55 protein-coding genes and 4 pseudogenes (1 of these 59 running past the window's edge) are annotated in these 55,787 nt (G+C 57.7%); 43 read left to right on the forward strand and 16 right to left on the reverse strand.

Annotated elements, in window-relative coordinates; translation table 11 throughout:
• Positions 1 to 117: 117 nt before the first annotated feature.
• The gene (locus AC6BYQ_RS00005; protein ID WP_025159732.1) at positions 118 to 1,008 is read right to left on the reverse strand and encodes a LysR family transcriptional regulator; all 891 of its coding nucleotides are present in this window, start codon (positions 1,006 to 1,008) and stop codon (positions 118 to 120) included.
• Between the two features lie 110 nt (positions 1,009 to 1,118).
• Between AC6BYQ_RS00005 and AC6BYQ_RS00010 the strand changes: the two genes are divergently transcribed.
• The 6 genes from AC6BYQ_RS00010 (at position 1,119) to AC6BYQ_RS00035 (ending at position 6,916) form a co-directional block, all read left to right on the forward strand.
• On the forward strand, positions 1,119 to 1,862 hold the full coding sequence (locus AC6BYQ_RS00010; RefSeq protein ID WP_197667577.1) for an SDR family oxidoreductase: 744 nt from the start codon (positions 1,119 to 1,121) through the stop codon (positions 1,860 to 1,862).
• Between the two features lie 164 nt (positions 1,863 to 2,026).
• Positions 2,027 to 2,872: an MBL fold metallo-hydrolase gene (locus AC6BYQ_RS00015; RefSeq protein ID WP_498056027.1), complete on the forward strand. Its 846-nt coding sequence runs from the start codon at positions 2,027 to 2,029 to the stop codon at positions 2,870 to 2,872.
• A 166-nt stretch (positions 2,873 to 3,038) separates the two neighbouring features.
• Positions 3,039 to 3,854, forward strand: a complete 816-nt coding sequence (locus tag AC6BYQ_RS00020; RefSeq protein ID WP_498056028.1) for an AraC family transcriptional regulator — start codon at positions 3,039 to 3,041, stop codon at positions 3,852 to 3,854.
• A gap of 67 nt (positions 3,855 to 3,921) precedes the next feature.
• Positions 3,922 to 4,554: a LysE family translocator gene (locus AC6BYQ_RS00025; protein WP_211129407.1), complete on the forward strand. Its 633-nt coding sequence runs from the start codon at positions 3,922 to 3,924 to the stop codon at positions 4,552 to 4,554.
• A gap of 126 nt (positions 4,555 to 4,680) precedes the next feature.
• Positions 4,681 to 5,430: an SDR family NAD(P)-dependent oxidoreductase gene (locus tag AC6BYQ_RS00030; RefSeq protein WP_154746168.1), complete on the forward strand. Its 750-nt coding sequence runs from the start codon at positions 4,681 to 4,683 to the stop codon at positions 5,428 to 5,430.
• A 22-nt stretch (positions 5,431 to 5,452) separates the two neighbouring features.
• Complete coding sequence (locus tag AC6BYQ_RS00035; RefSeq protein WP_063919416.1) at positions 5,453 to 6,916, forward strand: aldehyde dehydrogenase family protein; 1,464 nt, start codon at positions 5,453 to 5,455, stop codon at positions 6,914 to 6,916.
• Between the two features lie 39 nt (positions 6,917 to 6,955).
• On the opposite strand, the gene AC6BYQ_RS00040 is transcribed toward AC6BYQ_RS00035, so the two are convergent.
• Positions 6,956 to 7,873, reverse strand: coding sequence for an AraC family transcriptional regulator (locus AC6BYQ_RS00040; protein ID WP_432525220.1), 918 nt, complete (start codon positions 7,871 to 7,873; stop codon positions 6,956 to 6,958).
• Positions 7,874 to 7,916: 43 nt separating this feature from the next.
• Between AC6BYQ_RS00040 and AC6BYQ_RS00045 the strand changes: the two genes are divergently transcribed.
• The 4 genes from AC6BYQ_RS00045 to AC6BYQ_RS00060 all read left to right on the forward strand — a co-directional run bounded on the left by AC6BYQ_RS00045 (position 7,917) and on the right by AC6BYQ_RS00060 (position 12,486).
• Positions 7,917 to 9,299, forward strand: coding sequence for an MFS transporter (locus tag AC6BYQ_RS00045; protein ID WP_498056029.1), 1,383 nt, complete (start codon positions 7,917 to 7,919; stop codon positions 9,297 to 9,299).
• A gap of 487 nt (positions 9,300 to 9,786) precedes the next feature.
• Positions 9,787 to 10,842, forward strand: coding sequence for an adenosine deaminase (gene add, locus AC6BYQ_RS00050; protein WP_498056030.1), 1,056 nt, complete (start codon positions 9,787 to 9,789; stop codon positions 10,840 to 10,842).
• Positions 10,839 to 11,804 carry a nucleoside hydrolase gene (locus tag AC6BYQ_RS00055; protein WP_498056031.1) on the forward strand — a complete coding sequence of 322 codons (966 nt, stop codon included), beginning with the start codon at positions 10,839 to 10,841 and terminating at the stop codon, positions 11,802 to 11,804. Before add ends, AC6BYQ_RS00055 begins: the two co-directional genes overlap by 4 nt.
• A 271-nt stretch (positions 11,805 to 12,075) precedes the next feature.
• Positions 12,076 to 12,486 (forward strand): GNAT family N-acetyltransferase, encoded by a 411-nt coding sequence (locus tag AC6BYQ_RS00060; protein WP_025159733.1) that lies wholly within the window; start codon positions 12,076 to 12,078, stop codon positions 12,484 to 12,486.
• 123 nt (positions 12,487 to 12,609) lie between these two features.
• Here the strand turns inward: AC6BYQ_RS00060 and AC6BYQ_RS00065 are convergent, their stop codons facing one another.
• Together AC6BYQ_RS00065 and AC6BYQ_RS00070 are read right to left on the reverse strand one after the other, a co-directional pair.
• Positions 12,610 to 13,779, reverse strand: a complete 1,170-nt coding sequence (locus tag AC6BYQ_RS00065; protein ID WP_075685849.1) for a cupin domain-containing protein — start codon at positions 13,777 to 13,779, stop codon at positions 12,610 to 12,612.
• A gap of 292 nt (positions 13,780 to 14,071) precedes the next feature.
• Entirely contained in the window at positions 14,072 to 14,983 is a 912-nt protein-coding gene (locus AC6BYQ_RS00070) for a LysR family transcriptional regulator (RefSeq protein WP_498056032.1), read from the reverse strand.
• Between the two features lie 103 nt (positions 14,984 to 15,086).
• Here AC6BYQ_RS00070 and AC6BYQ_RS00075 point away from each other — a divergent pair, with 103 nt between their 5' ends.
• Positions 15,087 to 15,653: a chromate transporter gene (locus tag AC6BYQ_RS00075; RefSeq protein WP_025159734.1), complete on the forward strand. Its 567-nt coding sequence runs from the start codon at positions 15,087 to 15,089 to the stop codon at positions 15,651 to 15,653.
• Positions 15,650 to 16,171, forward strand: a complete 522-nt coding sequence (locus tag AC6BYQ_RS00080) for a chromate transporter (protein ID WP_019456334.1) — start codon at positions 15,650 to 15,652, stop codon at positions 16,169 to 16,171. The genes AC6BYQ_RS00075 and AC6BYQ_RS00080 overlap by 4 nt, the downstream gene beginning before the upstream one ends.
• Positions 16,172 to 16,175: 4 nt before the next feature.
• Here AC6BYQ_RS00080 and AC6BYQ_RS00085 read toward each other — a convergent pair whose 3' ends face one another.
• Entirely contained in the window at positions 16,176 to 16,529 is a 354-nt protein-coding gene (locus tag AC6BYQ_RS00085; protein ID WP_063919422.1) for a protease inhibitor Inh/omp19 family protein, read from the reverse strand.
• A gap of 411 nt (positions 16,530 to 16,940) precedes the next feature.
• Between AC6BYQ_RS00085 and AC6BYQ_RS00090 the strand changes: the two genes are divergently transcribed.
• Positions 16,941 to 18,557, forward strand: a complete 1,617-nt coding sequence (locus tag AC6BYQ_RS00090; RefSeq protein WP_154746174.1) for a serralysin family metalloprotease — start codon at positions 16,941 to 16,943, stop codon at positions 18,555 to 18,557.
• Positions 18,558 to 18,600: 43 nt separating this feature from the next.
• Here AC6BYQ_RS00090 and AC6BYQ_RS00095 read toward each other — a convergent pair whose 3' ends face one another.
• Together AC6BYQ_RS00095 and AC6BYQ_RS00100 are read right to left on the reverse strand one after the other, a co-directional pair.
• Positions 18,601 to 19,248 carry a dihydrofolate reductase family protein gene (locus AC6BYQ_RS00095; protein ID WP_498056033.1) on the reverse strand — a complete coding sequence of 216 codons (648 nt, stop codon included), beginning with the start codon at positions 19,246 to 19,248 and terminating at the stop codon, positions 18,601 to 18,603.
• Between the two features lie 69 nt (positions 19,249 to 19,317).
• Entirely contained in the window at positions 19,318 to 20,319 is a 1,002-nt protein-coding gene (locus AC6BYQ_RS00100) for an alpha/beta fold hydrolase (protein WP_063919425.1), read from the reverse strand.
• Between the two features lie 232 nt (positions 20,320 to 20,551).
• Between AC6BYQ_RS00100 and AC6BYQ_RS00105 the strand changes: the two genes are divergently transcribed.
• The 3 genes from AC6BYQ_RS00105 to AC6BYQ_RS00115 are packed head-to-tail and all read left to right on the forward strand — an operon-like array spanning position 20,552 to position 25,785.
• Entirely contained in the window at positions 20,552 to 20,983 is a 432-nt protein-coding gene (locus tag AC6BYQ_RS00105) for a DcrB-related protein (RefSeq protein ID WP_498056034.1), read from the forward strand.
• Positions 20,984 to 21,014: 31 nt separating this feature from the next.
• Positions 21,015 to 25,238 (forward strand): RHS repeat-associated core domain-containing protein, encoded by a 4,224-nt coding sequence (locus AC6BYQ_RS00110; RefSeq protein ID WP_498056035.1) that lies wholly within the window; start codon positions 21,015 to 21,017, stop codon positions 25,236 to 25,238.
• Between the two features lie 16 nt (positions 25,239 to 25,254).
• Positions 25,255 to 25,785 (forward strand): hypothetical protein, encoded by a 531-nt coding sequence (locus AC6BYQ_RS00115; protein ID WP_498056036.1) that lies wholly within the window; start codon positions 25,255 to 25,257, stop codon positions 25,783 to 25,785.
• 72 nt (positions 25,786 to 25,857) lie between these two features.
• Here the strand turns inward: AC6BYQ_RS00115 and AC6BYQ_RS00120 are convergent, their stop codons facing one another.
• Entirely contained in the window at positions 25,858 to 25,998 is a 141-nt protein-coding gene (locus AC6BYQ_RS00120) for a hypothetical protein (protein ID WP_498056037.1), read from the reverse strand.
• On the opposite strand from AC6BYQ_RS00120, the pseudogene AC6BYQ_RS00125 reads away from it, so the two are divergent.
• The 10 genes and pseudogenes from AC6BYQ_RS00125 to AC6BYQ_RS00170 form a co-directional block, all read left to right on the forward strand.
• Positions 25,948 to 26,889 (forward strand): annotated as a pseudogene (locus AC6BYQ_RS00125) (RHS repeat domain-containing protein); the annotation flags it as partial. The gene AC6BYQ_RS00120 and the pseudogene AC6BYQ_RS00125 sit on opposite strands and share 51 nt — an antisense overlap.
• Entirely contained in the window at positions 26,874 to 27,140 is a 267-nt protein-coding gene (locus AC6BYQ_RS00130) for an immunity protein TriTu family protein (protein ID WP_498056038.1), read from the forward strand. The pseudogene AC6BYQ_RS00125 and the gene AC6BYQ_RS00130, both read left to right, overlap by 16 nt.
• 89 nt (positions 27,141 to 27,229) lie before the next feature.
• Positions 27,230 to 27,616 (forward strand): annotated as a pseudogene (locus AC6BYQ_RS00135) (RHS repeat-associated core domain-containing protein); the annotation flags it as partial.
• Between the two features lie 248 nt (positions 27,617 to 27,864).
• A complete protein-coding gene (locus AC6BYQ_RS00140; protein ID WP_498056039.1) occupies positions 27,865 to 28,041 on the forward strand; it encodes a hypothetical protein in 177 nt (58 codons plus the stop codon).
• An 8-nt stretch (positions 28,042 to 28,049) separates the two neighbouring features.
• Positions 28,050 to 28,493, forward strand: coding sequence for a DUF6386 family protein (locus AC6BYQ_RS00145; protein ID WP_498056040.1), 444 nt, complete (start codon positions 28,050 to 28,052; stop codon positions 28,491 to 28,493).
• A 63-nt stretch (positions 28,494 to 28,556) separates the two neighbouring features.
• Positions 28,557 to 29,267: pseudogene (locus tag AC6BYQ_RS00150) on the forward strand (RHS repeat domain-containing protein); the annotation flags it as partial.
• Positions 29,268 to 29,635: 368 nt separating this feature from the next.
• Complete coding sequence (locus tag AC6BYQ_RS00155; protein ID WP_498056041.1) at positions 29,636 to 30,049, forward strand: NTF2 fold immunity protein; 414 nt, start codon at positions 29,636 to 29,638, stop codon at positions 30,047 to 30,049.
• Positions 30,050 to 30,307: 258 nt separating this feature from the next.
• On the forward strand, positions 30,308 to 30,973 hold the full coding sequence (locus tag AC6BYQ_RS00160) for a hypothetical protein (protein WP_498056042.1): 666 nt from the start codon (positions 30,308 to 30,310) through the stop codon (positions 30,971 to 30,973).
• A 44-nt stretch (positions 30,974 to 31,017) separates the two neighbouring features.
• Positions 31,018 to 31,180: pseudogene (locus AC6BYQ_RS00165) on the forward strand (RHS repeat-associated core domain-containing protein); the annotation flags it as partial.
• A gap of 35 nt (positions 31,181 to 31,215) precedes the next feature.
• Complete coding sequence (locus tag AC6BYQ_RS00170; protein WP_498056043.1) at positions 31,216 to 31,578, forward strand: SMI1/KNR4 family protein; 363 nt, start codon at positions 31,216 to 31,218, stop codon at positions 31,576 to 31,578.
• A 441-nt stretch (positions 31,579 to 32,019) separates the two neighbouring features.
• Here the strand turns inward: AC6BYQ_RS00170 and AC6BYQ_RS00175 are convergent, their stop codons facing one another.
• A complete protein-coding gene (locus AC6BYQ_RS00175; protein ID WP_498056044.1) occupies positions 32,020 to 32,916 on the reverse strand; it encodes a PhzF family phenazine biosynthesis protein in 897 nt (298 codons plus the stop codon).
• 53 nt (positions 32,917 to 32,969) lie between these two features.
• Positions 32,970 to 33,887, reverse strand: coding sequence for a DMT family transporter (locus tag AC6BYQ_RS00180; RefSeq protein WP_063919433.1), 918 nt, complete (start codon positions 33,885 to 33,887; stop codon positions 32,970 to 32,972).
• Positions 33,888 to 34,065: 178 nt separating this feature from the next.
• Between AC6BYQ_RS00180 and AC6BYQ_RS00185 the strand changes: the two genes are divergently transcribed.
• The 4 genes from AC6BYQ_RS00185 (at position 34,066) to AC6BYQ_RS00200 (ending at position 36,651) form a co-directional block, all read left to right on the forward strand.
• Entirely contained in the window at positions 34,066 to 34,935 is an 870-nt protein-coding gene (locus AC6BYQ_RS00185) for a helix-turn-helix domain-containing protein (RefSeq protein WP_019456321.1), read from the forward strand.
• Positions 34,936 to 34,952: 17 nt separating this feature from the next.
• Positions 34,953 to 35,387 (forward strand): VOC family protein, encoded by a 435-nt coding sequence (locus tag AC6BYQ_RS00190; RefSeq protein ID WP_498056045.1) that lies wholly within the window; start codon positions 34,953 to 34,955, stop codon positions 35,385 to 35,387.
• A 310-nt stretch (positions 35,388 to 35,697) separates the two neighbouring features.
• Positions 35,698 to 36,150 carry a MoaF-related domain-containing protein gene (locus AC6BYQ_RS00195; protein WP_498056046.1) on the forward strand — a complete coding sequence of 151 codons (453 nt, stop codon included), beginning with the start codon at positions 35,698 to 35,700 and terminating at the stop codon, positions 36,148 to 36,150.
• Positions 36,151 to 36,159: 9 nt separating this feature from the next.
• Entirely contained in the window at positions 36,160 to 36,651 is a 492-nt protein-coding gene (locus AC6BYQ_RS00200; RefSeq protein ID WP_019456318.1) for a nuclear transport factor 2 family protein, read from the forward strand.
• A gap of 171 nt (positions 36,652 to 36,822) precedes the next feature.
• On the opposite strand, the gene AC6BYQ_RS00205 is transcribed toward AC6BYQ_RS00200, so the two are convergent.
• Entirely contained in the window at positions 36,823 to 38,022 is a 1,200-nt protein-coding gene (locus AC6BYQ_RS00205; RefSeq protein WP_498056047.1) for a multidrug efflux MFS transporter, read from the reverse strand.
• Between the two features lie 253 nt (positions 38,023 to 38,275).
• On the opposite strand from AC6BYQ_RS00205, the gene AC6BYQ_RS00210 reads away from it, so the two are divergent.
• On the forward strand, positions 38,276 to 38,725 hold the full coding sequence (locus AC6BYQ_RS00210) for a MarR family winged helix-turn-helix transcriptional regulator (RefSeq protein ID WP_019456317.1): 450 nt from the start codon (positions 38,276 to 38,278) through the stop codon (positions 38,723 to 38,725).
• 25 nt (positions 38,726 to 38,750) lie between these two features.
• On the opposite strand, the gene AC6BYQ_RS00215 is transcribed toward AC6BYQ_RS00210, so the two are convergent.
• Positions 38,751 to 39,032, reverse strand: a complete 282-nt coding sequence (locus tag AC6BYQ_RS00215; RefSeq protein WP_498056048.1) for a YjcB family protein — start codon at positions 39,030 to 39,032, stop codon at positions 38,751 to 38,753.
• Positions 39,033 to 39,327: 295 nt separating this feature from the next.
• Here AC6BYQ_RS00215 and mrdA point away from each other — a divergent pair, with 295 nt between their 5' ends.
• Positions 39,328 to 41,253, forward strand: coding sequence for a penicillin-binding protein 2 (gene mrdA, locus AC6BYQ_RS00220; RefSeq protein WP_498056049.1), 1,926 nt, complete (start codon positions 39,328 to 39,330; stop codon positions 41,251 to 41,253).
• Between the two features lie 107 nt (positions 41,254 to 41,360).
• Complete coding sequence (locus tag AC6BYQ_RS00225; RefSeq protein ID WP_025159737.1) at positions 41,361 to 43,079, forward strand: penicillin-binding transpeptidase domain-containing protein; 1,719 nt, start codon at positions 41,361 to 41,363, stop codon at positions 43,077 to 43,079.
• An 8-nt stretch (positions 43,080 to 43,087) separates the two neighbouring features.
• On the opposite strand, the gene AC6BYQ_RS00230 is transcribed toward AC6BYQ_RS00225, so the two are convergent.
• Both AC6BYQ_RS00230 and AC6BYQ_RS00235 read right to left on the reverse strand, forming a co-directional pair.
• A complete protein-coding gene (locus tag AC6BYQ_RS00230) occupies positions 43,088 to 43,483 on the reverse strand; it encodes an SRPBCC family protein (RefSeq protein WP_498056050.1) in 396 nt (131 codons plus the stop codon).
• 49 nt (positions 43,484 to 43,532) lie between these two features.
• A complete protein-coding gene (locus tag AC6BYQ_RS00235; RefSeq protein ID WP_498056051.1) occupies positions 43,533 to 44,771 on the reverse strand; it encodes a putative porin in 1,239 nt (412 codons plus the stop codon).
• Between the two features lie 337 nt (positions 44,772 to 45,108).
• Between AC6BYQ_RS00235 and AC6BYQ_RS00240 the strand changes: the two genes are divergently transcribed.
• Complete coding sequence (locus AC6BYQ_RS00240) at positions 45,109 to 46,731, forward strand: methyl-accepting chemotaxis protein (RefSeq protein ID WP_498056052.1); 1,623 nt, start codon at positions 45,109 to 45,111, stop codon at positions 46,729 to 46,731.
• A gap of 152 nt (positions 46,732 to 46,883) precedes the next feature.
• Here the strand turns inward: AC6BYQ_RS00240 and osmB are convergent, their stop codons facing one another.
• Positions 46,884 to 47,096: an osmotically-inducible lipoprotein OsmB gene (osmB, locus tag AC6BYQ_RS00245; RefSeq protein WP_004940700.1), complete on the reverse strand. Its 213-nt coding sequence runs from the start codon at positions 47,094 to 47,096 to the stop codon at positions 46,884 to 46,886.
• Between the two features lie 231 nt (positions 47,097 to 47,327).
• Between osmB and AC6BYQ_RS00250 the strand changes: the two genes are divergently transcribed.
• The 3 genes from AC6BYQ_RS00250 (at position 47,328) to AC6BYQ_RS00260 (ending at position 48,654) form a co-directional block, all read left to right on the forward strand.
• Positions 47,328 to 47,723 carry a DUF427 domain-containing protein gene (locus tag AC6BYQ_RS00250; protein WP_063919442.1) on the forward strand — a complete coding sequence of 132 codons (396 nt, stop codon included), beginning with the start codon at positions 47,328 to 47,330 and terminating at the stop codon, positions 47,721 to 47,723.
• Between the two features lie 131 nt (positions 47,724 to 47,854).
• Positions 47,855 to 48,325, forward strand: coding sequence for an Rrf2 family transcriptional regulator (locus AC6BYQ_RS00255; RefSeq protein ID WP_019456309.1), 471 nt, complete (start codon positions 47,855 to 47,857; stop codon positions 48,323 to 48,325).
• A gap of 194 nt (positions 48,326 to 48,519) precedes the next feature.
• Positions 48,520 to 48,654, forward strand: coding sequence for an AcrZ family multidrug efflux pump-associated protein (locus AC6BYQ_RS00260; RefSeq protein ID WP_019456308.1), 135 nt, complete (start codon positions 48,520 to 48,522; stop codon positions 48,652 to 48,654).
• Between the two features lie 132 nt (positions 48,655 to 48,786).
• On the opposite strand, the gene AC6BYQ_RS00265 is transcribed toward AC6BYQ_RS00260, so the two are convergent.
• Positions 48,787 to 49,728: a LysR family transcriptional regulator gene (locus tag AC6BYQ_RS00265; protein ID WP_498056053.1), complete on the reverse strand. Its 942-nt coding sequence runs from the start codon at positions 49,726 to 49,728 to the stop codon at positions 48,787 to 48,789.
• A 112-nt stretch (positions 49,729 to 49,840) separates the two neighbouring features.
• Here AC6BYQ_RS00265 and AC6BYQ_RS00270 point away from each other — a divergent pair, with 112 nt between their 5' ends.
• The 6 genes from AC6BYQ_RS00270 to AC6BYQ_RS00295 form a co-directional block, all read left to right on the forward strand.
• Positions 49,841 to 50,785, forward strand: coding sequence for an NADP-dependent oxidoreductase (locus tag AC6BYQ_RS00270; RefSeq protein ID WP_498056054.1), 945 nt, complete (start codon positions 49,841 to 49,843; stop codon positions 50,783 to 50,785).
• Positions 50,786 to 50,856: 71 nt separating this feature from the next.
• Positions 50,857 to 51,969 carry an NAD(P)-dependent alcohol dehydrogenase gene (locus tag AC6BYQ_RS00275; protein WP_498056055.1) on the forward strand — a complete coding sequence of 371 codons (1,113 nt, stop codon included), beginning with the start codon at positions 50,857 to 50,859 and terminating at the stop codon, positions 51,967 to 51,969.
• 32 nt (positions 51,970 to 52,001) lie between these two features.
• Entirely contained in the window at positions 52,002 to 53,522 is a 1,521-nt protein-coding gene (locus AC6BYQ_RS00280) for a GMC family oxidoreductase (protein WP_498056056.1), read from the forward strand.
• Positions 53,522 to 54,301 carry an alpha/beta fold hydrolase gene (locus tag AC6BYQ_RS00285; protein ID WP_498056057.1) on the forward strand — a complete coding sequence of 260 codons (780 nt, stop codon included), beginning with the start codon at positions 53,522 to 53,524 and terminating at the stop codon, positions 54,299 to 54,301. Before AC6BYQ_RS00280 ends, AC6BYQ_RS00285 begins: the two co-directional genes overlap by 1 nt.
• 50 nt (positions 54,302 to 54,351) lie before the next feature.
• The gene (locus AC6BYQ_RS00290; protein WP_498056058.1) at positions 54,352 to 54,912 is read left to right on the forward strand and encodes a VOC family protein; all 561 of its coding nucleotides are present in this window, start codon (positions 54,352 to 54,354) and stop codon (positions 54,910 to 54,912) included.
• A gap of 4 nt (positions 54,913 to 54,916) precedes the next feature.
• Positions 54,917 to 55,787: the 5' portion of a fumarylacetoacetate hydrolase family protein gene (locus AC6BYQ_RS00295; protein ID WP_498056059.1), read on the forward strand. It continues 173 nt past the right edge of the window; the window shows 871 of its 1,044 coding nt (coding positions 1-871); its start codon is at positions 54,917 to 54,919; the stop codon falls past the right edge of the window.

The following is a 55,787-nucleotide window of genomic DNA, read 5'->3' on the forward strand; positions in this document are numbered from 1 at the left end:
CCTGTTAGGGCGCGGCTGGTAACAGAGCCTTATAGGCGCATATGAAAAACCTCCGGCTATGCCGGAGGATATTTATTATGGCCGTTGCGCCGGCGGCAGTGCGGTGAAAAAGTAGGACTAGCTCTGGCTTAATTGATTGAAAAGATAGTCAAAGACTAAACGCACGCGCGTAGGGCAGGCGTGTTGATGCGTATGATAGAGGTTGACCGGCCAGGGCGGCGGGGCGTCGCCCGGCAGAACGGCTACCAGCTCACCCGCGGCGAGGTGTTTTTCAACCAAATATCCGGCCAGTTGGCCAAAGCCTAAACCGGCGAGCACCGCTTTACGTTCTATATCGGGCGTGTCGGTGACGAAGGCGGCGGACTTCGGGTAGAGATAACGTTTTTGGCTAAATTCCCAGGGCCAGTAGCGCCCTGTTTTGCGGTTCACCAGCGCGACAATAGGCAGATGGGCGAGTTGGTCTATCTGCTCCGGCGGCGGCAGGCGAACGAGCAGCGTCGGCGAGGCAACCAGATGGAAAGGCATGGTTCGGGGCTGGCGAACGATACAGGTTTGGTCATGCAGAAAGCCGATGCGAATGCCGATATCAATTCTTTCATCGACCAGATCGCTGTGGATGTTCGACAGGTGGAATTCGAGCGTAATCGCAGGATATAAACGCGCGAACTCTGCCAGTATCGGCATGACGACCTCGCTGCCATAGGTGTGCGGCGCCGTGATGCGCACCACGCCGGTGAGATCTTCCGCCTCTTTCCCTTTCGCCTGAAACAGCTTGTTAAACTGATCTATCGCCGCTTTGGCTTGCTCAGCAAAGCCGAGGCCGAAATCCGTGATTTTTACGTTTCTGGTGTTGCGGTGGAACAGCTGTTCACCGAGCAACGACTCCAATTCTTTGATAGCACGGGTGACTTTCTGTGGGGAAATGCCGAGCCTGGTCGCTGCGCGTTTAAAGTTCATCTCCTCAGCGGCGCAGCAGAAAATGCGCAAGGCTTCTTGTCTGTTTTGCACTCTCGCCTCTTTGTTCCAAAAAATGGAATTCTAAAAGCATAACACTTCCATTTACTGATGGTAAACGGCGGATAAAGTATTCGTACTGACCAACAGAAGAGGAACGAGAGATGAACCGTATTTCAGGCAAAGTGGTGGTGATTACCGGCGCCAGCAGCGGGCTGGGCGAAGCGACCGCAAAACATTTGGCGGCGCAGGGGGCGACGGTGGTGGTGGCGGCGCGCAGGAAAGATCGTCTTGATGCGCTGGTTCGGCAAATCGTTGGCGACGGCGGCACCGCGTTGGCGCTGCCGGTGGATGTAACTAAGCGTCAGGAGGTCGAAGCGATGATCGCCCAGGCCGTCAGGCAGTTTGGCAAAATTGATGTCTTGGTCAACAACGCGGGGCTGATGGCGATCGCACCGCTGAGCGCCGTAAAGGTCGATGAATGGGAACGGATGATCGATATCAATGTGAAAGGCGTGCTGTACGGCATCGCGGCCACCTTGCCGCTGTTCGAAAAGCAGCAATTCGGTCATTACATTACCATTTCCTCCATTGCCGGCAAGAAGGTGTTCAGCCCCGGCGGCACGGTCTATAGCGGCACCAAATTCGCAGTCAGCGCGATCGCCGAAGGTTTGCGCCACGAAGTCGGCGGCAAGATCAGAACCACGACGATCGCCCCCGGCCTGATCGACACCGAATTGAAACAGGGCAGTTCGCACGCGGAAAGTTTGCAGGCCGTCGGCGAACTCTACCAGAGCCAGGCAATTTCCGCCGATGCCATCGCACGCGCTATCGCCTATGCGATCGAGCAGCCTTCGGACGTGGATGTGAGTGAGATTGTCATCAGGCCGACCGTGCAGGAATTTTAAATCGCCAGAGGCACCTCCTGGGCTTTTAGCCGTATTTTCTTATCGTTACGAGGTATTCTATGCGTCGCAATCTGCTTATTGGCGCCTTTTTCGCCGCTTTTTCTGCCGCTGCAATGGCCGCGGCGCCTTTTTCTAAAACAGACAATCCCGGGTTCTACCGGATCATGCTGGGTAATCTGGAAGTGACGGCCCTGTCTGACGGCATCAGCCCCATGCCCGCCGATAAAATCTTGATCAACACCCGGCCGCAGCAGCTTGAAGCGGCAATGGCGGCCAACAACCTGTCGCTGCCGTTGCCGACCTCGGTGAATGCCTACCTGATCAACACCGGAAGCAAGCTGGTTCTGGTCGATGCCGGCACCGGCGTGCTGCATGGCGACACGCTGGGCAACATGATGAAAAACCTGAACGCTTCCGGCTATCAGGCGGAGCAGGTGGATGAGATTTATTTAACGCACCTGCATCCCGACCATGTGGGAGGCTTGATGGCGGACAAGCGTCTTGCCTTCCCGAATGCCACCGTTTGGGTGGAAAAAGACGAAGTCGCTTTTTGGCTGAGCGAAGAGAAAAAACGGCAGGCGGAAGAGAAAGATAAACGTTTCTTCGATGCCGCCATCGCCTCATTACAGCCTTATGTCACGGCGGGAAAACTGAAAACCTTCGAAGGCAATCAGGCACTCACCCCGGGCATTTCGGCTATCGATACGCGTGGGCACACGCCAGGGCACAGCGTGTTCGCCGTCGAAAGCAAAGGGAAAAAGATGGTGATTTTGGGGGATATGATCCACGTTGCCTCGGTGCAGTTTCCCGATCCGAATGTCGCCATCGCCTATGATATCGATGTCCCTGCCGCCGTAGCGCAGCGCAAGCGGCTGTTCGATGACCTTGCGCAGCAAAGGGCGCTGGTCGCAGGGGCGCATCTGTCCTTCCCGGGCCTTGGCTACATCAATAAAAAGGGGACGGGTTATGACTGGCAGCCGCTGAACTATGGCGCGCTTAATCAACATTAATCGGCATAAGCGTGAGGCAATAAGGCAGGAGAACAATGTGAGGGGGCCAGGCGGCCCCTTTTCTTGATGTTCAGAAAGCCGCTTCCCTGCAGGGCGAAGGGCTTTCACGCGGTACGTAGTGTGTTATTTTGGCCGGCGTGGATAATCAGGAATCGGGTACAAGGTGATGGGAAATTCGGCATTTATGCATCGTTTTGCTGCATTGGGCGGGCTTGAACTGCTCGTCGCGGACTTTTCAGACCATCGATTTGGCGTGCATTGGCATGATACCTGGTCGATTGGCGTTGTCCTGCGCGGCGCTAATAACAACAGCGCCAAAGGCGATGCCGACGGTATCGTCAGCCGTGGGCAAGTCAGCCTCATCGCGCCGGGGCAGATGCATGCCGGGACAGTGCTGGGTGATGAGGGATGCCATTATTTCATGTTTTATCCCAGCCACGAGATGCTGCTGGACGCGGCGGAAAACATGGAGATGCCTCTGCCACCGGCGGTGAAGGGGAAGCATATCGACCATGCGCCTTTCGCCAACCGATTGTGTGAGGCCGCCGCGGTGCTGACCGCAGCGCAATCCAGCCATTTTGACCGCGAGGTGGCCTGGAGCCACTGCGTGGCGGATCTGCTTCAGGTGTGTTCACCGCGGCGAGCGCCATTGGCAGGCACCGGCCTCACGCCGGGTTTGCGCAGAGCGAAAGAGTATCTGCACGATAACCCGGCGCGGGAAGTGCGTCTGGAGACGCTGGCGCAGGCCGTCGGCATGTCTAAGTTCCACCTTTGCCGTCAGTTTTCGGCGCAATTCGGTTTATCACCGAACCGTTATCAGCGGCAACTCAGATTACAACAGGCCAAGAGCTTGCTATCCCGAGGCGGCGACATCGCGGAAATCGCCAGCGCCTGCGGATTTGCCGATCAATCGCACATGGGAAGGGTGTTTAAGTCGACTTACGGCGTCACACCGTGCAGCTATCGCGACCGATGCAGTTGAGCAATATCATTCTATCTCGCCGACGCAAAGGGACTGACAATGCGCCTTTTTGACGACGAGAGAAACCATGTTCATCGATATTTCCACGCTGGGTTTATTTGCTCTTTCAGCCGCCGCGTTAACGCTTATCCCTGGCGCCGACATGCTTTGCGCACTGTCTAATGCCATAAGCCAGGGAACGAAAGCGGGGCTGGTTACCGTATTGGGCGCGGTCACCGGGGTGACGTGCCACATCGGCCTTGCCATTGCCGGCGTTACGGCGCTAATTGCCTCTTCGCCCGTGTTGTACGAGTGCTTTGTCGTTGGCGGCGCGCTTTATATCCTGTGGGTTGGCTTTGGCATTTTTAACAGCAAAAACGCTGTCAGCCTGCAAAACAACCGTGAACGAAAAAGCCTTAATAAACTTTATTCGCAGGGGCTACTGACCAATTTGCTGAATCCTAAAGCCATCATCTTTACTCTGGCGTTTATCCCGCAGTTTATTCGAGTGGAAGCCGGCATGCCGGGCATGCAGATGCTGATATTAGGCATTGAACTCATTGTTATTATGTTTCTTATTGAGATACCTCTGGTTTTTTTGGCGGGTAAAATTGCACTGAGCATTCAACTGCGTCCGACTGTCGGCATCTATGTGAATAAATTTTTTGGCGGCGTCATTCTGTTATTGGCCATTGCCATTCTGGCCGCGCGTTTATTCTAAAAGTTCAAATTCGCTTTTGACAAAGTTGTTCGATCGATAAGGTTTTATGTTCGCCCCGCTATGCTGCACGGCGAGCCATTACCGTAATATTCTCCCGAGTTTCACTGACACTGAGGAGAATGACTAATGAAACGCTTTGAAAATAAAGTTGCCCTGGTGACGGGCAGTTCAAAGGGAATTGGCGCAGCTATTGCTAAACGCCTGGCGGCGGAAGGCGCCGTGGTTTTCATTAACTATTCCCGCGGGCGTGAAGATGCCAACCGGTTGGTTAAAGAAATCAATGAGCAGGGCGGCGTCGCTTTTCCGCTGCAGGCCAATGTCGGCATTGAGGCCGAGGTCAACGGCCTGATGCAAAGCATTGTCGAGCAGTATGGTCGCCTGGATGTACTGGTCAATAACGCCGGGGTGTATGCCACCAATAGCCTGGAGGCATTCAGCGACGCGGAATATGAAAGACACTTCAATTTAAATGTCAAAGGGCTGATTTATTGCTGCAAGGCGGCGGTCGCCGCCATGCCTGAATCGGGCGGCAGCATCGTCAATATCAGCTCCAGCGTGACGTCGTTTACGCCGGCCAATTCGCTGGTTTATACCGCTTCAAAGGCCGCGGTGGATTCTATCACCAAGACGCTGGCCAACGAGCTGGGCGGGCGCAAGATCCGGGTCAATGCGGTCAACCCTGGCTTGGTCATCACGGAAGGCGTGCATGACAGCGGCTTTTTCGACGCCGATTTTAAAACGCACATCGAATCCATCACCCCGCTGGGGCGCATCGGCACACCGGCGGATATCGCACCGGCCGTGGCCTATCTCGCCTCGGACGAGGCGGGTTGGGTGACCGGCGAAAGCCTGATCGTCGGCGGCGGTTTACATTAATTTTGCTATGAATGGAACAGAGATGACATTAGATAAAGCCTACGGGCCACTGATTAACGGCGTGTTCGAGCTGGATGGCGCGGACATTCATCCCGTCATTTCCCCCTCGACCGGGGAGCGCCTGGCGGATTTGCACTACTGTAACGAACGGGACGTCGAGCGCGCCGTGTTGGCGGCGGAAGCGGCTTTCCCCGCCTGGAAGGCATTAGGGCAGCAGGCCCGCGCCCGCCTGGTGGCGCAGCTGGCGGATGTATTGGAAAGCGACCTGGAAAGAATGGCGCAAATCGACGCGCAGGATGTGGGCCGCTGTATCAGCGAAGTGCGCCGCGATTATCAAACGGCGGTCAGACACTATCGCTATTTCGCTGCGGTGGTCATGGGGCACGAAGACAGCGGCAGAAGCATTGCGGATGGCTACAGCCTGGCGAAACGCGAGCCGCTTGGCGTCTGCGGGCAGATTATCCCCTGGAATGCGCCGGCGATCATGGCGGCGTTCAAGCTGGCGCCGGCGCTGGTGACCGGCAACACGGTGGTGCTGAAGGCCGATGAAAACGCCTCGCTCTCCACGCTGGAGCTGGGCAAGATGATCGCCAACATTTTCCCCGCCGGCGTCGTCAACATCATTACCGGGCTGGGAAGCGTGGCGGGGGCGGCGCTGACCGGCAACCGCAAGGTGCGCAAGCTTTCGTTCACCGGCAGCACGGAGGTGGGCAAGCTGGTGGCCAAGGCCGCCGCGGAGCGGCTGGTGCCCGTTACGCTGGAGCTGGGCGGGAAGAGCCCCAATATTGTGTTCCCGGACATCGAAGAGATGGATGCGGTGGTGGACAACGTGACCTTTGCCGCTATCCACAATAACGGCCAGTCCTGCCTGGCGGGGACCCGGCTGTTCGTTCACGCGGATATTTATGACCGTTTCAGCGCCAAGCTGGTGGCGGCTTTCGAACGGGTGCGCGTCGGTTCACCGCTGGCCGAACACTCCCGGGTCAGCTGCCTGGTTTCCGAGAAACAGGGCGAGCGAGTGCTGGCTTATATTCAGACCGGTCTCGATGAGGGTGCCACCCTGCTGACCGGCGGCAAACGCCGCGCCGTCGCCGGCTGCGAGCACGGCTACTTCATTGAGCCGACGATTTTTGCTGCGGAAAATGGCATGCGCATTTGCCAGGAAGAAATTTTCGGGCCGGTGCTGACGCTGATAAAATGGTCAGACTACGACGAGATGATCGCCCAGGCTAACGACAGCGAATATGGGCTGGCGTCGGGGATCTATACCCGCAGTCTGAAAAACGCCCTGGCGACCGCAGACCGGCTGGAAGCCGGCTCCGTTTGGATCAACCGCTATTCGAATATTACCGATGGCACCGCGTTCGGTGGTTACAAGAACAGCGGGATCGGCCGTGAGTTCTGCAAGGAAACGCTCAATGCCTACACGCAAATAAAAACCATCACGCTGCAGACGGATCTGCCCGCCGCCTGGTTTGCCGAATAAGGATAAGACCGGCACAGGGACGTGCCCCCGTTGGCCGCTTCATGCGGTATGGCTGCCGATGTAACTCCTTGGCGACGCGCCCATGCTTTTCTTGAACGCGGTGCTGAAGGCGCTTTCCGATTCATATCCCAGGTCAAAGGCGATCTGGGATATTTTTTCTTTATTGGCGACCATTCGCTCGATGGCCAGGCTAAAACGCCAGATGCGAATGTATTCGTTGACGCTGTAGCCGGCCAGCTTTCTGAACCGGGTGGTAAAGGCGGTGCGCGACATGCCGGCCACGCCGGCGAGTTCGTCCAGACGCCATTTCCTGCCCGGCTGGTCGTGTATGCTGGTCAGCGCCAGACCGATATTTTTGTCCGCCATGGCGTAAAACCAGCCTTCGCCGCGCCCGAGTGCGCCGGAAGAGAGCAGCACGCGCAGCGCCTGCGTCAAAATGATCTGCAGGAGATGCTCGGTGATGAGCTCGCTGCCCGGGCCGGGTTTTTCTATTTCCGATGAGAGGCGACTCAAGTAATCCTTAATGCCGGCGTTCTCTTCCCGCTGCGTTTTGATCACGATGGGTTCGGGCAGGCTGGTGATAAAACGGAAGGTATCGTTGATCTGAAACACGAACCGGCAACCGACAAAGGAGAAATCGTTCCCGCCGTTGCTGAAGCAGGAGGAGCGGTCTTTCATCACGTGAATTTTTCTTATATCGATGGCCGGCGCGTTAGGCGCATCAAAAATGCTGAATTCGCGACCGCTGGATAAGATCAGCACATCGCCTTGTTCAATCGGGTAACTGTTTGCATCGCCCGCCATGTTAATGAAAAAAGATCCGCGTTTGGCGATATAAATTTTCATCCCGGAATAGCCGGGAAACAGCGCTTTGGTATTGGCGCTCAGGTCGAACGTCACAATTTTCTGGCTGCTGATTTTTAGCCGGGAAACAATATCGGATAACGGATCCATCATTACCTGCTTGTCTGATGCGTTTACTGTAGGGAATAGCCGCTATTTGGCTATCGCAGTGTATTTGGCCCCGCCGAGCGGCGAGGTGAAAGCATTATGGGTGAGGCGAAAGCCGGTGTACAGGCTATCCCGCTGTCCTGTCCGAACGATAAGAAAAAAAGTGCGAACGCGAAAGTTCAGCATCCGGCCGGGTGTTACGATCGTTTTTTTTCATGATGGTGACATAATGACTTCTTACCGCACAAACCGCAGCCAGGTGAGCCTATTGGCTGCGTTGACGATCGCGTTATTTTTTATCTTGTTGAACAGCGGATCTCCCACGCCGTTATATCCCTTATATCAACAAACCTTTGCCCTGAGTAATATCGACCTGACCTTCATTTTCTCTTCCTACGGGTTTGGCGTATTGCTGGCCTTGTTTTTATCACGCAGGCTCACCATCACCGATAACAATGCCCGGTTGCTGGTGGTGGTTTCGCTAGTGTTGGTGGTGGTGCCAACGCTGTGCTTTTCCATGGCTCGCTCTTTGCAGGCGCTGTGTCTTTTCAGGTTTATTTCCGGCTTGGGAGCCGGCACGGCCACGGCCATCATCAATATCTTGTTGATCAAGTTCAGCCGTGGCGACAGCGCCAAACGCGCCGCGCTGCTGGGCAGTATGGCGTTGGTGACCGGCCTGGCGCTCGGGCCGGTGATCGGCAGCGTTTACGCTCAGCTGGCGTTTTACCCGCTCACCGCGCCGCCAATGACCGTTGCCGCGTTGGTTTTACTCTCCGCGATCGCCATCGTTCTGCTTTGGCCGAAGAAAGGATTGCCTGCCCTCGGCGTTGCGGACACGAAAACGGCAGAAAAGGGCGCCGGTTTTAGCCAACCGCTGTTCTATCTGTTGGCGCTGTGCGTGTTTATCTCCTGGTCATACGCTGCGCTGATCCTGTCGCTGGGGCCGACGGCCGCGATACATGTCTTCGGGCTTCAGTCAGCCGCTGATTTTGGCTATATCGCCACCGGGTATTTACTGGTGGCCGGCGTGGTGCAGTTCACGATCCCACGTTTTCTTCAGCCTGAATTTTCTTTAGTGTTGGGGCTGATTGCGCAGGTTTTCTCCATGGTCATGATGACCATGGCGCTCGAGAGCGGTTCTGTGGCCGGTGCGGCGGTGAGCCTGGCGCTGTCCGGCTTCTCGTATGGCGCGGTTTTTGTGGGCGGCGCTATTCTGGTCAACAAGCTCTCACTCGCGGCGCCGGGATGGAACGCGGTATCGAAGTTTTACTTTATCGTCTATTTGTTCAATATCACGCCGCCGGCCGCAGGTTGGCTGGCGGATAACATAGGGGTATTGAGCGCCTTGCTGGCCGCTATTGCCCTTTTTATGGCGATATATATCGCCTTTGCCGCGCTGGCGCTGTGGGCGCTGTTGTTGAGAAAGGCGTGATGGGGGAATGGCTTTACAAAGCCCCCTGGCTTTCCATAAACTTGGCGGCGTGTTTAGACGATGAGCGTTGGCAATTGCCGCATAATAACGGCGGCCCGGCGAGCAATCTGGTTCTGACACGCACATGTTCTACATATGTTCAGGTAAGAGAACGGCCCCATCGGTTTTTGCCGGCGCCCCGGATACCGGCGTCGCAGTGAGGATGGGGTGATGCTGTGCCGGCACCAGTGAAGAGAGCAATATCCGCCTTCACCGGTAGCCTCACGCATAGGTTACTGACCTGTTGATGAATTCTTAGATGGCCCGCCGTCTAACTCATTACAGGATTAACATATTGCGATGCTTACCCTAAATCATTCCCCCGTTTCACCGCGTTTTTTACCGCATTCACTCCCCCTTCAACGGAGCCTTGGCACCGATTTCGCCACTCAGGGTTCGCGAAAGCTTGGCTCGTTGGCCCGCATAAATAACCATTGAGAATCATTTTATGGAATGGAATGTAAACCAAACCAAGCTCTGCCGAGCGCAGATGGTTTCTCTGCCGAAGGCGGAAGTGCATGTGCATCTGGAGGGCTGTTTTGATCCGGAACAGCTCGCGGTCTGGGCGTTATCCTCAGGGATACCGATGCCCAGAAAGCAGGACGAACTGCTGAATTTTAACGGGCTTGCCGATTTTCTCGCGTTCCTCGACTGGTCCTGTGGCCTGGTGAGCAGCCGCGAACGCCTGGCGCAGTTAAGCTACTCCTATGCGCAACGGCTGTCGCAGAATGGCGGACTGTACGCCGATCTTATTTTCAACCCGACCCATTGGAAAGCGTGGCGCGGCAGGCTCGGTGAGATGATCGATGCGATTGACGCCGGTTTGCGCGCGGCCGAAGAAGATGGATTGGCGTCCGTTGGGCTGTGCGTCAGTTTGCTCCGCCAGCAAACGGCCGCCGAGGCCAGTGAGCTGGTGGATTTTTTAACGGCGCTGCGGCACCCCAGAGTGGTCGCGCTGTCCATCGATGGCAATGAGGCCGCTACCAAAGGCAGCGGTACGCGTTTCGCGCAGGCTTTCGCCCGGGCGGGCAGAGCCGGGTTGAAGCGAACCGTGCATGCCGGAGAGTCGAGCGGCGCAGAGGGCGTGCGCGATGCCATCCTGCTGTTGGGGGCCGATCGCATCGATCACGGCGTGCGGGCGATAGATGACCCGGCTGTCGTGGCGCTGTTGGCTGAACGACGGATCCCTATCGGCGTATGCCTGACCTCGAATATCAAACTTGGCGTCTATCCCCGCTACGCAGAACATCCGCTGCGCCGGCTGCGTGACGCCGGGGTCATCACGACCATCAATACCGACGACCCGGTACTATTACAAACCACGCTGGTGGATGAATACCTCATCTGTCAGGACGAATTTGAATTTTCCCCCCATGACATCGTCGATGTGGCCCTCAATTCTTTGGCTGCCAGTTTCGCCAGTGACGAGGCAAAAATGACGTATCGGAAGAAAATGGATTCTTGGGTTGCTTCTCTTAATACAGAAAATGGAGACAAGCGGTGAACGAGAAGAAAATAAAATTATATTTTGATTGCGATACCGGCATTGATGATGCGATGGCTCTGGGCTATTTGCTCGCAGAAGGTGACAAAGTGGATATTCTGGCGATCGGCACGGTTTGCGGCAACGTCGCCGCCGATGCCGGGGCCAGAAATACGCTGGAGCTCGCCCGCCTGGCCGGTTTTCCCGCGATCCCCGTCGCCGTAGGGGAACGAGATTACCTGCGCCATGCATATCTTTGCGATGTGCAGCATATACACGGTGACAACGGCATTGGCGATATCGCGCTGGAAGCCTCACACGCCAAACTGGCGCCGCTGTCGGCCCCTGAAATGCTGGTTAAGTTGGCCAAGGCGCACCCAGGGGAGCTGGATATCTTGGCGACCGGCCCGCTGACCAACATCGCCAAAGCGTTGCAGCTTGAGCCCGCATTGGCGGAGCTGATCGGCACGCTGACAATTATGGGCGGCGCGGCGCTGGCGCCCGGCAACCGAACGCCCGTTGCGGAGGCGAATATTGCCTGCGATCCGGAGGCGGCGGCCATCGTCTTTAAGGCGATGAAGCATATCGTCATGGTGCCGCTGGATGTCACTATGTCGCATACGTTCGAAGAGGCGGATCGGCTCAAACTGCTGTCGGCGGAGAGCCGATTTGCGCAGGCGATAGGGCGAATGCTGGAACGGTATATCCAGTTTTATATCAATACCTACGGCCGCAAAGCCTGTGCGCTGCACGATCCGGTGGCGGCGGTGTTGGCGGTACAGGGTATCGGCGCCTGCCTTGCGCCTAACGTGAAGGTGACGATCGATGATTCTGACGGGCCAGGCCGTGGGCAAACCCTGTGTGACATGCGGGGGCGATATATGGACTATCCGCCGCAGCCTGATGCCAACTGCCATGTGGTGTTAAGCACCGAGCTTAATATGTCCGAGCTGCTGCTTACGAAGCTGTTGTCGTTGGCGTAATTCGTCTCTATCGACAACTTCTGAGTGTATAAGAGGCCTTTCCGGAGGCCTCTGAATGAGCACTGAAGAAGGGGGAAAGAGATCGGGCTGGATTTATCGATCCGCAGGAGTGCGAATCCAAATCGATGGATGCGTTTGGTATTTGTTTAGCGCATGTTGAGTACAGTGTTTCCCCTGTACAGTCTGATTATTGATGCGCTTTTCCGAATTAAGCCGGGCCATAAAGTATTAAGCAATCTTCCTTTTTTATTTTATATATGCGGAACATGTTGTGGAAAATGAAAATTTAACGTTGCATCATGACAATGATGCACGCTCCTTTCTGGAGGGCCAGCTCGATAGATTTAATTCAAAGTTCATGGGATTAAATGCTCACGAGTATGGTGTTTATTATAAAGACGGCGATGAGACAATAATCGCGGGACTTTATGCAGAGTCTTACGGGGCCGTTTTTTACATCCATTATCTTTGGATTGATGAAGCGCAGCGCGGCCGGCGTTTAGGCCACCGTCTGCTGGAAGCTGCAGAGGCTCGTGCCAGACAGTTGGGATGCGCCAGCGTCTCCGTGGACACGTTTAGCTTTCAGGCGCCCAATTTCTACCTGAAACAGGGTTTTCAAATGATTGGCGAGTTGGATTGCGGCAATGAAATAACACGCTCCTATCTGAACAAACAACTGTAATATCTGTTTTTTATAAAAGGAATTCGGTTAACTCACTGAGATCAATGTGTTGTTCTTAATATGAAATATGACGCTTTGGCCGATGTGACGGAGGGCGAGGGAGGTTTCTCCCTCGCCGTGGCGTCAGCGGCTGCGCCGCGACATCACCCGTTTGTCTTTCGGCCGTTCCTGCCAGTCTTCAACCTGGTTATTGAAGTTGTCCGCCAGCAGGTAGGCCGGGGTTTTCGCCAGCCAGTCGGACAACGAAATGTCCTGATAGATACCGTTGTCCATCACGATCAATACCTTCAAATCCTCATCGCCGATGTTCTCGATGTAATGGCCGAAGCCCTGCGGAACGTAGCCGACGTCTGAAGGCGCGTACTCTTCCGTCTGCGCGTGGCCGTGCGAGCTGAACACCGTCATGCGGCCCTTGCCGGAAATATAGTATTGCCATTCGTTGGCATTGGGGTGCCAGTGCAATTCCCGGATCGCGCCGGGTTTCACGATCTCGATGATGCCGGTCATGGTGGTGGAGATGGGGAATTCTTTCGACGACACTAAATGCACGCTGCCGGCGTCATTTTCAAAGAACGGTTTTTGCTTCATTAATTCATAGCGGTGGGTCAGAGGAGCGTTATTTAATCCGCCGTCGTTTTTCGGTAATGGCAAGGCGGGCGGAACGGCGCCGCCGACAATATAAGCCTCGCCCTGTTTGGCCTTGGAAAATACCGCCGCCGGCATGTCGACGCTTTTTTCCAATACCTCTTTCGGCATATGCGCCACCCAATCGGTGATGCTGAAGGTGCCGAATTCGGAGAAGTGCCCGTTATCGAACGCCAGAATAAAATGCGCGCCGTCCGCCAACGCCTGAATGGAATGGCCGTAGCCTTTCGGGAAATACCAGACGTCGCCGGGGCCGAAATCTGCCACCTCACATTTTCCTTCAGGATCGAGGATGGTGATGCGCGCATGGCCTTCCAGCATGAACGCCCATTCGGCGGCGATGGCATGCCAGTGCAGTTCGCGCACGCCGCCCGGCTCCAGCGTCATGTCGACGCCGGCTACGCCCTCGGAGATCGGAAACTGCTCGACGGTGGCTTCGCGCGCCCAGCCGCTGGGCAGGCTGCGTTTTTTGCTGTCGGTGAATTTGTATTTATAGAGATGCTGGGCATCGGCAGGCGGCTGGTAGCTGCTGGGGGGGACGATATTGCGATGGTCGTCGGCAGCGGCATTTTTGGCGATGCCGCCGATCATGCCGGCGGCGGCCGCACTGACGGCGGAGACTTTCAATATATCACGACGCGATAGCATAGCTTTTTCTCCAATATAAAACCGTGCGCCTGCAGAGGCAGGCGACAGGGAAGGCGCGATCGCCATTGAAATGGTTTTTGTCATCGGCGGGATTTTGCTGTGACCCTTAAATCCTAGCGGCTGGCGTTTATTAGGTAGGCGCTTATTTGTTTGCGTTTGTTACTAAGTGAGTGCGGGTTTAATTAATTCATCGGAAGTTGAATAGTCATTAATAGGAATTAAATTTAATCGCCGATAGGTTTAAATAGATAATAAACGAACGTCATTTTTTATTGGCCGTTCGGGCTATTTGTTATGACTGCCCCACGGTCTCCAGCACCAGCTGACGAAAGCGCTCGACGATCGGCGAAGCCGGGCTGCGGCGCAGCGCCAGGTAAAGCGGGGCGCTGAGCTGCGCTTCTTCGGCGAGGGGGCGGTAGACGATGCCGTCGCCGCCCAGCCGCCGCATTGAGCCGGGCACCACTGACAGCCCCAGCCCGGCGCCGACCAGGCTGAGGGTGGCCGGCAGGCGCGGCGCTTCCTGCATGATGCGCGGGCTGAAGCCGGCTCGGTGGCAGGCGGCCAGGATGGCGTCGTACAGCCCCTGGCCGGCCGGGCGGCGATAGAGAATAAAGGCCTCGTGGGCCAGTTCGGCCAGCGGCAGCGGCTGCTGCGTCTCTTGCGCCAGCCGGTGGCCCAGCGGCAGGGCGACGATCATCGGTTCGCTGAGCACCGGTTCCACGCTCAGGCCGGGAATGCCGCTGGCCGGCGAACGCACGAAGGCGGCGTCGAGGCGTTGTTCGAGCAACGCCTCCATCAGCTCGCCGCTGCCGGCCTCTTCCAGCTGGGTGGTGATGCCCGGCAAGATGTCGCGGTAGCGGCGTAGCAGATTGGGCACGAACGGGTGCAGCGCGGCGGAGCTGGTGAAACCGATGGCGATGTGGCCCTGTTCGCCACGGGCGGCGCGCTGGACCGCTTCGCGCAGGCGTTCGGCGCGCGCCAGCAGGGCGCGGGCTTCCTCGAACAACACGCCGCCCGCTTCGGTGACGCGCACGCCGCGCGGCAGGCGCTGCAACAATTTTACGCCCAGTTCGTCTTCCAGCCCCTGCAACAGGCGGGTCAGCGGCGGCTGCTGGATAAACAGCCGCTCGGCGGCGCGAGTGATGTTGCCTTCTTCCACCACGGTGACGAACGCCCGCAGGCGACGCAGTTCGATCATAGCCATACCTCAAAGGTATCTTTAGTTGTTCTGAAATGCATTAGACATCATGGCACGGCGGCGCGCATGATACCAGACATCAAAACAAGCGATGTGGAACGGCAATGTCATGTCAGATATCAATACGTTAAAACCGCACCCGGCGGCAGCGCCGGGCAACGCGGAGCTGTTTTTAGGCTTTCTGTGGCTGGGGCTGATCGGCTTCGGCGGCGTGTTGCCGCTGGCGCGCAGCATGTTGGTGGAGCGCCGGCGCTGGCTGAGCGGCGAACAGTTCACCGAGCTGCTCGGGCTGTGCCAGTTTCTGCCCGGCGGCAATGTGATCAACCTGTCGGTGGCGGTGGGGATGGAGTTTCGCGGGCTGCGCGGCGCGCTGTGCGCCTTGCTGGGACTGATCAGCGCGCCGACGGCGATCGTGGTGGGGCTGGGCGTGGTCTACGCCCGCTTCCAGAACGATCCCCACGTTCAACATGTGTTCGCCGGTCTGGCCGCCGCCGCCGCCGGGTTGCTGCTCTCGACCGGGATTAAGATGCTGCTGCCGCTGCGCGGAAAGTGGGCGGCGCTGGCGATTGTGGCGCTGGCGCTGATCGCTATTGCCTGGCTGCGCCTGCCGCTGCTGCCGACCATGCTGGTGCTGGCGCCGCTGAGCATTTTGCTGATGTGGCGGTGGCCGTCATGAGCGGGGTGTTGATTGCGCTGGCGCTGATCTTCACCGAGCTCTCTCTGCTGGCGTTCGGCGGTGGCATGACCATTCTGCCGGAGATGCAGCGGCAGGTGGTGGAGGTGCATCAGTGGATGAGCGCCCAGGAGTTCAGTGCGCTGTTCGCCATGGCGCAGGCCGCGCCGGGGCCGAACATGATGATCGTGCCGCTGGTTGGCTGGCACGTCGCCGGCTGGGCGGGGCTGTTGGTATCTTCAGTCGCCAAATTCGGGCCGTCTTCCATCGTCACGCTGCTGGTGATGGGCGCCTGGCGGCGCTTTAAGGATCGCCCGTGGCGCCGCATCGTGCAGGCGGGGCTGGTGCCGCTCACCGTGGGGTTGGTGGCGGCCAGCGGCCTTTTGATCGCCGAGGCTTCCGCGCCCAATTGGCGGTTGGCGGCGATCGTGGCGCTGGCGACGGGATTGAGTATGAGCAAGCGCCTCCATCCGCTGTGGGTGCTGGCGGGCGGCGCGCTGCTCGGCTTGCTGTTCGCCTGAGGGATTAGCGCGGGATCAGCACAAAGCGCGAAGGGCCGTTGCGGTCGATCAGCTCATAGCGCTTCGGCGCGGTCAGGGCCAGAAACGCCACCATGCTCCCTTCGGCGTCGGTCAGCGTCATGCCGTCCGGCGTCGGCCGCCAGGCGACCGGCAGCGCGTGCAGTGCTAACGGCTGCAGGCACTGGGCGGAGGCGGTGAAGCGGAAAGCGTTGGTGTTGGCTACCGCTTCGTCGCTCAGCTGCACCTCGCAGACGGTTTTACCGTCGCCGATGGCGGCGAGCTGCCAGTCGCCCTTCAGCGCGGCGGGTTCCAACAACGGCAGTGAACTGCCCAGGGCACTGCTGCACAATACGCTCATAACGACTCCTGTCAGGCTGGCGCGGCGCAAGGCGCGCATAAGGAAATGGGTTGGCATCGGGTCACTCCTTTCGGCTGTCCGTTCACACCTTAGCACGTTCCCAGCGGGATGATGAGGCAAGGATTAGGTTTTTTAATCCTCGATAATTCTGATCTAACCGGCGATACCATGCCTATAAAGACGAGTCATTAGCCCACCGATACGCTTATCTTTCTCATTAATACTGCGCTAATACAAATCGTTATGATTATTTCCGCCTTAACACCCGGCGCGATGATGCGCGGCGGCGTGGGCTCGCGCCGTCGGGGGTAATGACTATACTGGTCAATCCTAAGCCATGTCTTAGATTAGAACGACTGATGAATAGTCTTACAAAGCGAGTGGATTCCTACTGTGTAAAAGGAGAATGCAATGAGCAGTCGCCACAACGACATTTTGCAAGATGACGATGAGTTCACCAGCCTGTCCGCCACATCCCCCAACGATCATAACTATCAGTTTTACTATCACCGACCCGGCAGCCTCTATGATGGGTTAGGGTACGGCGCGCTGTTTACGCTGGATAACGCCAACCTGTACAGTAACCAGCGCGGCGGAGCAGCCATCAACAACCTGGGCAAAATCCGCGATAACTTCAGCTTCGATCGCGCCGCCGATCAGCTGACGCGACCGGGCCTGACGCACAACGGCGATCAGGTGTATCACCAGCCGGTGGCGCTGACCTATTCCTTTCTGACGCAGAGCGCGCTGAACCGCATCGGCCAGACCGGCGACGGTGACAAGGGGCTGCAGCCGCTGACCCTGGCGGCGCAGGCTCAGGCGCTGAAATCGATGCAGGCCTGGGCCGATGTGGCGAACGTAACCTTTACTGCGGCGGCGTCCACCGACATCAACCACCGCGCGGACATTACCTTCGCTTACTTCACCCAGCGCGCCGACGGCAGCACCGCCGCCGGCAGCGGCCCCAATGCCATCAACGCTTACGCCTATTACCCGCCGAGCTCCAAAGCGGGCAGCGATAACGCCTTCGCCGGCACGGTATGGTTCAACAAGAACTTCGCCACCCATAAGGCACCGGTTAGCGGCGACTTCAGCAGCCAGACCTTCACCCACGAGCTGGGCCATGCCCTGGGGCTGGCGCATCCGGGCTCTTATGACGCGTCGTTGGGCAACCCGAGTTACCAGAACGATGCGGCTTATTATCAGGATTCGCTGCAATACTCGATCATGAGCTATTTCAACGCCGGTTATACCGGCGCCGACACCAAAGGGGTATACGGCTATGGCCCGATGGTGGATGACATCGCCGCGATCCAAAAATTGTACGGCGCCAACATGAACACCCGCACCGGCGACACGGTGTATGGCTTCAATTCCAACACTGGCCGTGATTTCCTGACCGCCACGGCGGACAACGGCAAACCGGTCAACTTCGCGGTGTGGGACGCCGGCGGCAACGACACGCTGGACTTCTCCGGCTACAGCCAGCAGCAGATGATCAACCTGAACGACGGCGCGTTTTCCAGCGTCGGCGGCGGCACGCAGAACGTCGCCATCGCGCGCGGGGCGATCATCGAGAACGCCATCGGCGGCAGCGGGCGCGATGTGATCATCGGCAACGATCAGGACAATCTGCTGGCGGGCAACGCCGGTTCCGATATCCTGTACGGCGGGCTGGGGGCGGATCATCTGTGGGGCGGCAAAGACGCCAATAACTTCACCGACTATTTCGTCTATCTCAGCGCCAAAGAGTCCACGGTGGCGGCGTTCGACGTGATTGAAGACTTCGAGCACGGCATCGACAAGATCGACCTCTCCGGCCTGCGCTTCAACAACAGCCTGAGCGAGCTGCGCTTTATCGACAGCGGCAGCGCCTTCAGCGGCCAGAAAGGCGAAATCCAACTCAACTTCGACGCCCTTAACGGCACCACCGATCTGTTGATGAACACCCACAGCAACAGCTACGCCGCCGACTTCAAGATCCACGTGGTCGGGCAGGTGGAGCAGAGCGATATTCTGTTTGCCTGAGGGTGATGAAGGGGAAAGAAAAAAGGGCCGAACGGCCCTTTTTTTACGACTGGGCCGCTGCGCTTTCCACCGTGAAGTCGCCGGTGGTCACCTCGCCGGCGCGGCGGTAGTGGGCCACGATCACGCCGCCGGGTGAGACCACCGATTGGGCCAGCGTAAAGGCCGTCGGCGCAGCGTTTTCATCGAACAGCCGCTTGCCTGCGCCGAGCAGCACCGGGTAGGTGAGCAGGCGCAGTTCGTCCACCAGGTCGTTGGCCAGCAGCTGTTGCATCAGGGTGCTGCTGCCCTGCACCAGCAGCACCGGCCCCTGACCGCGTTTCAGCTCGCGCAGCCGGGCGATGATGTCCCGCCCCAGCCATTGGCTGTTCTGCCACGCCAGCGTCTCGCCGTGATGAGTGGCGACGTACTTGGTGGCCTGATTGAACGTGCGGGCGATATCGGCCGAAAACGGGTCGGCCTCGTCGGTGATCTGCGGCCAGTAGCCGGCGAAAATATCGTAGGTGCGCCGCCCGAGCAGCAAGTCAAAAGGCGCCGAGAAAAGATCGCCCATCGTTTCCGCGACGGCGTCATCCCAGTAGGGGGCGGTCCAGCCGCCGAAGCGAAAGCCGCCGCTGCGGTCTTCCTCTTGCCCGCCCGGCGCCTGCATCACGCCGTCGAGGCTGACGAAGGCGCTGGCAATAATCTGTCGCATGGCTGTCTCCTGCCGTTGAGTGCCAGCTGAAAGTTTAGCCGCCGCGCGGCGGCTGCGCCAACCGGCCGCTCAGGGTTGCAGCGCCTTGAGCAGCGCCTGATGGAAACGCTCCGGCTCCTCCATCTGCGGCGCGTGGCCGAGCCCGGCGAACTCGATCAGCGTGGCGTGCGGGATCAGTTTCGCCGCCTGTTTGCCTAACACGTCATAATGCCCGATCGCGGCCTTGACCGCCGGCGGGGCGATATCGCTGCCGATGGCGGTGGTGTCGGCGGTGCCGATCATCAAGGTGGTGGGCGTTTGCAGATCCTTGAACTCGTAATACACTGGCTGGGTGAAGATCATGTCGTAGATCAGCGCCGAGTTCCACGCCACCAGGCGGTGGCCCGGCCCGTTGTTCAGCCCGGCCAGCATATCCACCCAGCGATCGTACTCCGGCTTCCAGCGGCCGCCGTAGTAGGTGCGTTGCTCATAGTTGCGGATGCCCTCGGCGGTGGTGTTCAGCTCGCGCTCGAACCATTGATCGACGCTGCGCCACGGCACGCCTTTCGCCTTCCAGTCCTCCAGCCCGATCGGGTTGACCATCACCAGCCGTTCCACCGCCTGCGGGTACATCAGGCTGTAACGCGTGGCCAGCATGCCGCCGGTAGAGTGGCCGATGACGATGGCCTTGCTGATTTTAAGATTCTGCAGCAGCCCGTGGGTATTTTGCGCCAGCTGCTGAAAGCTGTACTGGTAATGCGCCGGCTTGGTGGAGGAACAAAAGCCGATCTGATCAGGCGCGATGACGCGATAACCGGCCTTGCTCAGCGCCTTGATGGTGTCCTGCCAGGTAGCGGCGCAGAAGTTTTTACCGTGCAGCAGCAGCGCGGTGCGGCCGTTGGCGGCGCCTTCCGGCGGCACGTCCATATAGCCCATCTTTAATGTCTGCCCCTGCGAGGCGAAGCTGAACTGCTGCAACGGATAGGGGTAGTGGAAGCCCTGCAGTTCCGGTCCGAACTTCGGCGTTTCGGCGGCGGCGGTAAACGCGGCCAGCGCGGCGCACAGCAGCGCGCTGCGGGTTAATCTCAACATCCTGATCTCCTGAAAAGGGCGATAGCCGAGTATAGCCACAATCAGGGCGTCGGCGCGCCGGTGGATTCAGATAATTCTGTAATGTGACGACTTGATTCCAGGCAAGGTTCCGGCCAGGGCCTTTTTCACAGTGAACGCGGTCACGCCGCGCAACATTGATGGCCTCTGATGGTTTTATTTCAAGGCTAAGTTATGCGATGCTTAAGCATTATTTATGCAAAAGGATCCTCGCATGTCCGCTTTATCCCGCTGCGCTTTCAGCGAAGGCAGCGTCGCTTTGCCGGAAGGCTATGCCGATCGCACCGTCAACGTACTGCTGGCCGGCGATGACGTTTCCCCCTCAATCAATATTTCCCGCGATGCGCTGCAGCCGGCGGAGAACCTGGAAAGCTACGTCACCCGCCAGCTCGATGCGCTGGCTCAGGGGCTGAAAGGCTGGGCGTTCAAAAGCCGCGAACCGGCGACGCTGGGCGATGGGCTGGCCGCCGGTGAATGGGTGCGCGCCAGCTACCTGCGCGACGGCAAACGCATCTGGCAAAACCAGGCGGTGTTCGCGCTGGCGGAGGGCCGGGTGCTGGTGTTCACCCTGGCGATGGCGCGCAAGCTGACGCCGCAAGACGACGCGCTGCTGCTGCAGGTGTTGGGCAGCTACCGGGCGGCATAACGATGAACTCTTCACGTAAAAGGACCTTACGATGACCGAAGCGGCTCGCGTCGGCGATATTATCGGGCATTCCCATGCCCTGGCCGGCATGATTGCCGGCACGATTGTCGGCGGCCTGATCGCCGCCGCAGGCGCGGTGGCAGCGGGGGCGCTGTTCGTCGCCGGCCTGGCGGCTTCCTGTATCGGCGTCGGCGTGCTGCTCATCGGCGCCAGCCTGGCGGTGGGGTATCTCACCGGGGAGGCGGCCACCGCGGCGCGCGACGGCATTGCCGATGCCGGTGCCGGTAGCCTGACTCCCAAAGGCAATATCGTCACCGGCTCCCCCAACGTTTTCATCAACGGCAAACCCGCCGCGCTCGCCACCAACAGCCAGGTAGCCTGCAGCGACGACGGCCCGAGCATGCAGATGGCGCAGGGCTCCGACAAGGTCAGCATCAACGGCCAGCCCGCCTCGCGCGTGGGGGACAAAACCAACTGCGACGCGCAGGTGATGGAAGGCTCGCCCAACGTGTTTATCGGTGGCGGCACCGTCACCACCTTGCCGATCAAGCCCGAAGTGCCGGATTGGCTGTATAAGGTTTCCGATCTGACGCTGCTGTTCGCCGGCCTGGTGGGCGGTGTGGGCGGCGCCGCCGGTAAGCTGGGGGCATTGGGCAAACTGCTGGGCAAGCTGCCCGGCATCAACAAACTGGCGCGCATCGCCTGCCGCGCCGGCACGCTGATGACCGCCACCGCCGCCGTGGGCATTATCGCCCGGCCGGTGGATATCGTTAGCGGCCAAAAATTCCTCGACGGCGAAGACGATCTCGATTTCGTGCTGCCTTCGCGGCTGCCGGTCGCCTGGCAGCGCTATTGGCGCAGCGGCAACCCCGGCGACAGCGTACTGGGCCGCGGCTGGAACCTGTTCTGGGAGAGCAGCCTGCAGCCGTATCAGGACGGCCTGGTGTGGCGTGCGCCTTCCGGCGACTTCGTCGCTTTCCCGCAGGTGCCGCGCGGCCATAAAACCTACTGCGAAGCCGAAAAATGCTGGCTGATGCACAACGACGACGGCAGCTGGCAGCTGTTTGACGTCGGCGAACAGATTTTCCACTACCCGCCGCTGGCGGGCGACCAGCCGAGCCGGCTCAGCATGATCACCGACGCCATCGGCAACGCCACCTCGCTGTTCTACGACGACGAGGGGCTGCTGAGCGAACTGGTGGACAGCGCCGGGCAGCGCCTGATGTGCCGCTATGCACAGGGCCGTCTGCGCGAAGTGGCGCTGCAAACCGCCGACGGTGAACGAACGCTGGCGCGTTATGGTTACGATGAGCAGGGCCAGCTGACGACGGTGAGCAACCGCGCCGGTGAGGTGACGCGGCGCTTTAGCTGGCGCGACGGCCTGATGATCAGCCACCTGGACGCCGCCGGGCTGCTGAACGAATACCAATGGCAAGAGATCGACGGCGTGCCGCGCGTGACGGCCTACCGCAACAGCGCCGGGGAATCCCTTGAGTTCGGTTACGACTTCGCCGGCGGGCGCCGCAGTGCGGTGCGCGGCGACGGCAAACGGGCGGAGTGGCGGCTGGATGACGACGACAACGTGGCGCAGTACACCGATTTCGACCAGCGCCGCTACGGTTTTATCTACCAACGTGGCGAGCTGTGCAGCGTGCTGCTGCCCGGCGGCGCGCAGCGCCAGAGCGAATGGGATCCTTACGGCCGCCTGCTGTCGGAGACCGATCCGCTTGGCCGCGTGACGCGCTATCAATATTCGCGCAACAGCGGCCGGCTGTTCGCCGTCGCGTACCCGGACGGCAGCAGCGAGGCGCAGCACTGGGACACGCTGGGGCGCCCGACGCGCTATGACGATGCGTTGGGCAATGCCACGCTGTACCGCTATCCGGATGACGAAGAGAGCCTGCCCGCTAGTGTGATCGACGCGCTGGGCGGGGAAGTGAAGCTGGAGTGGGATGCCCGCGGCCAACTGACGCGCTACACCGACTGTTCCGGCAGCGTCACGGCTTATACCTACGATGCGCTGGGGCAACTGACGACGCAGACCGATGCCGAAGGCCATCAGACCCATTACCGGTGGGATAACGGCGGCCGCCTGCACACTCTGATCCACCCGGACGGCGGCGAAGAGCGCTTTAACTGGAATGCGCACGGCCAGCTGGCCGAACATCAGGACGCGTTGGGCAGCCTGACCCACTGGCAGTACAACGCCCTGGGGCTGCCGGTCAGCATCACCGATCGCATCAACCGCACCCGGCGCTATCACTACAGCCCGCAGGGCTGGCTGACGCGGTTGGAGAACGGCAACGGCGGCGAATATCGCTTCAGCTATGACGCAGTCGGCCGCGTGCTGGCCGAAGAGCGCCCGGACGACACCCGCCACTATTATCGCTACGGCGCGGCCGGGCTGCTGGAGGAGCACCGCGAGGTCGGCCTGCCGGGCAGCGCAGGCGAGCTGACGCAGCGCGAACAGCGCTTCCGCTTCGACGAGGCCGGGCAACTGGTCTGGCGCGGCAACGCCAGCGCGGAATGGCATTACCGTTTCGACGCCATGGGGCGGCTGCGCGAGCTGAACCGCCTGCCGACGGCGAGCGGCGTGGCGCTGGGCATCGAGCCGGACAGCGTGCAGATGCGCTATGACGCCGCCGGGCGGTTGCTCGGCGAGCAGGGCGTGAATGGCGAACTGCAATACCAATGGGATGCACTGGCCAACCTGCAGGCGCTGACGCTGCCGCAGGGCGATCGCCTGCAGTGGCTGTATTACGGCTCCGGCCACGCCAGCGCCATCAAATTCAACCAGCAGGTGGTGAGCGAATTCACCCGCGATCGCCTGCACCGGGAAACCGGCCGCAGCCAGGGCGCGCTGCAGCAGCAGCGGCGTTACGACGCCATGGGCCGCCGCAGCTGGCAGAGCAGCGCCTTCGGCCACGATAAACTGACCCGGCCGGAAGACGGCGTGCTGTGGCGCGCCTATCGTTACACCGGCCGCGGCGAGCTGGCCGGGGTGAGCGACGCGCTGCGCGGCGAAGTGCATTACGGTTACGACGCCGAAGGCCGCCTGCTGCAACACCGCGAACCCAATCAGGGCAAACCGGGCGCACGGCTGGTGTACGATCTGGCGGATAACCTGCTGGGCGAGCGCAGCCCGCAGAGTGACATCGACGCGCACCTGCCGCTGGCGCCGATCGCCGATAACCGGCTGACGCACTGGCAAAAACTGTTTTACCGTTACGACGCCTGGGGCAACCTGATCAGCCGGCGCAACGGCCTGTACGAACAGCACTACCGCTACGACGCCGACAATCGGCTGGTGCAGGCGCACGGCCGCGGCCCGCAGGGCGAGTTTGAGGCGCAGTATCATTACGATGCGCTGGGCCGCCGCAGCCGCAAGGCGGTGCGCTACAAGGGCAAAACCGAACAGACGACCCGTTTCCTGTGGCAGGGTTACCGGTTGCTGCAGGAGCAGCGCGACGACGGCAGCCGCCGCAGCTGGAGTTACGATCCGGCCAGCCCGTGGAGCCCACTGGCGGCGCTGGAGCAGGCGGGCGACAGCCGCTCGGCAGATATTTACTGGTATCACACCGATCTGAACAGCGCGCCGCTGGAAGTGACCGACGCGGCGGGCAACCTGTGCTGGTCCGGGCAATACGACACCTTCGGCAAGCTGCAGGGCCAGACGGTGGCCGGCGCGGCGAAGCGGCAGGGTGCGCAATACCAGCAGCCGCTGCGCTACGCCGGGCAATACCACGACGACGAAAGCGGCCTGCACTACAACCTGTTCCGCTACTACGAATCCGAGGTGGGGCGTTTCACCACGCAGGATCCTATAGGGTTGGAAGGTGGGCTGAATTTATATGCTTATGGGCCAAATCCTTTAGCTTGGGTAGATCCACTAGGTTTAGATCGTTTCCCTTCGTGGATGGATACCACTCAAGGGTACCAACGTCAGCATTTGATTCCTTACTCACTTAGGAATCATCCTGTTTTTGTGCAATCAGGGATGAGTATTAATGGTGCATCAAATATGATGCGACTTCCTGTTGCAAAAGGAATAGATCCTAATCCGGACTTGGGACTTCATCGTGGCTGGACAAAAGAGCATGCAATATATAATGAAATGATGAAGTCAAAACTAGATGCTTTGGAGAGAGTTGCAAATAAAGAAAAATGGGATTATCGACGAATACAAAATGAAGTATTGAACCTACAGCATGAGGCTCGTAAAGGATTTAAAACAGGAAAGCTTACATGTGCTTGATTACGAGGATAAGGGCATGAACATCTATACTATTAGTAGCTTCTCATTGGGAAATGGAGTTATTGACTTCTCAGACCCAAAGTCAAGATTATCAAGCTTTTTCATTTGGAATGAAGGGGATGGTAAGTTTCTCTCATATTCACTACCAAAAGGTAAAGTACAAAGTACTATGCGGAGTGATAAACTGATAGTTTCAGATTATTTTCCTGCCAATATCGGAGTCCCAGTTTTTTCACAGAGAGCGGTATCTATATTTGAACGTAGAATTGCATCTGAAATGTCCTTCTATAAGTGTACTGTGGAAAATGTTAGTGAAACGCTGTCTTTATGTAAGGTGAATAATTACCTTCCAATTATTGACGAGGAAAGAACAACGTTTAGGGAACTTATTAATGGCACTAAACTAATCGATATTCCTGCCTATAAATGTGATAAAGATTTCTTTATAGCGAGAGATAGTGTCTTTTGTGAGCGAATGATTGTCTCTCAACTATTTGTCGATTTATGTAATGAGGAAGGGGTGAATATTGAGTTTTCACAATGTTAATGAAGTGTCTGGTTTCTAATGGAAAATGTTTTTTAAATTGAGAAAAATAAGGGGGGTAAAGAAAAAATCAGGTTATGAGGCAGGTTCTTTAAAAATAAGAATGAACTGGTCTATATAAACCTCTGGAACGACATTGACGCGCACCAGCCGCTGGCGCCGATCGCCGACAACCGGCTCCGCGGCCCGCAGGGCGAGTTCGACGCGCAGTACCATTACGACGCGCTGGGCCGCCGCAGCCGCAAAACGGTGCGCTACAGGGGCAAAACCGAACAGACGACCCGTTTCCTGTGGCAGGGCTACCGGTTGCTGCAGGAGCAGCGCGACGACGGCAGCCGCCGCAGCTGGAGCTACGATCCGGCCAGCCCGTGGAGCCCACTGGCGGCGCTGGAGCAGGCGGGCGACAGCCGCTCGGCAGATATTTACTGGTATCACACCGATCTGAACAGCGCGCCGCTGGAAGTGACCGACGCGGCGGGCAACCTGTGCTGGTCCGGGCAATACGACACCTTCGGCAAGCTGCAGGGCCAGACGGTGGCCGGCGCGGCGAAGCGGCAGGGCGCGCAATATCAGCAGCCGCTGCGCTACGCCGGGCAATATCAGGACGACGAAAGCGGCCTGCACTACAACCTGTTCCGCTACTACGAACCCGAGGTGGGGCGTTTCACCACGCAGGATCCGATAGGGTTGCGTGGTGGGTTGAACCTGTATCAGTATGCGCCGAACCCGCTGATGTGGGTGGATCCGTTTGGGTTGACTGAGGTTACTGTTGGTCGCTGGATGGGACCGGCAGAATACGAAAAAATGGTTTCCACAGGTAAGGTTGTGCAAAGCACAACGGGAACAACCCATGTAGCATCACCTGCAAATATTGATGCGTTTGGAAAACAAGCTAAACCGGGTACTATGTACGTTGAATTCGAAGTGCCCGAACGATCTTTAATCAAGACCAACGAAGGCTGGGCCAAAATAGTTGGTCCTGACTCGTTGGAGGGGAGATTAGCCAAACGTAAGGGGCTACCAGTACCAGAAATGCCGACTGTGAAAAACATTGAGGTTAAGGCTCATAAAACAGAATCAGGAATTTCAACATGCTCAAAAAAATAAGTGATTGGATCTTATCTAATAGCCATTATGAAGTTAAGTACAATGCTAATGATTTTACAGATAGTCTGGTTGTTGATATAGATGATGATACGAAGATTGCGCGTTTTACGGTGTGGGATGATGCATCTTGTATGTTGGAGATCATTGATGTTGAAACCGGGAACTATATAATTAATGAACGAAGAGAATTATCAGGCGAGGAAGCTGTAATAGAAGCATTTAAAGAGTTTGTATCGTTGCTTAGAACTTAGTTATAAAGATTATTGATCTGAGTTTGATTTACTAATTTTAAATGCTCGTCTTTATGCACTGATGGCTTTTAAATAGCGACCTAGCGAACCCGCTGGCGGCGCTGGAGCAGGCGGGCGACAGCCGCTCGGCGGATATTTACTGGTATCACACCGATCTGAACAGTGCGCCGCTGGAGGTGACCGACGCGGCGGGCAACCTGTGCTGGTCCGGGCAATACGACACCTTCGGCAAGCTGCAGGGCCAGACGGTGGCCGGCGCGGCGAAGCGGCAGGGCGCGCAATACCAGCAGCCGCTGCGCTACGCCGGGCAATATCAGGACGACGAAAGCGGCCTGCACTACAACCTGTTCCGTTACTACGAACCCGAGGTGGGGCGTTTCACCACGCAGGATCCGATAGGGTTGGAAGGTGGGTTGAACCTGTATCAGTATGCGCCAAACCCGCTGATGTGGGTGGATCCGCTGGGGCTGAGTGCGTGTTCATCAGGTACTTCTTTAACCGTAAATAAACCGAAAATTCTGAGCAATTCTAATTTAACTAATGCGGAAGAAGCTATCTTGAAAGACAGTTTACGAAAAAGCAAAATGCACTCAATAGAGCGGCACAGCGTGGTGAGTTGGTTTGGTCTCCTGGGACTCATGATGTTAGAATTTCTTCGGTGCAAAGTTCATATCGACAGGCAGTTGCGGCTCGTTATGAACGAATGTTTGGTCAAGCGCCAGACTTGACAAAACTGAATGCAGATCATCCAGTAGATTTGATTGTTGGCGGTTCACCAACACAAAGATTACAAATGCTCAACGAATCAATAAATAAAAGTGTTGGTAGTTCTTTAAAAAATGCGGGTAGAAAAGCCGGTCTCCAACCGGGCGACCGAATTAGTGAAATAATATTTCAGTAGGGGGGTGTATGAATAAGACTTTCTCTTTCACAACAGATACTGCGACCTTGTCAATTTTTGATTTGGTGTCTTTAAAACATAGAGTTAGCGACGATGCTGATTGGTGGAGCATTCCAGAGGATGAACTGGAAGAAGTAAATAAAGGTAACGTGTTGTTTTTGAATCTTGGTGAGGACGGTCAGTATACGGTTCGAGTTGTTGATAACATAAGTGAGAACTACAAATCGTTATTTTTGAATGTGCCTTCAGGAAAGGTTTTTGTTGGGGCAGGGGAAGATACTAGCGGTGGTGATCTTGAACCTGACGGTTCTGACTATATATCAGGTGAGTTTTTGATTTTGGATATAGGAAATTACGAAGTAAGATTTAGAAGAGACTGTCTCGATATAGTCATTTCATTTATTAAAAGTAGTGAAAATAAAAATGAAGAGAGTGCATTAATTAGGATCTGATTTGTACTTTTTTACAATATGTCAACAATGACCCTCTTTTATTTTAGGGGAATTCGTTGAAAGGAACACCGCGAACCCAATCAGGGCAAACCGGGCGCGCGGCTGGTGTACGATCTGGCGGATAACCTGCTGGGCGAGCGCAGCCCGCAGAGTGACATCGACGCGCACCTGCCGCTGGCGCCGATCGCCGACAACCGCCTGACGCACTGGCAAAAACTGTTTTATCGTTACGACGCCTGGGGCAACCTGATCAGCCGGCGTAACGGCCTGTACGAACAGCACTACCGCTACGACGCCGACAACCGGCTGGTGCAGGCGCACGGCCGCGGCCCGCAGGGCGAGTTCGAGGCGCAGTACCATTACGACGCGCTGGGCCGCCGCAGCCGCAAAGCGGTGCGCTACAAGGGCAAAACCGAACAGACGACCCGTTTCCTGTGGCAGGGCTACCGGTTGCTGCAGGAGCAGCGCGACGACGGCAGCCGCCGCAGCTGGAGCTACGATCCGGCCAGCCCGTGGAGCCCACTGGCGGCGCTGGAGCAGGCGGGCGACAGCCGCTCGGCAGATATTTACTGGTATCACACCGATCTGAACAGCGCGCCGCTGGAAGTGACCGACGCGGCGGGCAACCTGTGCTGGTCCGGGCAATACGACACCTTCGGCAAGCTGCAGGGCCAGACGGTGGCCGGCGCGGCGAAGCGGCAGGGCGCGCAATATCAGCAGCCGCTGCGCTACGCCGGGCAATATCAGGACGACGAAAGCGGTCTGCACTACAATACTCTCAGCCAAGGCAACTGTAACACCAGCAGATCTCAAAACAGGCACTGCAGTTAATACGAGTGCTCGTGATGCTGCGAGGGCTATGGATATCAGACAGATGATGCGGGGCATATATTAGCAAAAGTGCTGGGGGCCAAGGTGGAAAGGGCAATGTATTCCCGCAGTTACCAGGAGTGAATCGTGGGCAGTATAGGACATTTGAGGACTCGGTTCGTAAATTTGTAAATAAGCAAGGTGCGGTCGATATTGAATGGACTTTCAAATATGCTAATGGTGGTGCAAGACCAACATCGATACAGTACGATGTATTCCAAAACGGTCAAAAAGTACTTGGCCGAATATTTACGAACTGATAGGGGTGAGTTATGGAAACGGTAGAAGTAGCAAGAAATGTTTTAACTAATTTCATAATGAAGATGAATGAGTGGGAAATGAGATGCTATCTACTGCTTTCTGCAGATGACTCGGAAAATATTAAGGTTGTGTTGAAAGATGAACTTGATGAGATATTCAATAAGTTCTGTGCGGTGAAGGAAAGGAAGCAAGGTCGTCAAACATCCCTATCTTGTAGTGAACCACCAGAATATTCTCCTGGCGAAGAGGTGCTAAGCTTTGAAATAAACAAAAACAAGGCGGTTTTTGTCACTCAACAACATACGGGATTTAAAAATAAATATAGATATACCCTGCATCTAAAAAATGATGAATGGCGTATTGATAAAAAAGAGTGGCTTGATGACGATAATGGTATTGAAAAATGGAAACAGTGCTACCTTTGATTTTTAATAACGACTCTTTTTTGAAGAGGTAGTTTGGCGTAGCAAGAGTGATGATCCTAGCCGTGAAGGGAGGCAACCTGTGCTGGTCCGGTTAGCGCGACGCCTTTAGGTTGATAGAACACCACGAAACAGGACTACTTGATGCCACCATACCATCGAGTCGGTACCTGTAACCTATTAGCTGTTAAACCAGTAACGGCATGTGCGGTAGCGTGTTAAAGAAGCTTGTCATGTATGTTAACTACGCCGGGTAATATCATGGCGACGAAAGAGGCCTGTGCCAAAATTTACTCCTTTACTATAGTGATAAAAATGAAAGAAATAGCTGATAACATCAGGGCTAATTTAGATGAAGTGCGGTCTCTTTTTTTGAATGAAGAGCTATTAGCTGAAAAGATATCTTCGATTAGCCATGCGGAGCCAAAGGTTGTATCGTGGTCTAAAACTAATGCCTTTAGTATTATTCCATTTTACAATGAGTTAACCGGATTTAAAACTGGAGGAATATTGAGCAAAGAGCCTAAGAGCAAAAGTAATGCATATTGCTATTTTTCAAATGATGACCATATAAATAAAATATATAGCTATAACTCAAAAGGAGTTGTAGCGGATACATCTTATGTCATTAGAGATGGTGATGAGGTTCTTGAAATAAGACAGGGTGTAAAGAGGAACTATTTGGCTATAAGTAGAGTTTTTTTAAACTCTCAAGGACAGCCATCTAAAGCTTTTTTTGCAAATGATGATGGTAATGTATCTGGTTATCATTACTTTTATAAAGATGGGAGAATCGATAGTATATTGACGGTAAGTAATTACTCTCCTTTACCATATGTTATTTTATCATGTGTTTATGACGATGGTAAGATTAGTGAAATTTATTTTAATAACGATAAGGGAAAGGTAGTTGTATATCCTCGCTAGGATATTAAGGTGATTCTTAATTGGCAGGGCGACTTTAGTTATTTACATGCTTCCTGTGGCAGGGCTACCGGTTGCTACAGGAGCTGCGCGACGACGGCAGCCGCCGCAGCTGGAGCTACGATCCGGCGCAGGGACAGCCGCTCGGCGGATATTTACTGGTATTACACCGAACTGAACAGCGCACCGCTGGAGGTGATCGACGTGGCTGATATCTAGACTTTATTTTTCATGCGGAGATTTTTGTGAATAAAGATGATGTTTTAAAAGAACTCGGTAAAATAGAGAGTGATATAGGGTGTAAATTCCCTGTGTTATATAAGAAATTTTTATCGGAGGAAGTGGGTGGTTCTGACGCATATGAATTCACAAAGAAAAATGGAGAGGCCCTCTATATCTTTAATTATAAAGATCTAGTTGAGCGTAATGATACATATGCTATTCAAGACTCGGTGCCTGACTTTTTATTGATAGGGCAGGATGGTGATTTGGGTTATGTTGTAAACCTAAGTGATGGTAGTGATAAGATATATAGCTTAGACCTAGGTGCGCTTGGCAGTTTGGATATAGATGAAGAAGGAAAAGATCTTTACAGTTTACGCATGTAATTATTTTCATGGTAAGATCGATGGATTAATGCTTGCCCCGGCCTTTACTATGCCTGTGGGTTTTAAACTTTTATGATATTATTATTTTCGTTGTAAGTGATAAGCCCGTAAATTAATGGTTTCTGGCTTCCGTTGGAAGTAATGGTTTTCAAATTCACACTAATTTGAACAGTGCGTTATTGGAAGTAAGTGGTGCAATTTATAGCTTAGGCGGGTAATTATTAACATGTTTGAAAAAGATAGCTTATGGTGAACAGTATTGGCTGAAAGGTGTAGAATCCAAACAGCCTGATGGCTACTTTGACTGGGAAGTGCAACATAGGAAAGAACATAACTTGGCAGAGGAAAGCTTTGTTTTTAGCAATTCATGAATCGCGATCCGATAGGGGCAAATATCCCTCCAAATATCCAACTCCTTCCTTATCCTACATCCCCCCAAAACTAAATACCCACCGTGCCATTAATCAGGGTGCGACAGTGCCCGCCGACCCAGGGTTCGCCGTCAATAAAGCGCACGCTCACGCGGCCATCTCGATTAAGTTGGGTGCCCTGGCGCACCTGGTAGCCCTGCGCGGTCCGGCCGCCGTCGGGGAAGCGGCTGGCCTGCAGCAAGCGCGCCAGGCAGGCGTTGGCACTGCCGGTTACCGGATCTTCAATCAAAACGCCGCATTCCACCATAAACGCGCGCATTTCGTAATCGGCCGGCTCGGTTGCGGAGCTGGCGCCATAAACCACCACGCCATCCACATCGCAAGCCGTTTGCAGCCGTTTAATCGTGGCCTGATCCGGCGCCACCGCCAGGCAGGACTGTGCGTCCGGCAGGCGCACCATCAGCCAGCGAATGCCCATCTCGGCAATCACCGGCGGGGTGCCTGCTGCAATCACTGCAGGCCGTAAAGCGGCCGTTAACCGTTCGGTTTCTTCGGCCGCCATTGGGCGGAACTCTACTTCGGGCGCGGCGAACGCCAATGTGCCTTCCGGCAGGATATTGACCGCCACCAGACCGACGCCGCATTCCTGCATCACCGTTCCGGGGCGTTTAGGCGTCAATCCAGCTTCCAGCAGGGCGTGGGCGGTGCCCAGCGTCGGGTGGCCGGCGAAGGGCAGTTCTTTTTCGGTGGTGAAAATGCGCACCTTATAATCCGCCGCCGGGTGCGTCGGTTTAAGCACAAAGGTGGTTTCCGAAAGGTTGGTCCAGCGGGCCAGTGCCAGCATCTGTGCGCTGCTCAGCCCTTCGGCTTCCAGCACCACCGCCACGGGGTTGCCCTGCAGCGGCGTGCGGGTAAAAACGTCCACCTGTTGGTAGGCGCGGGGTGTCACATCATCACTTCTGAGCATTTGCCATCATCCGTTATCAACAAAACCTGATGATAACGATATTTGCAATGGCTTCAAAGGGTTGAGTTTTGTTTTGAGATACCCGCCCGTCGCCATTTCAGCCCCGGTTTGGCGAACATCACCAGGTTACCCAACAGGATCAGGCACAGGCCCAGCACGGCGTTGAAATGCCACTGGTAGCCTTCGTAAATCGTTGAGATGGTCAGCGCCACCAGTGGGAACAGCAGGGTGCTGTAGGCCGCTGCGCCGGCGCCGATGCGGCCGAGCAGGCTGAAGTAGGCGGCGAAGGCGATCACCGAGCCGAAAATCGCCAGATACAGCAGGGAGCCGATGTAGCGGCTGCTGTATTCCATCTGGAACGATGCGCCCTGCGCCAGGGCGATCAATGCCATCAGCATCGCGCCGTAGGTCATGGCGTAGGTGTTGGTGGAAAAGATATCCAGCCCACGGCGCTGATGGCGCGTGCTGATCATGTTGCCCAGCGAGAAGCCGTAGGTGCCGAGCGCGCTCAGGCCGATGCCTTTAAGCAGCTCCGGTGCCATGCGGGTAGCGGCCAGATCTTGCCAGAACAGCGCCACGATGCCGGTCAAACCCAGCAGCGCCGCCGGCAGCAGGTTGGGGCTGGGGCGCTGGCGGAAAAACAGCAGGCTGTTGAGGGCGTTGAACAGCACCGCCATCGAAAAGATCACCGATTCCAGCCCGCTGCTGATATAAGCCGCTGCGTGGTAAAAGCAGAAGAAGTTGAAGCCGAACACGCAGCAGCCCTGCAGCACGCAGAACAGATGATCGCGCGGGGCGATGCGGCGCAGGCGGCGTGTTAACAACAGCACGGCGAACATCACCGCAGCGGAAATGGCGAAGCGATAAGCGATCGACACGGGAATGGCCACCGGGCCTTCCTGTTGCAGGGTAATCGCTATCCAGGTGGTGCCCCAAATCAGCACCACGGCGAGGTACAACAGCGCATTCATGTTCTTTACTCCGAAAAAACCGATAGCGCAGTATCCGCTTTGGCGCGCGGCGGCGCTTGCAGCGCTTTGCGCCCAGTTGCATATTCTTGCGCTTTTTTTGGTAAAAGCGCGAGGCGGCGGCTGGCATGCCGAGGCGCCACTCTTTACACTGTCGGCATGTCGAACAACGGGGCCGGCGATGTCCAACTATCAGGCGTTTGAAACACTGCGCGAACACAAGGCGCGGTTGCACGGCAGCGTGCTGCTGGGTACCGGCGTGGAGCTGGCCGCCTGGTCCAACTGCAACGATCGCGTCACGCAGGAAAGCGCCGATCACCATACCCTGAGTCTGTACGTCGCCGACGGCTACGAGTGCTACCAGCAGGTGCCGGGCGGCTGGCGCAACGGCGGCGGGCCGGATCGCTTCTGCATCATGCCGCGCCAGTACGCTTCCACCTGGGATGTGCGCAGCGATCTGTCATTCGTGCATCTGTACTGCACCGATGACCATCTGCGGCAGTTGGCGGAGCAGACCTGGGATCGCAGCCCGGCGGCGATCAACGTGGAGCAGCGCAGCTTCGGCGAAGATCCGCAGATCACGCTGCTGTATCGCCAGTTTTTGCTCAACTGCGACTGGCGCGACAGCGCCAATTTGCTGGCGCTCAGCAGCGCGTCGAACCTGCTGATGTCGCATCTGATCCAGCGCTACAGCCAGCTGCAGTGGAAGCTGCCGCCGGCGCGCGGCGGCCTGGCACCCGCAGTGGCCAAGCGGGTGCGGGAATATATCGCAAGCCACCTCGATCGGCCTTTGTTACTGGCCGATCTGGCGGCGCAGGCCGGGTTGAGCGAATACCATTTTGCCCGCATGTTCAAACATTCAACCGGCCTGGCGCCACATCAGTTCGTGATGCGCGCGCGGCTGCAACGGGCGGAACAGCTGTTGCGCCACAGCCAACAGCCGATCACCGAGATCGCGCTGGCGTGCGGCTTCAGCTCCGCCAGCCATTTCAGCAACCGCTTCAAGGCGGCCTATGGATTTGCTCCGCTGCAGGTGCGGCAGGGGCGTTAACCGGAAGGGAGAGCAGCATGGATCAACAATTTGCCGGGCTGGGCGTGTTGTTTGTCGCCGGATTCGGGCCGATCGCGCGTGAGAGCGGCGAGAGCAAGGCGTTTTATGTCGAGGCGCTGGGGCTGCCGCTCAAACCGATGCCGGGCAACGAAACCTATCTGCTGTCGGAGCCGGGCGCGCTGGACGGCGTGAAGCATTTCGCCCTGTGGCCGTTGGCGCAGGCGGCGCAGTCTTGCTTTGGCACCGACCGCTGGCCGGCGGATCACACGGTGCCGCAGGCATGGATCGAGTTTGACGTGGCCGACATGGCGGCCGCCACCCAGGGGCTGATCGACCGAGGTTATCGGCTGCTGGTCGCCAATCGCGAAGAGCCGTGGGGCCAGAGCGTTACCCGTTTACTCAGCCCGGAAGGGTTGCTGGTTGGCGTTACCTATACGCCCTGGCTGCGTTAAACGCCACGCCGTTCGCCGCCATTTTCCGGCGATGGGCGGCTTAAGAACAAATACGCATTAGCTTAAAGCGATCTGCGCTATAGACCCATCAAATCCCCGAGTGGTTTCCCTTCCTGAAAGCAGTAATCCCGTTCATTGCGTAAAAACCAATGGCCAGAATGCGCTATTGCCATGCCATTTTACGGCGATTTTTCGCCCGCTTTTTTTGCCGCCAGGTGCCTGATGGGAATAGAGATTATTCTTATATTTCCGCCAACCGTTAAGAAATAATAATGATTCTCGTTTTCAACCATGGAAAGGAGAAGGAACGATGAAAACAGTGAAGCGAACGGGCATCGCGTTGGCGATAGCCCTGACTTTCCCCCTGGCATTGCCTGCCGCTGCGGCGGCGCAAACCTCCCTGACTAACAGTAAGGCGGCGACGATGACGGAAAAACACGGGCAGTTTATTGCGGTCGGTAAAGTGGTGCAGGTGACCTTCGGCGATTTCGCCTTCAATCTGGATTTTACCGATGACAAGACCATGACCTTCACCGGTATCGGCGAAGCGTCGCAGGGCATCACCGATACCGTGCAGTACACTGCGGTGGAGATTCGGCCGAAGGTCTATATGGTCTATTGGCATGAACCGCAGTCCGGCGACAACGTGACGCATGTCGAGGACTTTGAGCGTGGCGAGGTGTACACCAACATCGCCGCCAAGGACGGCAGCTTCACCCATCTGAAAGGGCAGCTGAAAATCGTAGGTCACTCAGGAAAATAAGGAGCAGTTATGAAAAAGGCATTGATCACCTGTGCGATCGTCGGCGGTTTGCTGGCGAGTTACCCGGCGCTGTCAACGGATCAGGCGGCGTCTTACAAGTCGGCCGGCAAGGGCGGTTATCATCATGCTCAGCAAAAGCTGAAGGTGGTGGAAGACCTGTACGCAGGTTTCTTCAACCGTCACGATATCAGCGTGGCGCAAAAGCTGATTGTGGAGAACTACAAGCAGCATAACCCGTTTGTCGGCGACGGCATCAAGCCGTTCCTGGATTTCTTCAGCCAGACCTTTAAAGACAATCCGCAGTACAGCGCCAAAATCTACCGCAGCGCGGTCAATGGCGATCTGGTCTATGTTCACGTCAAATACCAAAATAACCCGCAGGATCGCGGCACCGCCAGCGTGGATATTTATCGGGTGAACGATCAGGGTAAAATCACCGAGCATTGGGACGTCAATCAGGATGTGCCGGAAAAATCGGCCAACGACAATACCATGTTCTGATCCGCAAGGGCCGCTGCGGCGGCCCTCTACATGCCCGTAACACTTTATTTACTTACATAAATAGGAAATGACCGCCGCGTCGAGTAGGCTACGGCCGCCTTTGGCAGTGGTGGCACGGTTGATGGGCGTCATTGTCCCACCACTGCTTGAGGCGTTTCCCCGCATTTCCCGTTATCCCGCGCGTTGATTCTCCACTTTTTTGAACTGATGCCGCAGCTGCAGCGCATTGCAAAGCACCAATACCGCCGTGACGGCGAACACCCAACGGAACCCCATCATCGCCGAAATGCCCGATCCCAGCAGCGGGCCGACCACGTTGCCCAGGTACATAAAGGATTGGTTATAGCCGAAGATGCGCCCGGTCACCTGATCGGAGGAATACTTCAGCAGCAGCGCCTGCACCGCCGGCATCAGCGCGCCATCGGCGAACCCCAGCAGGAAGCGCAGAATGCCCAGCTGCAGCGGCGTATTCACCCAGGCCATCACGGCGAACAGGCCGGTGGTGAACAGCAGCGCGGCGATCAGGATGCGCGCGGTGCCGATGCGATCGCCGAGCCGCCCGAGGCGTGGCGCCGAGATCAGCGCCGCAATGCCGGGCATGGCGGCGATCATGCCGCTGACAAAGGCGATATTGCTGACGTCGCCCGACAGCTCGCGGATGAACAGCGTCAGGATCGGGCTGATGGACGAGTTAGCCAGCTGGATCATCAGGGTACAAACGAACAGCGTGACGATCAGCGTCGGATAAGGCAGCGAACGGAATACCGCCTTGCCGCTCAGCTGATCCGCTTTTTTCACCGTGATGCGCCTCTCCTTAATCAGGAACAGCGTCACCAGGAAGCTGACGAACATCAGCCCGGCGGTGACGAAAAACACCACCCGCAGCCCCAGATGGTCGGCCATCAGTCCGCCCAGCAGCGGCCCGGCGATCACGCCGGAGATCTGCCCGGTAGAGAGCGTGCCCAGCGCCCAGCCGCTTTTATCGCGCGGCGCCTGCGAGGCGACCAACGCCATGGCGTTGGGAATATAGCCGGACGTCAGCCCCATCAGGGCGCGCAGCGCGAACAGCTGCCAGACGTTGGTGGCCAGCCCCTGCAGGGCGATGACGATCGCCATGCCCAGCGAGGCTCGCAGCAGCATCAGCTTGCGGCCTTTGCGGTCGGCGAGGCTGCCCCACAGCGGCGACACCACCGCCGAGACCAAAAAGGTGCCGCTGAACACCAGCCCGGACCACAGGCTGAGGGATTGATGATCGCTGACGCCGAGCTGTTCGACGTACAGCGGCAGAAAAGGGAGGATTTGGCTCATCGCTAGCCCGGTGAAGAAACACCCGAGCCAGACCGAGATCAGATTGACTTTCCACGCTTCCATCGGCTTATCGTACCACGTTGAATAAGGAGGGATTTATTAAGCAAAATAATAATAACACTGCGAACTAGTCGGCGAGGGGCAAATGCGTGAGCAAACGTAACTCTGCCGGCTGCAGTGTCTTTTTTGCTATATATTAATAGCTATATTATCATAGGTAACTAGATTAAGCCAGAGCGGCGCGGTAGCCAGGAAGGGCACCGCGCGATCCGGCGGTGTGAAGGTAGGGATAAACTGAACGCTATGATTGATGCCAATGAAAAAAGATCATCCTGAAGACGTGACGCTGTTGCGCACGCAGTTAATGTCGCTGGTGCGCCGTTTGCGGCGCGAGTCGCGCAGCGACGAAAAATCCTGGGCCCAGCTGATGCTGCTGGGAGCTATCGATCGCCATGGCGGCGAGGCGACGCCGTCGCTGCTGGCGGAGTCGGAGCGTATGCGTTCCTCTAACCTGGCGGCCGCACTGCGGGAGCTGGAGGCCGACGGGCTGCTGGTGCGCACGCCGGATGCCGAAGACAAACGCCGGGTGCGGGTGCGCTTGACCCCTGCCGGGCTGGGCCTGCTGCAGCAAAGCCGCACCCGGCGCGAGGCGTGGTTGCTGGCGGCGATGGAAAGCTGTTTAACGGAGCAAGAACAGGCGCAGCTGATCGAAGCGGGGGCGTTGATGGCGCGGCTGGCGGCGGCGCCGCCAACGGACGCGGAATAATCGCCGGGCCGCCCGTGCGGCGAGGTTATGGCATCGGCCAATCGACCGGCATGGTGCTGACCACGTCTACGTAGCGATCCCAGGCCGACGACCAGAATTGGGTGAAGGCTTCCAGCGTGAGATGGGTGCCCATCAGCCCCATCACGAACCAGCAGGCGGTAAACAGGCCCAGGCTGCTGAACATGAACGCCATGCCATTGCGGCTGGTTTTACGGCAAACGACGTTTAACTGGCTGGCGAAGAACATCATCACGGCGCTCAGCAACTCCCAGCGCATCATGATTAAACCGGTGGCAATGGTACTCATCGAACTCGATCCTATGTAACAAAAGCCGCATCCGGCAGGGCGCCGACAGGGAGATGCGGAGGGGAATAACGGGAATAATGTGATTTGGGTCACATTGTAGCATTGGGGTGAACGGCGGCTCAATGGGGAGCGCGGTGAAAAAATCGCCGCCGGTAACATTCCAATATGCTGAAACAGTTATGCCATTTCATTAGCAACCTTTTCATGGGGCGGCGCGCCCGATAACGCTATGCTTGCCGGCTTTTCAGTTCCCTGATTTTGCGGGGAAATGTGACGCAAAAGGTACCGGCACCGCATGGCCCTGTTAAAAGAAAAAATTCGCGACCACTCTGCGGAAGAGAGGCTGTTCATCCGCCGGGCGGCCGTGGCGCTGGCGCTGGTCGTCGTCTGTTTCGGCGCGCTGATCGTCAACCTCTACCGGCTGCAAATTCGCCAGCACGGCTTTTATCAGACGCGCTCCAATCAAAATGACATCAAGATGCTGCCGATCGCGCCCAGCCGCGGGCTGATCTTCGATCGCAACGGCATTCCGCTGGTGCGAAACGTGACACTGTATCGTATCGAAGTCACGCCCAGCAAAGTCGCCGACATGGCGGCGCTGTTGCGGGCGTTGACGCCGGTCGTCGATCTGACGCCGGAAGACATCAGTGCGTTTCGCGACGATATGCACCACAACAGCCGCTACAAACCGGTCACGCTGAAGGCGGGGCTGAACGACACCGAGGTGGCGCGCTTCGCCGTTAACCAATACCGTTTCGACGGGGTGACTATCGATACCTATCAGCAGCGTGAGTATCCTTATGGCGCCCAGCTGGCGCACGTGCTGGGCTATGTGTCGAAGATCAACGACAGCGATCTCAAGCGCCTGGACAAGGCCGGCCTGAGCGAGAACTACGCCGCCGACCGCAATATCGGCAAACAGGGCATCGAAGCCTATTACGAGTCCGAACTGCACGGCACCACAGGTTATCAGGAGGTGGAGGTGGATAACCACGGGCGCGTGATCCGCTTGCTGAAGGAGCAGCCGCCGCAGGCCGGCAAAAACATCTATCTGACGCTGGATCTGCCGCTGCAGCAGTACATCGAATCGGTGCTGAAGGGGCAACGCGCCGCGGTGGTGGTGGAAGACCCGCGCGACGGCGGTATCCTGGCGATGGTCTCCAGCCCCAGTTACGATCCCAACCCCTTCGTCAAAGGTATCGGCTACCAGGCCTATAAAGCGCTGCTGCACAACCCGGATTTGCCGCTGATCAACCGCGTCACCCAGGGGTTGTATCCGCCGGCTTCCACGGTGAAGCCCTACATGGCCGTTTCGGCGCTGTTCGCCGGGGTGATCACACCCACCACCACCTTTTTCGGCGCGCCGACCTGGACGCTGCCCGGCACCGAACGCCGCTACCGCGACTGGCTGAAAACCGGCCACGGCATGCTCAACGTGACCAAAGCGATCGAGGAGTCCGCCGACACCTTCTTTTATCAGGTGGCCTATGAGATGGGCATCGATCGCATTCACCACTGGCTGAGCCAGTTCGGTTACGGCCAGTCGACCGGTATCGATCTGAACGAAGAGTACCGCGGCGTGCTGCCGAGCCGCGACTGGAAGCTGAAGGTGCACAAAAAGGGCTGGTATCAGGGGGATACGGTCTCGGTGGGCATCGGCCAGGGGTATTGGGTGGCGACGCCGATCCAGATGGTGAAAGCGCTGACCACGCTGCTCAACAACGGCCAGGTGAAAACGCCGCATCTGCTGTATTCGCTGCAGCAGGGCAACCGCGTGACGCGCTACCTGCCGCCGGCGCAAGCGGCGCAGATTGGCGATCCCAACTCGCCTTACTGGGGCATCGTGCGCAACGGCATGTACGGCATGGCCAACCTGCCGAACGGCACCGGTTACAAGCTGTTCCATACCGCGCCTTACCAGATCGCCGCCAAATCCGGCACCTCGCAGGTGTTCAGCCTGAAGCAAAACCAAACCTACAACGCCAAAATGATCCCGGTGCGGCTGCGCGATCACATCTTCTATACGTTGTTCGCCCCGTATAAAAACCCGCGGGTGGCAATGGCGCTGATCCTGGAAAACGGCGGCGGCGACGGCGTGGTGGCGGGGCCGACCGCGCGCGCGATCCTCGACCACATTTTCGACCCGGCCAACGCGCCGCAGTCCGGCGACCCGGCGCAAAGTAAACCGCAGTTAAACGACAGTGCGGATGTGCAACGGTGATGCGGTTTGTTTTTACTTTCTTACAAACTGCAATCTCCTGACCATTTCCGGCAATGTAGACTGAAATAACACCATAAACCGAATAAAAACGCAGGGTTAACACAACAGTGGCGCCATCGACCAAAAAGAGCGGTAAAACCTATTCCACAGTTCGTTTCGGCTGGATTTGCGCCGGCATGCTGGTCTGTTTTTTTCTGTTGGCGTTCCGGGTCGGCTATCTGCAGCTGTTGGAACACCAGCAGTTGGCGGACCAGGCTGACCAGCGTTCGATCCGCACCCAGGTGGTGCCGACCAACCGCGCCATGATCACCGATCGCAACGATGAGGCGCTGGCGGTCAGCGTGTCGTCCAAAGACATCGTGCTGGATCCGAAACACATTCTCGATACCCAGACCGACACTAGCAACGAGCGCTGGCAGAGCATGGCCAACGTGCTGAAGATCCCGCTGGCGGACATCCAGCACCTGATCCAGAGCAACGCGCGCAAGCGCTTCGTTTACCTGGCGCGCAAGGTGGAGGACGATAACGCTGCCTACATCAGTAAGCTGCACCTGACCGGCGTCAGCACCGAGCAGGATTTCAGCCGCTTTTATCCGATGGGCCAGGACGCCGCCGGGCTGATCGGCATCGTTGGCCAGGACAATCAGGGGCTGGAGGGCATCGAGCTGGGCTTCAACCCGCTGCTGCAGGGTAAAAACGGCCTGCGGGTCTACCAGAAGGACGGCAGCGGTGCGGTGATCGGCGTGCTTAAAAGCGTGGATCCGGTGCCGCCGCCGAATGTGACGCTCAGCATCGACAAATTTATCCAGTACGTGCTCTATGCGCAGATCCGCGACGGCGTGGTGGCTAACCAGGCCGACTCCGGCTGTGCGGTGCTGGTCAAGATCGACACCGGCGAGATCCTCGGCATGGCCAGCTACCCGTCGTTCAACCCGAACAACTATGGCAGCACCCCGGCGAAGGATATTCGCAACGTGTGCAGCAGCGACAGCTTCGAGCCGGGCTCGACTGTGAAACCGGTGGTGGTGATGGTTGGGCTGGAGCATAAGCTGATCCGGCCGGATACCGTGCTGGACACTACGCCGTATCGGGTGAACGGTCACCTGATCAAAGACGTCGGCCACTGGTCGAAGTTGACCATCACCGGCGTGCTGCAAAAATCGAGCGACATCGCGGTATCGCACATTGCGTTGGCGTTGCCCGCCACGGTGCTGCCGGCGGTCTACCGCAGCTTTGGCCTGGGGCGACCGACCGAGCTCGGCATCGGCAACGAGAGCAGCGGCTACCTGCCGCAGCATCGCGAACGCTGGGCGGATATCGAACGCGCCACCTTCTCCTTCGGCTATGGCCTGCGCGTGACGCCGCTGCAGATGGCGCGCGAGTATGCCGCTATCGGCGCCTTCGGCGTTTATCGGCCGCTGTCGATCACCAAGGTGACGCCGCCGGTGATGGGGCAACGTATTCTGCCGGCCGATACGGTGAAAACCGTGGTGCATATGATGGAGAGCGACGCCTTGCCGGGCGGCAGCGGGGTGAACGCCGCGGTGCCGGGTTATCGGCTGGCGATCAAAACCGGCACCGCCGAGAAAATGGGCCCGAGCGGTAAATACGACGGCGGGTATATCAACTATACCGCCGGCGTGGCGCCGGCCAGCGATCCGCAGGTGGCGCTGGTGGTGATGGTCAACAACCCGAAAGCCGGCAAACACTTCGGCGGTTCGGTGGCCGGGCCGGTGTTCGGCAAGATCATGGCCCAGGTGCTGGAGCACATGAATATCCTGCCGGACGCCCAGCCGCTCAACGTGGTGTCGTCGGTCAAGAGCTAACCCGCGGGTTAACGCGATTCCAGCAGGCGCTTCAACGCCTGCAGATCGGCGTTCACCAGCCCGGCGTCGTGGGCGAACTGCGCGTCGTCCATGCCCGGCTGGCGGAACAGGGTGAAGATCACCTCGGCGCCTTGCCGGTTGGCGAGCGCGCGCAGCGGCACGTAGATCACGCTGCCGTCCGGCAGCGTCACCCAATGATCCAGCACGCCGAAGGCGTTCGGCGCGCTGAAGCGAATGCGGATCCGCCCCTGCGGGGTATCCGCCATCCAGTCTTCACCTTCCTGCCGCAAACTGTTGGCTAACCCTTTGGCCCACAATGGGAAGTTTTCCGGCCGGCTGAGAAAGGCGTATACCTCGTCACAGGGGCGGTTGATGGCGACATGCAGCGTCTGCGCGCTCAGCATCGTGATTTCTCCGGTTGACGGCGATACTTCAGTGTAGATCCCGCTGCGCTCAGAAGTAGTAACCGATGTTTACGTTGGTGCGAAAATACCATTTATTGCTGCCGGAGGACTGGGTACCGGTCCAGCCGGTGGCGTTTTCCACGCCGCCCCACGGGTTGGCGTTTTGCGCCCAGGTCAGATCCACCCACAGCATCACCGGCATGGCGAACACCTGCACCCCGAGCGTATTCATTTTGGAGTTGGAGCCGCCGCGCTTATCTTTCCAGAGCACGCTGTAGTCGTTGTAGAACCGCAGTTTTTTCACCGGACCCCAGGGCACCTCGACGTCGCGCGCCAGGTTAATGGCGGCGGTGGTGGCCTGCGAGGGGATCAGATAGGCCGGCGTCAGGCCGTTGCCGCCCATCAGGATCACCGAATTGTTGGCTCCGGCCGGGCCTTTGGCGTCATAACCGTAGCGGATCACCTGGCCGGACAGATGCCAGGCATCTCGATTCACCAGCGTGTGCAGGCCGGCCGCCCAGAAGCTGCCGTCATCGCCGGTCGCCTGGTTGTAAAGCCGCGAGGCCGCCAGCGAACCGCCGAGCTCGTTATCCCAGCCGCCCGGGTGGAAAGCGTGCGTCAGCCGCAGGTTCAGCTGATCGCGTTTTTCGTTGCGCTGCAGGTGCTGCGAGGCAAAGTTGGTGTTCTTCAGATCGTCGTAGCTGGCGACGTCGGGGGCGTAACGCACGCCGGCCGGCATCATGCGTGGGTAGTAGGCGGCGTCGAAGGCCCAATCGCCCTGTTGATATTGGTATTTGGCGCCCAGCCCGGTGTTGACGCCGAAGCCGAGGTAAAACGGAATGCCATACGACCAACCGAACTGCGGGTAGGGCATCAGGCCGAACGGTTTGAACGGCGCGCCAAGCTGCACGGCGGAACGCTCAGACAGGTGATAGCCGACATAGGCGCGGTCGATGGCGTATTTGCGCCGATCCTGAAACCAGAATCCGCTATCGAAAAATGCGTCGTTTACCTGACCGGCGGCGTCGATGCGAAAGGCGTCAAAGCGTAAATGCGGCGGATGCCGATAATTGCTGCTGTGCCAGTCTTCATAACGATAATTGGCGCGCAGTGCGCCGCCGATATCGATACTCTTTTTATTGTCATCGCTTTGCCAATGAATATGGGGAAATGCCGGACGACTTTTTTTGACCGGCGCCGCGGTGGCGGCCGTGTCGTTGGCTAATGCGGAGGTTGCCGCATAACTCACTGGTGAAACAAGCAAAAAACAAAGGGTGATCTTGCGCATGTCCGGCCCCTGATGAATGTTTGGTCTTTATTAAGACGAGCGGGTTTTACCTGAAAATAAGGCGTTGGTGCTCGTTTTTTTTATATTTGAGACGATTTCATTGCGCGTTTCATATATTAAATTCATTTCCGGTTAATATATGAAACTTTGTTTCTTGTTTAATGGGGAAACTATAAATCTGCGATTAAACAAGTCAAGTAATAAAAATAAACGTTGGTGTGCCATACCGCCGATTTTGCCATTTTTCTTGGTGAGGGGCGGCGCAGAGCAGACTGAAATATTAGTGTCATCAATGCCCGTTAGACTCGCGGCATCCTGGTATTACTGACTAAAAATCATGAACATAAAACTGACACTTGGCCGCAGAGTAAAACCTGCGACGGCGCTGCCGCGCGCGTTTGGCTTCGGCAAAAGCATGGGATTATTAAGCGGCGTAATTTGCGTTATTGCGCTATTTTCTCTGCTGCAATTGTTTTCCACCGTATTTATTTCCAATATTCTGCGTGATGCCAAGGTTAACCTGGTGACGGGCGACGCGTTGCATCGCCAGCAGGCGGCGATGGATCGTGCCAGGCTGTCGCTGTTGACGGCCAGCGACAGCCTGAACCGTGCGGGTATCTATTATCTGCAGGACCAAGCCACCGGCTCCGACGGCAGTTGGCACAGCCTGCTGGATGAGTCGTTGGCGGCGCTGCAGGCTTCCGAGCAGGCCTTCGCCCAGTTCGAACGTTTGAGCGTGGATGCGCCGGCGGCGGCGGCCCTGAAAGACGGCTATCGTCTGTTTTATGACGGCCTGAAAGAGCAGGCGCAAGGGCTGCAAGGCAGCAGCGGCATCGAGGCGTTTTTCGCCGTGCCGATCCAGGCGTTTCAGGCGGATTTCAACGAGAAGTATCTCGCTTATCAGGCGCTGAACGAACGGCGCGGCGATGACGTCAACGTGCGGCAATTGGCGGCGCTGGAGCAGGCCAAGACCTTTGCGCTCGGCGCGCTGGCCGCGTTGGCGCTGATCGCCGTTGGGGTGTGGTTCGCCGTCTCCCGCTGGGTGATCGCGCCGCTGCAGCGGGCGATCGCGCACCTCAACGTGCTGGCCGCCGGCGATCTTTCGCGGCCGCTGCCGTCTGAAAGGGCGGTTAACCGCGAGATGCGTCAACTGCAAACCAGCATCGGCCACATGCAAGGCGGCCTGCAGCGCTTGGTAAGCGAGGTGCGCGACGCGGCGAGCGGGATCCTGAATGGCGTCGGGCGGCTGGCGGACGGCAATCGACAGCTGACGGCACAGTCGGCGAAGCAGGACGGCGAATTGCACTTGGCGACCGAGCACGTGCAGCAGCTGGCGGCGCGGGTGGAAGAAAATGGCCAATACGCGCGGCAGGCCAGTGAACGCACTGAACAGGCCCGCCAGTGCGCCGGCGCCGGTGAGCAGATGATGCAAACCGTCAATGTCTCGATGCAAGGGATCGTCAACCAATCGGCTGAGATGCGCGGCATTGTGGCATTGATCGACAGCGTGGCGTTTCAGACCAATATTCTGGCGTTGAATGCGGCGATCGAGGCCGCGCACGCCGGCGTTCACGGCCGCGGTTTCGCCATCGTGGCTAAGGAAGTGGGCCTGCTGGCGCAGAAAAGCAGCCATTCGACGCGCGATATTCAGCAGTTGATCGGCCGCTCATTGCAGCAAATCGATCGAGGATCGCAGGCGGTGGATCTGTTGACGGGCAACCTGCGACAGATTATCAGTCTGGTGAACAAGTGCAGTGCGCTGATGGGGGAAATTTCGCTGGCGTCACTCAATCAGGGGGAGAGCATTCAGGACGTGACGGCGCGCATCACCGCGCTGAATCAGGTGGCGCGGCAAACCGGCAGCGTGGTGAACGCGGTGACCGAGGCTTCGCAGTTGCTGCAGGGGGAGTCGGAACGATTGGAAAAAGCGATGGCGCGCTTCAGGCTGCCTGCGCAATAAATACTTCTGGTGCAGGTTAATTAATAATAAAGCTGCGCTTAACGTTATTTATTATTGTTCCTTCCGAAGGACGTTCATCGGGATAAATAAAGCAGGCCGGCGCGCGTGAATTAACAAAGCGCCGGCCTGCTGAGATATTTTTAACGGAATGATTAACGGCTGGTCTGGTGGCCGATAATGCCACCCAGCGCTGCGCCGCCGAGTGTGCCCAGCGTGCTGCCGTCGGTCAATACCGCGCCGCCGACGGCGCCGACCCCCGCGCCGATCGCCGTGTTGCGATCGCGATTGGACATATGCCCACATGCGGTAACGGAAAGCGTTGCCATCACCACCACCAACACACCCGCGGCACGTTTAATATTCATAATGAGTTCCTGGTAAATTGGCGGATTAATGGATTAAAAATAATCCGATTAAACCGCCGGTAGAAGTTGGGATGAATGTATTCCTCCGTAAGAAAATCGAACAGGTAAAAATTCTTAATTTTGCGGCGGCGAAAAGCGTTTGCTCGCCGAATGTGCGGCCGCCGGCGAAACCGCGGGTCTATACTGAGAAGACGCCTCGCGGGGGACGGGGCGCACGTTGTGGAGGCCGCCATGTCCGATCTCGTTTCCGCATCCGGCAAGCCGGTGAAAATTCCCGGGCCGGATCATCCGATTACGTTAACTCGCCATCCCATGCGGGTCGTGGTGCACGCCGCCGGCCAAATCCTGGCCGACAGCCGCAACGCGCTCATTTTGCGGGAAGCCAACTATCCGCCGGTGTTTTACTTTCCGCGTGAGGATGTGAAGATGGCGCTGCTGCAGAAAAACCATCGCGTTAGCTACTGCCCTTATAAGGGCGACTGCAGTTATTTCGACCTCGCGCTGAACGGCCCGCAGGGGAACAATACGGCCTGGAGTTATGAAATGCCTTACAACGCCGTGGTGGCGATCAAGGAGCATCTGGCATTTTATGCCGATAAAGTGGCGGAGATCCGTACCGAAGCCTGAGCCGCCGTCGCTGCCGGGCGGGGGCTGGTTGACATTCCGCTAATCCCTACTCATTATGTGTATTACCGGAAATTGATACGCTTTCCTTATGTTTTAATCCGACATAAACGAAACTCTGAGCAGGTGCCAAGGTGTCTACCTCTACGCGATTTGCCGTTGCCATCCATATCCTGACCAACATCACGCTGTGTCGCGGCCAGACGGTGCGTTCCGAAGACATCGCCCGCAGCGTCAACACCAATCCGACGGTGGTGCGGCGCATCCTCGGCGCGCTGGCGGAAGCGGGGCTGACCTATTCACAAATGGGGCAAGGCGGCGGGGCGCTGCTGGCGCGGCCGGCGGAAGCGATCTCGCTGCTGGACGTGTATCGCGCGGTGGAGGATCAACCCTATTTCATGCTGCACCGCGCCCGGCCTAACGATGCGTGCTATATCGGCCACGCCATTACCCCGGTGCTGGAGCAAGAGTTCGCGCGCGTGGGGCATGCGCTGGAAGCCAGCCTGGCGCAGACCAGCATCGCCGAAATGGCCGGGCAGGTCGAGCGGCGCGCCGGCTATCCTTTCGCCCCCTGTTCGCCGCAATATCAAGCAGATACGCAATAAAAAATCCACGCCAATCCCTTTGCCGCACAGAGCATTTTTTGCATTGCGTTAATGTAATTGTGTAAGTTACATTAGCTCGCATCAAGTGTGATGTAGCTCACGTTTTAGACTGCCTCCCCACGATAATCAACCGATTAGCCGGAAACCTTTTCTTCCGGCGCAGATTCGCTGTGCTTAAAAACCAGGAGAGAACGATGTTAGAAATGCTTGAAAGCTTGGCCACCGTGGTGGTCCTGGTGCCGGTAATGGTGGCCGTACTGCTCGGCGCGATTTACGGCTTGGGTGAAGTGTTTAACGTCTTTTCCGCTATCGGCCGCAAAAACGGCTAAATCTGTACGCCAGGGGCTATCGGCCCCGGCTATTCGCAGTTTTCTTCTTCTCTCATGCTCATGATGATGGATGCGCCACGGCGTCGATCATGGTCATCAGCCCGTTGTAACCCATGTCGATATGGCGCATCCCTACGCTATGGTTTTGCGTACGGCGACCAGCGGCAAACTTTCCGACAGAAAATCGATCAGCGCTCGCACGGAAGGCAACATGCCCCGACGCGTCAGAAAAGCCAGATGAAATAGCAGCTCCACTGCTCCCCACTGCGGCAATACCACGCAAAGCTCATGCTTGGCCAAGGCTTTCAGGCAGGCGACGTCCGGCAGCATCGCCACACCGAGATCCTGAATTGCAGCCTGCAGCAGGGTTTCATAATCGCTGCTTATCAGGATCGGCTCGTGCACGATGGTCTTCTCTTCGCCGCTAACCCTGTGTTTCATCACCCAATTTGGCGAAGCGGCATTGGCGTCATAATGCAAGGTTGCATGCTGCAGCAGATCCTCCGGCGTGGCGATCGGTGCACGACGAGCGAGATACTCGGGGCTGGCGACCAAAATGCGGCGGCTGATACCGAGCGGTTTGGAAATCAAATCGGGGTCCTGCAGGATCGGTTCCCTGAGCCGCAACGCAATGTCGATATTCTCGATGCGCAAATCGACAGGGCGGTCCTGTGCGAGAACCTGTACGGATACGTGTGGATAGCGCACCATAAACTGCGGCAGATAGGGCGCGATATAAACCTGAGTAGCCAGAACGGGGCAACTGATACGAACCCGTCCGCGCGGCGTCCCGCTGGCCATATCTATCGTTTCTTGCGCCGCCAGAGCCTCGGCCAGCAGCCCGCGGCAGTGCGCGTAAAACTGCGTCCCCACATCCGTCAGCGAAACATGACGAGTAGTCCTTTGCAGCAAGCGCACGCCCAGGCGCTGTTCCAACACTTTTATTCTGGCGCTTAAACGCGATTTAGGGATCGCGGCCACGCGTTCAGCGGCGGAAAAACCGCCATTCTCCACCACCAGGGCGAAATAGCGCAGATCGTTCAAGTCATCAAAAACCGCCGCCTGTCCATGCATACCTATTGTCCGAATTTGAGTAACAGTGATTTCAAAATTAGCACATAGACGCTTTATTGTCCGATATGTAGCCTTAATTCGGACAGCAATCATTCGTTATGAGGTGAAAAAAATGCAAGCAATCGCGGTGGAATCGTTCGGAGCAACACCGACGCTAATGACGCTGCCTACGCCCCAGCCGGCGCGTGGCCAGCTGCTGGTCAAACTGGAGGCCAGCGGCATCAATCCCATCGATTGGCGGATCGCGCAGGGGATGTTGAAAGATCGCGTGCCCCACGTCTTTCCCTTGATTATGGGCGTGGACGGCGTTGGCACCGTGGCGTCAGTCGGCGCCGACGTTCAGCGTTTTCAGGTTGGGGACCGGGTGGTGGGGCAATTCTTGTTTGGCCAGGCTGGCAACGGCAGCCATGCCGACTATGCCGTGCTGAATGAAGAAGCCACGCTGGTGTTGTGCCCTGAAACGGTAGAGGCCGTTCAGGCCGCCGCGCTGCCTACGGCGGGCATGACGGCATTGCAGCTCAGCCAGCGGCTCGATATCGCGCCGGGCGGAACCGTGTTGATTATCGGGGCGACCGGCGGTGTCGGCACATTTCTGACCCAGTGGGCGGTGATGAAGGGGTTGCGGGTCATCGCCACCGCCAATCAGGATGCGCAGGCACATATGCGGGCGCTGGGGGCGGTGGAGACGCTTGACTATCATCAGACGCCGATCGACGCGTGGCTGGCGGCCCACTCACCACATGGCGTCGACGCATTAGTCGATTTGGTCAGCGACAGCACCGATTTTGCGCGCTACGTCACCCATGTTCGCCGCGGGGGCGTTGCCTTGAGCAGCGTGTGGGCGGCGCAGGAGCAAAGCCTGGCCGCGCGTGACATTCGCGGCGGCAACTTTGAAGTGCGGGCTACTGCCAACGATCTCGGCATCGTCTTGACGGCAGCCGCTTCAGGCAAGCTTAAGGTCACCATCGACCAGACGATGCCTTTGGCGCAAGGGGCCGAGGCACTCCTGGCCAACCGCGCCGGTGGCGCCCGTGGAAAAACGATTCTGGTGCGCTAGCGCGCCATCTTCTTGCCTGGCTGGCAACGCCTTTTTGCCAGCACACCATGACAGACATAAAGGGAAACACGATGAAAATTATCGCCGCCGTGGCTGAACGACCAAAAGAAGCGTTTATCGTCCGACCGTTGGAACTGGATACGCCGCGTGATGACGAGTTGTTGGTGAAAATTGTCGCTACGGGCATTTGTCATACCGATCTGGTGGTGCGCGATCAGATTTTGCCGGTACCGGTACCGATGCCGGTGGTGCTTGGGCATGAGGGCGCCGGTATCGTCGAACGGGTGGGGAAAAACGTCAGTCATCTGAAGCCCGGCGACAAGGTGATTCTTTCTGTGGGGTACTGCGGCCATTGCGCGCCGTGCGCTACCGGCATGCCGGTCTATTGTCACGATCATCAGGCCATCAACTGGGCGGGCAGCCGCCCGGATGGTTCGGTGAGTCTGCATGACGGCGCCCGCGCGGTGCATAGCCATTTCTTCGGGCAGTCATCGTTCGCCAACTATGCGGTCGTCAATCAAAGCAGCGCTGTTAAGGTTGCCGACGATGCGCCGCTGGCCGCGCTGGGGCCGTTTGCCTGCGGCATCATGACCGGCGCCGGCGCGGTGATGAACAGCCTGAAACCGGAGCCCGGCTCATCGATCGCTATCTTCGGCATCGGCGCGGTGGGGATTGCCGCCGTCGCCGCTGCGCGCGTCATGGGCTGCACCACCATCATCGCAGTGGATGTGCAGGTGGGGCGTCTGGCGCTCGCCGAACGCGTGGGCGCAACGCATATCATCAACAGCCGGGAGCAAGATCCTATCGAGGCCATTCGGCAAATCACGCAGGGAGAAGGGGTGCGCCATGCGGTCGAATGCTCGGGGGTCACCAGCGTCATGAAAGACGCCGTAAATGCGCTGCAGGAAATGGGATCGTGCGTGTTGACGGGCGTGCCTGCTCTCGGAGCGGCGTTGCCGCTGGATATCTTGCATTTGCTGCGGGGGCGCCTGGTGCGGGGCAGCATCATGGGGGATGCCGCCCCGAGCGTCTTCTTGCCGAAGCTGGTCGCGCTGTTCCTGGCGGGGCGCTTTCCGGTTGACGAAATGTATCGCTTCTATCCGCTGGAAGAGATCAATCAGGCGATTGCCGATACCCATGCCGGCACCACCATCAAAGCGATTCTGAAAATGCCGCACGTTTAATGCGCTGCGCAACCCACCTAAGGAGAATACTCATGACAAAAGCATCGCAACGTTACGATCATATTGTTATCGGCGCCGGATCTTCCGGTTGTGTATTAACCCGACGCCTGTTGGATGCCGGGCGCCGCGTCTTGTTGCTGGAGGCGGGGCCGAGCGATGACAAACCGGAAATTCATGACCCGATGGGTTCCATCGCGCTGTGGAATTCAGACGTCGACTGGGCGTTTACCACCGAACCGCAAATTTACGCCAATGGTCAGCGTTTGCCGTTTCCACGCGGCAAAACGCTGGGTGGCAGCAGCGCCTTCAATGGCATGATTTATGTGCGCGGCGCCCAGCAAGATTTCGACACCTGGGCTTACCTCGGCAATGCCGGTTGGGACTATCAAAGCGTATTGCCGCATTTCAAACGGTTTGAACAGTTTGCCGACGACAATGATGAGGTACACGGCGTCGCGGGCGAACTGCCCGTCACGCTGAATCCGCGTCCCACGCCGGTGACTCAGGCGCTGTTGGCGGCCGCGCAAGCGGCGGGCGTGCCGCTGAATCGCAATTACAATGACGGCCGTAACATGTGGGGGGCTTATCACACCTGGATCACCGTCAAAAACAACCGGAGAATGAGCGCCTGGGTCGCCTTCCTGGAGGAGTATCGTCATCATCCCGGCTTGACCGCCATAACCGGCGCGCATGTCACCGACATAGAGTTTGACGGCGAATGTGCAGTTGGGGTGCGCTATGTTCAGCAGGGCGAAGTTCACCTGGCTCATGCGGACCGTGACATCGTGCTGAGCGCCGGTTCGCTGTGCACCCCGCAGCTGTTGATGCTGTCGGGCATTGGGCCGGCGACGCACTTGCATGAGATGGGGATCCGCGTGCGTGTCGATCTGCCCGGTGTCGGACAAAATTTACAGGATCACGTGAATGTGCCGCTGGTTTGGCAATCGCCGCAGCCGGTTCCGCTTTCGGGCGCACAGGGGTTGGAGGCGACACTGTTCTGGAAAAGCCATCCGGAGATGATCGTCCCGGATATGCAGCCCATCTTAATTACGTTCCCGTATCCCGGCGCAAATGCGCCTGAGCACGGTTTCACCATCGTGCCGACCCTGCTGCACCCTTATAGCCGCGGCGTGGTTAAATTGCGTTCCGCCGATCCTTTTGCGCCGCCGTCTATCGATCCCTGTTTTCTGAAGGATCCGCGCGATCTCGAGCTGTTGGTCAAGCAGATCGCCTTTATTCGCGACATTGTCGAACGCCCAGAAATGGATGATTGGCGCTTGCGGGAGACGGCGCCGGGCGCGGACTGTGTCTCAGACGAAGCGGTTGCGGAATTCGTTCGCCGCAATGCCGTCAGCGATCACCATCAGGTGGGTACCGCCAAGATGGGCGTCGATGCGATGGCGGTGGTCGATCCCGAACTGCGGGTCTATGGCGTGCGTAATCTGCGCGTGGCCGACGGCTCTATTATGCCGCTGATCGTCAGCGGCAATACCAATGCGGCTTGCATCATGATCGGCGAGAAAGCGGCCTCGCTGATTCTGGGCGGTGAGTGATGAACCGGTATGCGCCGGTCCTGGGGTATCGGCTCCATGGACGCGGCGATCGCGGTGTCATCGTGCTGCATGGGTGGTTCGGCGATCATACCCTCTATGAACCGATGATGGCCTGCCTTGACGCCGCTTCTTTCACCTATGCCTTCGTTGATTTTCGCGGCTATGGGAGGTCGCGAGCGCTGAACGGCGCCTACACCACGGACGAGATGGTGGGTGATGTCGTGACGCTGGCCGATGCGCTGGAATGGCGACGTTTCGACATCGTTGGCCACTCGATGGGGGGAAAGATCGCGCAACTGGTTGCCGCGCGCCATCCCGAGCGCGTGCGCAGCGCCATCGGATTAACCCCGGTGCCGGCCAGCGGCTTGGAGGTTGACGCCGAGGCCTGGCGCATCTTCGAAGGAGCGACCACCGATGACGAGCATCGCAGAATGCTGGTTGATTTTTCAACCGGCGGTCGGCTGCCGCCGTGCTGGGTCGACATGATTGTGCAACGTTCGCGGGCGGCCTGCGATCGGGCGGTGTTCGCGCACTATCTCCAAAGTTGGGCGCAGGATGACCGCGCGGCAGAAACTCACGGTTGCCCGGTGCCGTTACTGCTGCTGATTGGGCAACACGATCCCGCACAGACGCTGCCCATCATGGAACGCACCTGTCTGACGTGGTTCGACAACGTGCAGTGCACGTTGCTGGAGGGCAGCGGGCACTATCCCATGCAGGAAACGCCAGTCTATCTGGCCCAGGTGATCGAGAGCTATTTACGCCATCAGCTCGCCTGACCCAAATGGAGCCGCCGCCTTGCGCGGCGCTCCCTTACTGGAGGTTCATCATGCAAACTGACCATTCAATAGCGTCAGACGTTGACGACAGCGCTAAACCCATCCACGGACTGCATCATTTCGCCTGGCGCTGCCGGAACGCGGAGGAGACGCGCCATTTTTACGAAGATCTGCTCGGATTGCCGTTGGTACACGTCATCAGAAACGATCGCGTTCCCAGCACCGGCGAATATTGCCCCTATGTGCATATCTTTTTTCGCATGAACGACGGTTCACATATCGCTTTCTTTGATCTTGGTGACGACACCGCCGCATTGCCGAGCGCCAATACGCCGGCATGGGTCAACCATATTGCGCTGCGTGTCGGCAGCCGGGCGGCGCTGGACGCCATGCACCGCCGCCTGGAAAAATCTGGCGTAGAGGTGTTGGGGGTGACCGATCACGATGGATATCTCGAGTCGATTTACTTTTTTGACCCGAACGGCTTCCGTCTGGAACTGACAACCGAAGTCGCGCCGGCGGCGGCGATCGAGGCGTTTGCACGAAAAGCCCACGATGAGCTGGCAAGATGGCATGCGGAGCGATCCGCACCAACAGCGAAGCGGGAGTAAGAACATGACAACCCATGTTAAACCCGCTTTACGTTTGGCGACGCGTGACAACGGTCGTCGCGATGGTGAGTTGGTTCTGGTGTCGGCCGACCAACGGCGCTGTCGGGCAATACCTGACATTGCGGCCACGCTGCAAGATGCGCTGGATGATTGGCGGGCAGTGGCGCCACGCTTGGTGCAGATGACGCATGAACTGGAAGCGACAGGGTGGGCGTCCGGAGACCGTTTAGACGCCGCTGCCTGCCTGGCACCGCTGCCGCGAGCCTATCAATGGGTGGATGCTTCGGTCTACCGACACCATGCGCAGCTGATGTATCGCTGGCGTAATGAACCGATACCTGCGGGGTATGAAGACACTCCGCTGGTTTATCAGGGAGGCTCCGACGTTATGTTGCCGGGGACCGCGCCGATCGAAGCTACGGACAGGGCGTTCGACGTCGATTTTGAAGCGGAGATCGCGGTGATCACGACGGATGTGCCGCTGGGGGCCACGCTGCAGCAGGCGATTGACAGCATCGCCCTGGTCGTCTTGTTGAACGACGTATCCTTACGCGGCTTGATCCCCAGTGAGCTGGCGCGTGGGTTTGGTTTCTACCAAAGCAAGCCGGCGACCAGCTTTGCGCCTATTGCGGTCACGCCGGCGGCGTTAGGGGCAGCGTGGCGAGGCGAGATGCTGCACTTGCCGGTGCGTATCGAACTGAACGGTAAATGGTTCGGTTCGCCTGAGGCGGGTGAAGACACGGTGTTTAATTTTGGGCAAATCATCGTGCACCTCGCGCGGACTCGAGCGCTGTCCGCCGGCAGCATTATCGGCGCTGGAACCATCAGCAACGCCGATCCGGCCGCCGGCAGCGCCTGCGTGACGGAAGCGCGTA

The organism is Serratia sp. LTN-2, assembly GCF_059740205.1.

Excerpts from the sequence above, each read along its gene's own strand:
- AC6BYQ_RS00100 (WP_063919425.1), bottom strand. The coding sequence starts at position 20,319 with ATGTTGAGATTAACCCGCAGCGCGCTGCTGTGCGCCGCGCTGGCCGCG.
- AC6BYQ_RS00025 (WP_211129407.1), top strand. The coding sequence starts at position 3,922 with ATGTTCATCGATATTTCCACGCTGGGTTTATTTGCTCTTTCAGCCGCC.
- AC6BYQ_RS00210 (WP_019456317.1), top strand. The coding sequence starts at position 38,276 with ATGAAAAAAGATCATCCTGAAGACGTGACGCTGTTGCGCACGCAGTTA.
- mrdA (WP_498056049.1), top strand. The coding sequence starts at position 39,328 with ATGGCCCTGTTAAAAGAAAAAATTCGCGACCACTCTGCGGAAGAGAGG.
- AC6BYQ_RS00155 (WP_498056041.1), top strand. The coding sequence starts at position 29,636 with ATGGAAACGGTAGAAGTAGCAAGAAATGTTTTAACTAATTTCATAATG.
- AC6BYQ_RS00040 (WP_432525220.1), bottom strand. The coding sequence starts at position 7,873 with ATGATGGATCCGTTATCCGATATTGTTTCCCGGCTAAAAATCAGCAGC.
- AC6BYQ_RS00185 (WP_019456321.1), top strand. The coding sequence starts at position 34,066 with ATGTCCAACTATCAGGCGTTTGAAACACTGCGCGAACACAAGGCGCGG.
- AC6BYQ_RS00195 (WP_498056046.1), top strand. The coding sequence starts at position 35,698 with ATGAAAACAGTGAAGCGAACGGGCATCGCGTTGGCGATAGCCCTGACT.
- AC6BYQ_RS00235 (WP_498056051.1), bottom strand. The coding sequence starts at position 44,771 with ATGCGCAAGATCACCCTTTGTTTTTTGCTTGTTTCACCAGTGAGTTAT.
- AC6BYQ_RS00110 (WP_498056035.1), top strand. The coding sequence starts at position 21,015 with ATGACCGAAGCGGCTCGCGTCGGCGATATTATCGGGCATTCCCATGCC.
- AC6BYQ_RS00020 (WP_498056028.1), top strand. The coding sequence starts at position 3,039 with ATGGGAAATTCGGCATTTATGCATCGTTTTGCTGCATTGGGCGGGCTT.
- AC6BYQ_RS00290 (WP_498056058.1), top strand. The coding sequence starts at position 54,352 with ATGCAAACTGACCATTCAATAGCGTCAGACGTTGACGACAGCGCTAAA.
- AC6BYQ_RS00035 (WP_063919416.1), top strand. The coding sequence starts at position 5,453 with ATGACATTAGATAAAGCCTACGGGCCACTGATTAACGGCGTGTTCGAG.
- AC6BYQ_RS00265 (WP_498056053.1), bottom strand. The coding sequence starts at position 49,728 with ATGCATGGACAGGCGGCGGTTTTTGATGACTTGAACGATCTGCGCTAT.
- AC6BYQ_RS00090 (WP_154746174.1), top strand. The coding sequence starts at position 16,941 with ATGAGCAGTCGCCACAACGACATTTTGCAAGATGACGATGAGTTCACC.
- AC6BYQ_RS00205 (WP_498056047.1), bottom strand. The coding sequence starts at position 38,022 with ATGGAAGCGTGGAAAGTCAATCTGATCTCGGTCTGGCTCGGGTGTTTC.
- AC6BYQ_RS00145 (WP_498056040.1), top strand. The coding sequence starts at position 28,050 with ATGAATAAGACTTTCTCTTTCACAACAGATACTGCGACCTTGTCAATT.
- AC6BYQ_RS00160 (WP_498056042.1), top strand. The coding sequence starts at position 30,308 with ATGGCGACGAAAGAGGCCTGTGCCAAAATTTACTCCTTTACTATAGTG.
- AC6BYQ_RS00240 (WP_498056052.1), top strand. The coding sequence starts at position 45,109 with ATGAACATAAAACTGACACTTGGCCGCAGAGTAAAACCTGCGACGGCG.
- AC6BYQ_RS00070 (WP_498056032.1), bottom strand. The coding sequence starts at position 14,983 with ATGGCTATGATCGAACTGCGTCGCCTGCGGGCGTTCGTCACCGTGGTG.
- AC6BYQ_RS00010 (WP_197667577.1), top strand. The coding sequence starts at position 1,119 with ATGAACCGTATTTCAGGCAAAGTGGTGGTGATTACCGGCGCCAGCAGC.
- AC6BYQ_RS00120 (WP_498056037.1), bottom strand. The coding sequence starts at position 25,998 with ATGGTACTGCGCGTCGAACTCGCCCTGCGGGCCGCGGAGCCGGTTGTC.
- AC6BYQ_RS00230 (WP_498056050.1), bottom strand. The coding sequence starts at position 43,483 with ATGCTGAGCGCGCAGACGCTGCATGTCGCCATCAACCGCCCCTGTGAC.
- AC6BYQ_RS00175 (WP_498056044.1), bottom strand. The coding sequence starts at position 32,916 with ATGCTCAGAAGTGATGATGTGACACCCCGCGCCTACCAACAGGTGGAC.
- AC6BYQ_RS00280 (WP_498056056.1), top strand. The coding sequence starts at position 52,002 with ATGACAAAAGCATCGCAACGTTACGATCATATTGTTATCGGCGCCGGA.
- AC6BYQ_RS00065 (WP_075685849.1), bottom strand. The coding sequence starts at position 13,779 with ATGCTATCGCGTCGTGATATATTGAAAGTCTCCGCCGTCAGTGCGGCC.
- AC6BYQ_RS00015 (WP_498056027.1), top strand. The coding sequence starts at position 2,027 with ATGCTGGGTAATCTGGAAGTGACGGCCCTGTCTGACGGCATCAGCCCC.
- AC6BYQ_RS00030 (WP_154746168.1), top strand. The coding sequence starts at position 4,681 with ATGAAACGCTTTGAAAATAAAGTTGCCCTGGTGACGGGCAGTTCAAAG.
- AC6BYQ_RS00270 (WP_498056054.1), top strand. The coding sequence starts at position 49,841 with ATGCAAGCAATCGCGGTGGAATCGTTCGGAGCAACACCGACGCTAATG.
- AC6BYQ_RS00085 (WP_063919422.1), bottom strand. The coding sequence starts at position 16,529 with ATGAGCGTATTGTGCAGCAGTGCCCTGGGCAGTTCACTGCCGTTGTTG.
- add (WP_498056030.1), top strand. The coding sequence starts at position 9,787 with ATGGAATGGAATGTAAACCAAACCAAGCTCTGCCGAGCGCAGATGGTT.
- AC6BYQ_RS00285 (WP_498056057.1), top strand. The coding sequence starts at position 53,522 with ATGAACCGGTATGCGCCGGTCCTGGGGTATCGGCTCCATGGACGCGGC.
- AC6BYQ_RS00080 (WP_019456334.1), top strand. The coding sequence starts at position 15,650 with ATGAGCGGGGTGTTGATTGCGCTGGCGCTGATCTTCACCGAGCTCTCT.
- AC6BYQ_RS00180 (WP_063919433.1), bottom strand. The coding sequence starts at position 33,887 with ATGAATGCGCTGTTGTACCTCGCCGTGGTGCTGATTTGGGGCACCACC.
- AC6BYQ_RS00275 (WP_498056055.1), top strand. The coding sequence starts at position 50,857 with ATGAAAATTATCGCCGCCGTGGCTGAACGACCAAAAGAAGCGTTTATC.
- AC6BYQ_RS00130 (WP_498056038.1), top strand. The coding sequence starts at position 26,874 with ATGCTCAAAAAAATAAGTGATTGGATCTTATCTAATAGCCATTATGAA.
- AC6BYQ_RS00200 (WP_019456318.1), top strand. The coding sequence starts at position 36,160 with ATGAAAAAGGCATTGATCACCTGTGCGATCGTCGGCGGTTTGCTGGCG.
- AC6BYQ_RS00250 (WP_063919442.1), top strand. The coding sequence starts at position 47,328 with ATGTCCGATCTCGTTTCCGCATCCGGCAAGCCGGTGAAAATTCCCGGG.
- AC6BYQ_RS00105 (WP_498056034.1), top strand. The coding sequence starts at position 20,552 with ATGTCCGCTTTATCCCGCTGCGCTTTCAGCGAAGGCAGCGTCGCTTTG.
- osmB (WP_004940700.1), bottom strand. The coding sequence starts at position 47,096 with ATGAATATTAAACGTGCCGCGGGTGTGTTGGTGGTGGTGATGGCAACG.
- AC6BYQ_RS00260 (WP_019456308.1), top strand. The coding sequence starts at position 48,520 with ATGTTAGAAATGCTTGAAAGCTTGGCCACCGTGGTGGTCCTGGTGCCG.
- AC6BYQ_RS00115 (WP_498056036.1), top strand. The coding sequence starts at position 25,255 with ATGAACATCTATACTATTAGTAGCTTCTCATTGGGAAATGGAGTTATT.
- AC6BYQ_RS00190 (WP_498056045.1), top strand. The coding sequence starts at position 34,953 with ATGGATCAACAATTTGCCGGGCTGGGCGTGTTGTTTGTCGCCGGATTC.
- AC6BYQ_RS00215 (WP_498056048.1), bottom strand. The coding sequence starts at position 39,032 with ATGAGTACCATTGCCACCGGTTTAATCATGATGCGCTGGGAGTTGCTG.
- AC6BYQ_RS00075 (WP_025159734.1), top strand. The coding sequence starts at position 15,087 with ATGTCAGATATCAATACGTTAAAACCGCACCCGGCGGCAGCGCCGGGC.
- AC6BYQ_RS00095 (WP_498056033.1), bottom strand. The coding sequence starts at position 19,248 with ATGCGACAGATTATTGCCAGCGCCTTCGTCAGCCTCGACGGCGTGATG.